Annotated in this window: 54 protein-coding genes and 1 pseudogene (2 of these 55 only partly in view); 24 read left to right on the top strand and 31 right to left on the bottom strand. The window is 62.6% G+C overall.

Going from position 1 to position 56,296, the window contains the following annotated elements; translation table 11 throughout:
• The 4 genes from RA19_RS12255 to RA19_RS12240 all read left to right on the top strand — a co-directional run.
• A protein-coding gene (locus RA19_RS12255) for a hybrid sensor histidine kinase/response regulator (RefSeq protein ID WP_039162905.1) crosses the window boundary here: on the top strand, nt 1-1,347 show its 3' portion. It extends 555 nt beyond the left edge of the window; 1,347 of the gene's 1,902 nt are visible here — the last part of the coding sequence; the start codon falls outside the window, past its left edge; the stop codon is at nt 1,345-1,347.
• The gene (locus RA19_RS12250) at nt 1,344-2,048 is read left to right on the top strand and encodes a response regulator transcription factor (protein ID WP_039162903.1); all 705 of its coding nucleotides are present in this window, start codon (nt 1,344-1,346) and stop codon (nt 2,046-2,048) included. The genes RA19_RS12255 and RA19_RS12250 overlap by 4 nt, the downstream gene beginning before the upstream one ends.
• Before the next feature lie 65 nt (nt 2,049-2,113).
• Nucleotides 2,114-2,512 (top strand): MAPEG family protein, encoded by a 399-nt coding sequence (locus RA19_RS12245; RefSeq protein WP_039162900.1) that lies wholly within the window; start codon nt 2,114-2,116, stop codon nt 2,510-2,512.
• A 42-nt stretch (nt 2,513-2,554) separates the two neighbouring features.
• Nucleotides 2,555-2,782, top strand: coding sequence for a WGR domain-containing protein (locus RA19_RS12240; RefSeq protein WP_039162898.1), 228 nt, complete (start codon nt 2,555-2,557; stop codon nt 2,780-2,782).
• 85 nt (nt 2,783-2,867) lie between these two features.
• Here RA19_RS12240 and RA19_RS12235 read toward each other — a convergent pair whose 3' ends face one another.
• Nucleotides 2,868-4,076: a Zn-dependent hydrolase gene (locus RA19_RS12235; RefSeq protein ID WP_039162895.1), complete on the bottom strand. Its 1,209-nt coding sequence runs from the start codon at nt 4,074-4,076 to the stop codon at nt 2,868-2,870.
• Between the two features lie 144 nt (nt 4,077-4,220).
• On the opposite strand from RA19_RS12235, the gene RA19_RS12230 reads away from it, so the two are divergent.
• The 4 genes from RA19_RS12230 (at nt 4,221) to RA19_RS12215 (ending at nt 7,885) form a co-directional block, all read left to right on the top strand.
• Nucleotides 4,221-4,871, top strand: a complete 651-nt coding sequence (locus RA19_RS12230; RefSeq protein ID WP_039162893.1) for a histidine phosphatase family protein — start codon at nt 4,221-4,223, stop codon at nt 4,869-4,871.
• Nucleotides 4,872-4,892: 21 nt separating this feature from the next.
• Nucleotides 4,893-5,507 carry a glutathione S-transferase family protein gene (locus RA19_RS12225; protein ID WP_039162890.1) on the top strand — a complete coding sequence of 205 codons (615 nt, stop codon included), beginning with the start codon at nt 4,893-4,895 and terminating at the stop codon, nt 5,505-5,507.
• A gap of 11 nt (nt 5,508-5,518) precedes the next feature.
• Nucleotides 5,519-6,571 (top strand): saccharopine dehydrogenase, encoded by a 1,053-nt coding sequence (locus RA19_RS12220; protein WP_039162888.1) that lies wholly within the window; start codon nt 5,519-5,521, stop codon nt 6,569-6,571.
• A 171-nt stretch (nt 6,572-6,742) separates the two neighbouring features.
• A complete protein-coding gene (locus RA19_RS12215; RefSeq protein ID WP_039162885.1) occupies nt 6,743-7,885 on the top strand; it encodes a saccharopine dehydrogenase family protein in 1,143 nt (380 codons plus the stop codon).
• A 157-nt stretch (nt 7,886-8,042) separates the two neighbouring features.
• On the opposite strand, the gene RA19_RS12210 is transcribed toward RA19_RS12215, so the two are convergent.
• From RA19_RS12210 to mutL, 4 genes are all read right to left on the bottom strand, one after another.
• Complete coding sequence (locus RA19_RS12210; protein WP_039162883.1) at nt 8,043-8,366, bottom strand: DUF3775 domain-containing protein; 324 nt, start codon at nt 8,364-8,366, stop codon at nt 8,043-8,045.
• Between the two features lie 93 nt (nt 8,367-8,459).
• Nucleotides 8,460-9,758, bottom strand: a complete 1,299-nt coding sequence (locus tag RA19_RS12205) for an adenylate/guanylate cyclase domain-containing protein (protein WP_052261768.1) — start codon at nt 9,756-9,758, stop codon at nt 8,460-8,462.
• Nucleotides 9,759-11,168, bottom strand: coding sequence for a DNA recombination protein RmuC (gene rmuC, locus RA19_RS12200; RefSeq protein WP_241479058.1), 1,410 nt, complete (start codon nt 11,166-11,168; stop codon nt 9,759-9,761). It abuts the gene before it with no gap.
• 46 nt (nt 11,169-11,214) lie between these two features.
• Nucleotides 11,215-13,182, bottom strand: coding sequence for a DNA mismatch repair endonuclease MutL (gene mutL / locus RA19_RS12195; protein WP_039162881.1), 1,968 nt, complete (start codon nt 13,180-13,182; stop codon nt 11,215-11,217).
• Between the two features lie 245 nt (nt 13,183-13,427).
• On the opposite strand from mutL, the gene deoC reads away from it, so the two are divergent.
• Nucleotides 13,428-14,417: a deoxyribose-phosphate aldolase gene (gene deoC, locus RA19_RS12190; protein ID WP_039162878.1), complete on the top strand. Its 990-nt coding sequence runs from the start codon at nt 13,428-13,430 to the stop codon at nt 14,415-14,417.
• Between the two features lie 11 nt (nt 14,418-14,428).
• Nucleotides 14,429-16,765 (top strand): aldehyde dehydrogenase family protein, encoded by a 2,337-nt coding sequence (locus RA19_RS12185; protein ID WP_039162875.1) that lies wholly within the window; start codon nt 14,429-14,431, stop codon nt 16,763-16,765.
• A 66-nt stretch (nt 16,766-16,831) separates the two neighbouring features.
• Here the strand turns inward: RA19_RS12185 and RA19_RS12180 are convergent, their stop codons facing one another.
• On the bottom strand, nt 16,832-17,758 hold the full coding sequence (locus RA19_RS12180) for a permease (protein ID WP_052261767.1): 927 nt from the start codon (nt 17,756-17,758) through the stop codon (nt 16,832-16,834).
• A gap of 105 nt (nt 17,759-17,863) precedes the next feature.
• Here RA19_RS12180 and RA19_RS12175 point away from each other — a divergent pair, with 105 nt between their 5' ends.
• Entirely contained in the window at nt 17,864-18,169 is a 306-nt protein-coding gene (locus RA19_RS12175; RefSeq protein WP_039162873.1) for an ArsR/SmtB family transcription factor, read from the top strand.
• An 80-nt stretch (nt 18,170-18,249) separates the two neighbouring features.
• Here the strand turns inward: RA19_RS12175 and rpsO are convergent, their stop codons facing one another.
• The 3 genes from rpsO to RA19_RS12160 all read right to left on the bottom strand — a co-directional run bounded on the left by rpsO (nt 18,250) and on the right by RA19_RS12160 (nt 20,300).
• A complete protein-coding gene (gene rpsO / locus RA19_RS12170; protein WP_008555454.1) occupies nt 18,250-18,519 on the bottom strand; it encodes a 30S ribosomal protein S15 in 270 nt (89 codons plus the stop codon).
• Nucleotides 18,520-18,670: 151 nt separating this feature from the next.
• Nucleotides 18,671-19,558, bottom strand: a complete 888-nt coding sequence (locus RA19_RS12165; protein ID WP_241479057.1) for a calcium-binding protein — start codon at nt 19,556-19,558, stop codon at nt 18,671-18,673.
• 229 nt (nt 19,559-19,787) lie between these two features.
• A complete protein-coding gene (locus tag RA19_RS12160) occupies nt 19,788-20,300 on the bottom strand; it encodes a DUF1643 domain-containing protein (protein WP_039162868.1) in 513 nt (170 codons plus the stop codon).
• Between the two features lie 132 nt (nt 20,301-20,432).
• Between RA19_RS12160 and RA19_RS12155 the strand changes: the two genes are divergently transcribed.
• The gene (locus RA19_RS12155; RefSeq protein WP_152615743.1) at nt 20,433-21,686 is read left to right on the top strand and encodes a calcium-binding protein; all 1,254 of its coding nucleotides are present in this window, start codon (nt 20,433-20,435) and stop codon (nt 21,684-21,686) included.
• A gap of 79 nt (nt 21,687-21,765) precedes the next feature.
• Here RA19_RS12155 and truB read toward each other — a convergent pair whose 3' ends face one another.
• A complete protein-coding gene (gene truB, locus RA19_RS12150) occupies nt 21,766-22,677 on the bottom strand; it encodes a tRNA pseudouridine(55) synthase TruB (RefSeq protein WP_039162864.1) in 912 nt (303 codons plus the stop codon).
• A gap of 153 nt (nt 22,678-22,830) precedes the next feature.
• On the opposite strand from truB, the gene RA19_RS12145 reads away from it, so the two are divergent.
• Nucleotides 22,831-23,484, top strand: coding sequence for an RluA family pseudouridine synthase (locus tag RA19_RS12145; protein ID WP_039162862.1), 654 nt, complete (start codon nt 22,831-22,833; stop codon nt 23,482-23,484).
• Between the two features lie 7 nt (nt 23,485-23,491).
• Here RA19_RS12145 and RA19_RS12140 read toward each other — a convergent pair whose 3' ends face one another.
• Nucleotides 23,492-24,040 carry a helix-turn-helix domain-containing protein gene (locus tag RA19_RS12140; RefSeq protein ID WP_039162860.1) on the bottom strand — a complete coding sequence of 183 codons (549 nt, stop codon included), beginning with the start codon at nt 24,038-24,040 and terminating at the stop codon, nt 23,492-23,494.
• A gap of 111 nt (nt 24,041-24,151) precedes the next feature.
• Here RA19_RS12140 and RA19_RS12135 point away from each other — a divergent pair, with 111 nt between their 5' ends.
• Entirely contained in the window at nt 24,152-24,862 is a 711-nt protein-coding gene (locus RA19_RS12135) for an AzlC family ABC transporter permease (RefSeq protein ID WP_052261766.1), read from the top strand.
• On the top strand, nt 24,855-25,148 hold the full coding sequence (locus RA19_RS12130; RefSeq protein ID WP_039162857.1) for an AzlD family protein: 294 nt from the start codon (nt 24,855-24,857) through the stop codon (nt 25,146-25,148). Before RA19_RS12135 ends, RA19_RS12130 begins: the two co-directional genes overlap by 8 nt.
• A gap of 191 nt (nt 25,149-25,339) precedes the next feature.
• On the opposite strand, the gene RA19_RS12125 is transcribed toward RA19_RS12130, so the two are convergent.
• The gene (locus tag RA19_RS12125) at nt 25,340-26,779 is read right to left on the bottom strand and encodes an aldehyde dehydrogenase family protein (protein WP_039162855.1); all 1,440 of its coding nucleotides are present in this window, start codon (nt 26,777-26,779) and stop codon (nt 25,340-25,342) included.
• A gap of 313 nt (nt 26,780-27,092) precedes the next feature.
• Here RA19_RS12125 and RA19_RS12120 point away from each other — a divergent pair, with 313 nt between their 5' ends.
• A complete protein-coding gene (locus tag RA19_RS12120; protein WP_039125683.1) occupies nt 27,093-27,743 on the top strand; it encodes a peroxiredoxin in 651 nt (216 codons plus the stop codon).
• A 93-nt stretch (nt 27,744-27,836) separates the two neighbouring features.
• On the opposite strand, the gene RA19_RS12115 is transcribed toward RA19_RS12120, so the two are convergent.
• From RA19_RS12115 to RA19_RS12060, 12 genes are all read right to left on the bottom strand, one after another.
• A complete protein-coding gene (locus RA19_RS12115; protein ID WP_039162853.1) occupies nt 27,837-28,595 on the bottom strand; it encodes a glycosyltransferase family 25 protein in 759 nt (252 codons plus the stop codon).
• Entirely contained in the window at nt 28,592-29,632 is a 1,041-nt protein-coding gene (locus tag RA19_RS12110; protein ID WP_039162851.1) for a glycosyltransferase, read from the bottom strand. The genes RA19_RS12115 and RA19_RS12110 overlap by 4 nt, the downstream gene beginning before the upstream one ends.
• Nucleotides 29,629-30,360, bottom strand: a complete 732-nt coding sequence (locus tag RA19_RS12105) for an FkbM family methyltransferase (protein WP_082020524.1) — start codon at nt 30,358-30,360, stop codon at nt 29,629-29,631. Before RA19_RS12105 ends, RA19_RS12110 begins: the two co-directional genes overlap by 4 nt.
• A gap of 124 nt (nt 30,361-30,484) precedes the next feature.
• Entirely contained in the window at nt 30,485-31,534 is a 1,050-nt protein-coding gene (locus tag RA19_RS25790) for a glycosyltransferase family 2 protein (RefSeq protein WP_193748261.1), read from the bottom strand.
• Nucleotides 31,535-31,590: 56 nt separating this feature from the next.
• Complete coding sequence (pnp, locus tag RA19_RS12095) at nt 31,591-33,738, bottom strand: polyribonucleotide nucleotidyltransferase (RefSeq protein ID WP_039162849.1); 2,148 nt, start codon at nt 33,736-33,738, stop codon at nt 31,591-31,593.
• Between the two features lie 325 nt (nt 33,739-34,063).
• Nucleotides 34,064-35,383, bottom strand: coding sequence for a M16 family metallopeptidase (locus tag RA19_RS12090; protein WP_039162847.1), 1,320 nt, complete (start codon nt 35,381-35,383; stop codon nt 34,064-34,066).
• Entirely contained in the window at nt 35,380-36,723 is a 1,344-nt protein-coding gene (locus RA19_RS12085) for a M16 family metallopeptidase (protein ID WP_039162845.1), read from the bottom strand. Before RA19_RS12085 ends, RA19_RS12090 begins: the two co-directional genes overlap by 4 nt.
• 165 nt (nt 36,724-36,888) lie before the next feature.
• Nucleotides 36,889-37,410, bottom strand: coding sequence for a DUF3035 domain-containing protein (locus RA19_RS12080; protein WP_039162843.1), 522 nt, complete (start codon nt 37,408-37,410; stop codon nt 36,889-36,891).
• Between the two features lie 55 nt (nt 37,411-37,465).
• Entirely contained in the window at nt 37,466-37,948 is a 483-nt protein-coding gene (gene lspA, locus RA19_RS12075) for a signal peptidase II (protein WP_039162840.1), read from the bottom strand.
• Nucleotides 37,949-37,962: 14 nt separating this feature from the next.
• Nucleotides 37,963-39,552 carry a bifunctional phosphoribosylaminoimidazolecarboxamide formyltransferase/IMP cyclohydrolase gene (purH, locus tag RA19_RS12070; protein ID WP_039162838.1) on the bottom strand — a complete coding sequence of 530 codons (1,590 nt, stop codon included), beginning with the start codon at nt 39,550-39,552 and terminating at the stop codon, nt 37,963-37,965.
• 24 nt (nt 39,553-39,576) lie between these two features.
• Complete coding sequence (locus RA19_RS12065; protein WP_039162836.1) at nt 39,577-41,319, bottom strand: heparinase II/III family protein; 1,743 nt, start codon at nt 41,317-41,319, stop codon at nt 39,577-39,579.
• 100 nt (nt 41,320-41,419) lie between these two features.
• On the bottom strand, nt 41,420-42,682 hold the full coding sequence (locus RA19_RS12060) for an RsmB/NOP family class I SAM-dependent RNA methyltransferase (protein ID WP_039162835.1): 1,263 nt from the start codon (nt 42,680-42,682) through the stop codon (nt 41,420-41,422).
• A gap of 78 nt (nt 42,683-42,760) precedes the next feature.
• On the opposite strand from RA19_RS12060, the gene RA19_RS12055 reads away from it, so the two are divergent.
• A complete protein-coding gene (locus RA19_RS12055; RefSeq protein ID WP_039162834.1) occupies nt 42,761-42,952 on the top strand; it encodes a DUF1674 domain-containing protein in 192 nt (63 codons plus the stop codon).
• Between the two features lie 126 nt (nt 42,953-43,078).
• On the opposite strand, the gene dapB is transcribed toward RA19_RS12055, so the two are convergent.
• Nucleotides 43,079-43,888 (bottom strand): 4-hydroxy-tetrahydrodipicolinate reductase, encoded by an 810-nt coding sequence (gene dapB, locus RA19_RS12050; protein WP_039162833.1) that lies wholly within the window; start codon nt 43,886-43,888, stop codon nt 43,079-43,081.
• A gap of 86 nt (nt 43,889-43,974) precedes the next feature.
• Between dapB and rbfA the strand changes: the two genes are divergently transcribed.
• Together rbfA and RA19_RS12040 are read left to right on the top strand one after the other, a co-directional pair.
• The gene (gene rbfA / locus RA19_RS12045) at nt 43,975-44,370 is read left to right on the top strand and encodes a 30S ribosome-binding factor RbfA (protein ID WP_039162831.1); all 396 of its coding nucleotides are present in this window, start codon (nt 43,975-43,977) and stop codon (nt 44,368-44,370) included.
• Nucleotides 44,367-45,116, top strand: coding sequence for a phosphodiester glycosidase family protein (locus RA19_RS12040; protein WP_039162828.1), 750 nt, complete (start codon nt 44,367-44,369; stop codon nt 45,114-45,116). The genes rbfA and RA19_RS12040 overlap by 4 nt, the downstream gene beginning before the upstream one ends.
• Before the next feature lie 7 nt (nt 45,117-45,123).
• On the opposite strand, the gene rarD is transcribed toward RA19_RS12040, so the two are convergent.
• The 5 genes from rarD to mutM form a co-directional block, all read right to left on the bottom strand.
• A complete protein-coding gene (rarD, locus tag RA19_RS12035; RefSeq protein WP_039162827.1) occupies nt 45,124-46,026 on the bottom strand; it encodes an EamA family transporter RarD in 903 nt (300 codons plus the stop codon).
• A 165-nt stretch (nt 46,027-46,191) separates the two neighbouring features.
• Nucleotides 46,192-47,598: a chromosomal replication initiator protein DnaA gene (gene dnaA, locus RA19_RS12030; protein ID WP_039162826.1), complete on the bottom strand. Its 1,407-nt coding sequence runs from the start codon at nt 47,596-47,598 to the stop codon at nt 46,192-46,194.
• 546 nt (nt 47,599-48,144) lie between these two features.
• Nucleotides 48,145-48,408 carry a 30S ribosomal protein S20 gene (rpsT, locus tag RA19_RS12025; RefSeq protein WP_008556347.1) on the bottom strand — a complete coding sequence of 88 codons (264 nt, stop codon included), beginning with the start codon at nt 48,406-48,408 and terminating at the stop codon, nt 48,145-48,147.
• A gap of 212 nt (nt 48,409-48,620) precedes the next feature.
• Nucleotides 48,621-49,397, bottom strand: coding sequence for an enoyl-CoA hydratase (locus RA19_RS12020; RefSeq protein WP_039162823.1), 777 nt, complete (start codon nt 49,395-49,397; stop codon nt 48,621-48,623).
• A 63-nt stretch (nt 49,398-49,460) separates the two neighbouring features.
• Complete coding sequence (gene mutM / locus RA19_RS12015) at nt 49,461-50,312, bottom strand: bifunctional DNA-formamidopyrimidine glycosylase/DNA-(apurinic or apyrimidinic site) lyase (protein WP_039162820.1); 852 nt, start codon at nt 50,310-50,312, stop codon at nt 49,461-49,463.
• Between the two features lie 83 nt (nt 50,313-50,395).
• Between mutM and ubiE the strand changes: the two are divergent.
• The 4 genes and pseudogenes from ubiE to RA19_RS11995 all read left to right on the top strand — a co-directional run.
• Nucleotides 50,396-51,142 (top strand): annotated as a pseudogene (ubiE, locus tag RA19_RS12010) (bifunctional demethylmenaquinone methyltransferase/2-methoxy-6-polyprenyl-1,4-benzoquinol methylase UbiE); the annotation flags it as partial.
• Between the two features lie 3 nt (nt 51,143-51,145).
• On the top strand, nt 51,146-52,675 hold the full coding sequence (gene ubiB / locus RA19_RS12005) for a 2-polyprenylphenol 6-hydroxylase (protein ID WP_039162816.1): 1,530 nt from the start codon (nt 51,146-51,148) through the stop codon (nt 52,673-52,675).
• A gap of 247 nt (nt 52,676-52,922) precedes the next feature.
• Entirely contained in the window at nt 52,923-54,362 is a 1,440-nt protein-coding gene (locus RA19_RS12000; RefSeq protein WP_193748260.1) for a sensor histidine kinase, read from the top strand.
• Nucleotides 54,355-54,744, top strand: a complete 390-nt coding sequence (locus tag RA19_RS11995) for a response regulator (protein ID WP_039162813.1) — start codon at nt 54,355-54,357, stop codon at nt 54,742-54,744. The genes RA19_RS12000 and RA19_RS11995 overlap by 8 nt, the downstream gene beginning before the upstream one ends.
• Nucleotides 54,745-54,809: 65 nt before the next feature.
• On the opposite strand, the gene RA19_RS11990 is transcribed toward RA19_RS11995, so the two are convergent.
• Nucleotides 54,810-55,985 carry an acetyl-CoA C-acyltransferase family protein gene (locus RA19_RS11990; RefSeq protein ID WP_039162811.1) on the bottom strand — a complete coding sequence of 392 codons (1,176 nt, stop codon included), beginning with the start codon at nt 55,983-55,985 and terminating at the stop codon, nt 54,810-54,812.
• Between the two features lie 193 nt (nt 55,986-56,178).
• Between RA19_RS11990 and RA19_RS11985 the strand changes: the two genes are divergently transcribed.
• Nucleotides 56,179-56,296, top strand: partial view of a helix-turn-helix domain-containing protein gene (locus tag RA19_RS11985; RefSeq protein ID WP_039162808.1) — the beginning only. Its footprint extends 449 nt past the window's final position; 118 of the gene's 567 nt are visible here — the first part of the coding sequence; it begins with the start codon at nt 56,179-56,181; its stop codon lies off the right edge, out of view.

The following is a 56,296-nucleotide window of genomic DNA, read 5'->3' as shown; positions in this document are numbered from 1 at the left end:
ATGCCGGCCCATATCGCCCATGTGGATGCCGACGGCTACTACACTTACACCAACCGTCGGCTCAGTTCAGTGTTTCCCAGCCGCCCCTCGGACATCCTCGGCATGCATATTGCCGATGCTTTGGGAGAAACGGCATTCGAACGCATCGAGCCGCATTTGCTGGCCGCCTACAAGGGCGGCAGCCCGGTGTTCGAGTTCACTGAAAGCCACGGCAGCCGCCGTATCCGGGTCGCCTTTACCCCCGACCAGCACGGCGGCGTCTACATCCTGTCGATGGATGTGACCGAAGAAACCCAGGCCCGCGTTGCCTTGCAACAGGCCCGCCGCCGCGAGATGGCGGCGCAGATGACCTCCGGCCTGGCGCATGATTTCTCCAACCTGCTGACCATCATCCTCGGCATGCAGGGCAAGCTGGAAAAGACTTCGCTGGACTCGGCCTCCGCCGAACTGGTCCAAGGCACGCTTTCAGCCGCCCGGCGCGGCGGGCGGCTGTTGAACCGGATTGCCGAGATGACCGGACAGCGCACCCTGCGCCCGCAGGCGACCGACATGCACACGCTGCTGGGAGAATTGAAGATCCTCGCGTCGCCCTCACTGCCGCAGGGCATCGGCCTCAGCATTCTGGATAACATGCCAGACGAAGTGCTGCTCCTGGACAGCGGAAAGCTGCAGGATGCGTTGCTGAACCTGATCCTGAACGCCCGGGACGCCTGCGGCACCACCGGTCAGATCACGGTCAGCGCCCATGCGGTTGGCCAGACCTGGGTTGAAATCACGGTGTCCGACACCGGCCCCGGCTTCTCGCCCGAAGCACTGGAAAAGGCCTTGAACCCCTTTTTCACCACCAAGGGCAGCGAAGGCTCCGGCCTTGGCCTGCCGATGGTTTACGATATGGCCAAGCTGGCCGGAGGCGACATGCGGATCCGCAATGGTGTTTCCGGCGCCGCGGTCACCCTGCGCCTGCCCTACCGTCTCGCCCCGGACGCTAAAGGCGGCATGGCGCTCCTGGTCGAGGACAGCGAGGAGCTGCGCGCCACTTTCCGCGACATGCTGATCGACCTTGGCTATACCGTGATCGAAGCCGCCAGTGTCGACGAGGCCTCTGCCCTCACCGCCGATCTGCCGGACATAGCCCTGGTGCTCTCCGACATCAAGCTGGAAGGCGAGGCCACCGGCATCGACTTGGCGGCGCGCCTCGACGGCTCCGGCCTGCCCTGCATCCTGATGACCTCGCTGCCGGTCAGCGACCCGCTGTTTCGCAAGGCATTGAAATGCGGCCCGGTTTTGCGCAAACCTTTCACCACGCACCAGCTTTCCGAGCTGATCAAACCGGAGCCCGCTGCATGACATCCCCCTTGGTCACCATTCTGGATGACGAGCCGGAAATCCGGCAGATCCTGACGGACACGCTGGAAGACGCGGGCTTTCGAACCCAAAGCTTTGCCCGCGCCCGCGAGTTCGAGGCGGCGCTCAACCGAGTGACACCAGACGTCTGCCTGGTCGATCTGTCGCTGCCCGACACCGACGGGCTGGCGCTGGTGCATCGGCTGGCATTGGAACAGGGCGCTGCAGTCATTATCGTCTCCGGCCGCGCCCAGGTGCAGGACCGGGTCACCGGGCTGGAGCTTGGCGCTGATGACTATATCACCAAGCCGTTTGACCCGGCCGAGGTCGTCGCCCGCGTCCGCGCCCGCCTGCGCAGCGGCCCCCGCACGGTGGCAGCCAGCAGCGACACCGCGCGGTTCTCCGGCTGGACCGCTCATTTCGACCGCTATGTGCTAGAAGACGACCAGGGTGCCGAAACCCCGTTTTCCCACGCCGAAGGCGAAGTTCTGCGCCTGTTCCTCGACAGCCCCAAGCGGCTGATCTCCCGCGCCCAAATGCAAGAGGCACTTGGCGGCGCTGCAGGCGAAAGCTTCGACCGGGCGATGGACGTGCGCATCTCCCGCCTGCGCACCAAGCTGCGCGAAGACCCCAAGAACCCCCGGCTGATCAAGACGATCTACGGTGCGGGCTACATTTTCCTGGGCGACGTGGACTGGGACTGACACCGCAAAAGTAGAAAACCCGCCCGTCAACACTACGCTTTTTCCTATCACATGGAGGAAGCGCGATGACACAGCTGCAGTATTTCACCGCCTTGTCGGGGCTTTGGGTCGCGGTGGCCTGGGTGCCCTATATCCTCGACCGGATCTTTGTCCGCGGCATGATGGGGGCGCTGGCCAACCCGTCCCCCGATGACAAGCCGCAATCCCCCTGGGCCCAGCGCGCCCAGCGTGCCCATATTGTCGGGATCGAGCTGTTCGCCGCCTTTGCGCCGCTCTCTATCCTCGCCATGCTGCTGATGCCTGCCGAAGACCAGCCCGGCACCTTCGCGGTCACCTTCTTCTTCGGCATGGTGGCGCATTACGTGATCTATGCGGTTGGCCTGCCGGTCCTGCGCACCGCCGCCTTTGCGGCGGCCTCGATCTCTTCGATCCTGCTGGGGCTGACGCTGCTGGGCACCGGCTGAGACCTCTTGCCCGGGCGATTCGCCGCCGCTAGACTCGGGGGCATGGCCACCTGTCTGCTCTACCGCCAAGCCGCCGCGCGCCCGCCGCGCTTCTACCGCATCGAACTGGCGATGAACCTGTTCTCCGAGGTTTCGGTGCTGCGGGAATGGGGCGTGGCCGGCGGCAACGGGCAAACCGCCATCAGCATCTACGGCAACCTGCGCGATGCGTCGCTCGCAGCCGACAAGCATCGCAACCGCCTGCTCAAACGCGGCTACAACCGGGCCTGACCCGCGCCGCGCCAGCGGCGCCCGGCCCAACTGTGACGGTCCTCCCCCGGGAGGACCAGGAACAGGCGGGAGCCCCGCCCGCAACTCACCCTGCCAGTGCCCGGGCGGCGCGATCCAGCACTTGCAGCCCCAGCACCAGATCTGCCTCACCCGTGTCTTCGTCAAAGGCGTGGCTGATACCGCCGATCGAGGGGACAAACAGCATCCCTGCGGGCATCACCGCAGCCATATTCGCCGCGTCATGCAGCGCGCCGGAAGGCATCTTCTGCCACTTTCCCGGAGCCAAAGCCTCAGCCGCGGCGCCCAGCTCCGCCTGAAACCGCGTATCCATAGCTGCAGGCTCAATCCCCAGCACTGGCCCCAATTCAGCTTCCACGCCATGATCCGCGGCGATCTCTTGCGCCGTCTCCCGGATGATCGCTTCCATCCGCGCCAGCCGATCCGCATCGGCATCGCGCCACTGCATGGAGAACTCCACCCTTCCCGGCACCACCGAAGACGCATTGGGGTGCAGCGCGACATGGCCGATGGTCCAGACGGAGGCAGGCGTCACCACATTTGCAAACCGGCCGTTCAGCGCGGCATTGAAGGCTGACAGCGCCTGAAACGCATCCCGCCGCAGATGCATCGGCGTGGTGCCGGCATGGTTCTGACGCCCTTCGAAAGTGATCCGCATGTCGCGGATCCCAACGATATCCGTCACCACCCCGATCCTGCCTCCGGTCTCATCCAGATAGGGGCCTTGCTCGATGTGCATTTCCAGAAACCCGGTGAATCGCTTGTGCGGCAGGAAGTCCCCCGCCAGATCCGCCATCAGCGACCGCATCTCTGCCAGCGTATTGCCTTCCGTGTCGGTAAACCCTTCCGCATCCTCCAGCGCCAGCTTGCCCGTCCAGACATCCGAGCCGGTCAGCACCCCGAACCGCCCCTCCTCGTCCTGGAAACTGACGCAGGAAATGGGCGGCCCGCCCGCTTCCTTGGCAGCCCGTGCAATCTCCAGCCCGGCAATTACTCCCAGCGCCCCGTCCAGCCAGCCGCCTTCGGGCTGGCTGTCGCTATGCGAACCGACCAGCAGGCTGCGGTCCCCGGAGGTCCCAGCCAAGCCAAAAAGATTGCCCAGCGGGTCGAAATGCGGCTCTAAACCAGCCTGCTTCATCCGTCCGGCCAGCCATTTCCGCGCTGCGATGTCCGCCTCGGAATAGGCCTGCCGCACCACGCCCTTGCCCACGCCGGAGGCACCGAAACTGCGCAGCTTATGCAAGTCATCAAGAAAGCGCTGAGGATCAAGTGGCATGGCGGATCTCCAATATGTCCGCTGCACAGTGCGTCAAGTTTCTGCCGCCCTCAATGAAATTGATAAGCACTGCGCCAAACCCTCTCTTCCCTCTGCCCTGAACCTCCCCTAAGACTCGCCCGGTAACAACGGAGCCGCTGCCCCATGTCCCACATCACGCTGATCCGCCACGGCCAGGCCAATACCGGCGCCCGGGACGAGGACAGCTATGACCGGCTCAGCGATCTGGGCCACCAGCAGGCAGCCTGGCTGGGCGCCTACTTGCGGGCCAGCAATGGGCACCACACCCGGGTCTATTGCGGCACACTGACCCGCCACATCGAGACCGCGGCATCTATGGGATACACTGATGTCGTCCAGGACGCCCGCCTCAACGAAATGGAATATTTCACCCTCGCCGAGGCGATGCGGGACCAGCACGGCCTGCCAGTCCCGCAGGAGCGCGAGGGCTTTGTGGACCATCTGCCCAAAGTCTTTGCCGCCTGGGCTGCCGGCGAAATTGCCGCCCCATATGAAAGCTGGGAAGCCTTCGAGACCCGCACCCGTCAGGCATTGGGTGAGATCGCGGCCGGAGAGGGCCCGGCGCTGGTGGTAACCTCCGGCGGGCTGATCTCGATGGCGCTGCGGCAGGCGATGGGGCTTGATACCGCGGCCATGGCGCGGATTGCCTTGGCCATCATGAACACCTCCATGCACCGGCTATTCCCGATCGGCGGCCACTGGAGCCCGGTTTTGTTCAACGCGGTGCCGCACCTGGAAGCGCCGGACCGGCATTTTGCCCAGACACATCTCTGACGTACGCACGGGAGGAAAGACATGCAGCTCTACTACGCCCCCAACACCATTTCAGTGGCCGTGGCCATCGCCCTGGAAGAAGCCGGGATCGAGTATGAAACGGTTAAGGTCGACTTTGCCGCCAAGGAACAGACCGGCCCAGCCTATGCCCAGATCAACCCCAAAGGCCGTGTGCCGGCACTGGCGGTTGAAGGCGGCATCCTGACCGAGACGGGCGCGCTGCTGGAATACATCGCTGACATGGCACCGGCAACGTCCTTGCGCCCCACCGATCCGGTGCTGCTGGCGCGAATGCGCGAAGTGATGTTCTATCTCGCCTCCACCATGCATGTGAACCATGCCCACAAGAAGCGCGGCCACCGCTGGGCCAAGGAACGCTCCAGCTGGAAGGACATGCAGAAGATGGTGCCGCAGACCATGGCCGCTTCTTGCGAATACCTCAGCCAGGCGGGCCTGCGCGGCCCCTTCGTGCTGGGGGATGAGGTCAGCATCGCCGATTGCTACCTCTATGTGATCTGCACCTGGCTGGAAGGCGACGGGGTGGCCGCCGCAGACTTCCCGAAAATCCAGAACTTCATGACGGCAATGGAACAGCGCGACTCGGTCCGCGCAGTCTACGCCAAGGGAATGCTTTGAAGGACATAACGATGACGCATCTATGGGTACGGGCCGAACAGCGCCCCAATGAAGAGCGGGCGGGCCTCACCCCCGAGGGCGCCAAGGCCCTGCTGGCAAGCGGTATCAAGGTCACGGTCGAGGAAAGCTCGGTGCGGGCCATCCCTCTGCAGGGCTATATCGACGCCGGTTGCGAGATCGCGCCGGAAAACTCCTGGCCCGAAGCCCCTGCAGACGCGATCATCTTCGGCCTCAAGGAACTGCCTGAGGACGGCACCCCGCTGCCGCACCGCCACATCATGTTCGGCCATGCCTTCAAAGGCCAGCACTCCGGCAAAGCGCTCTTGGAACGGTTCAAGGCCGGCGGCGGCACCCTTTATGATCTGGAGTATCTGGTCGATGAGGCCGGCCGCCGCGTGGCTGCCTTTGGCTATTGGGCAGGTTATGCCGGCGCGGCCGTCACCCTGAAGTCCTGGGCAGCCCAGCAGCGCGGCGGGCTTTGCAGCCCGGTTGGAGTCTACGGCGGCAAGGATGCATTGCTGGACGATCTGGGCGCCGAACTCGACGCCCTGGACACGGGACGCCCCTCTGCCATCGTGATCGGCGCGCTTGGCCGCGTCGGTACCGGCGCTGCCGACCTCTGCGAAGCAATGGGCGTGCAGGTCACCAAATGGGATATGGCGGAAACCGCCCACGGCGGCCCCTTCCCGGAGATCCTGGATCATGACCTGTTCCTGAACTGCATCTTCGCCCGTCCCGGCACTCCGGTCTTTGTTCCTCGTGAAGCAATGGCGGCAGACCGCAAGCTCACCGCCATCGGCGACGTCGCCTGCGACCCGGACAGCGATTACAACCCGGTCCCGGTCTACGACCGCGCCACCACTTGGGAGGCACCTGCCCTGCGCGTGGCAAACAGCCCGGTGCTTGACGTGATGGCCATCGACAACCTGCCCTCAATGCTGCCGGTGGAAAGCTCCGAGGATTACGCGGCCCAGCTGCTGCCCTCGCTGCTGACCCTGACCGATCTGGAAAGCGGTGTCTGGGGCCGGGCCGAGGCAACCTTCAAGGAGCACTTGCCCGCATGAGAGATTCTTCCGCTCACGGCAAGGGCAACGCCCATCCGCGGGCGGAAGCAAAGCGCCCGGCGTGTTATCGAAAGCAAACCTTTGGTTTGACGGGGGCAGACGGGCACTGACCACCCATTAATCGGGCGGGCGGTTTTCGCTCCCCGGCACTCTTTGCAAAGGAGACCTGCAATGACGATTCACTGGTGCGGCACCGGCCTTTCGGCCATCCCCGGCCTGCGCCGCCTGCTGGAAGCGGGCCATGACGTGGCGGTGTGGAACCGCACCACGGACAAGGCGCGCGAAGCGGTGGGCGACCTGACCACCAACATCCATGCCTTCTCCATCGCCAATCTTGGCCAGATGCTGAGCCCGCATGACGTCATCGTCTCGATGCTGCCCGGCGACTGGCACGTGCCGCTGGCCGAATTGGCAATCGAGCGCGGCGCGCATTTCGTCTCATCCTCCTACATCGCACCGGAGATGCGTGCGCTGGACCAAAAGGCCAAGGACGCCGGCGTCTGCCTGATCAACGAGGTTGGCCTTGATCCCGGCATCGACCACCTGATGGCCCATGCGCTGGTGGCGGACTACAAGGCTTCCGAAACCTATGACGCCGCAAACGAGATCAGCTTCATTTCCTACTGCGGCGGCATCCCCAAGACCCCGAACCCGTTCCGCTACAAATTCAGCTGGTCACCGCTGGGCGTGCTGAAAGCCCTGCGCTCGCCCTCCAAGTCGATCCGCGATTTCAAGGAACTGGACGTTGCCCGCCCGTGGGACGCGATCTCTTCCTATGAGGCGCCGCTGCCGGCCCCTGAAAGCTTTGAGGTCTACCCGAACCGCGACTCGATTCCCTTCATGGGCCAGTACGAGTTCGGCGAGGACTGGAAAGTGAAGGAGTTTGTCCGCGGCACCCTGCGCCTCAACGGCTGGGCCGATGCCTGGGCCGATGTGTTCAAGGAAGTCGAGACGCTGGAAGGCGCCGAAGGCGACGCCCGCCTCAAGGAGATGTCCGACCAATTCTGGGCCGAAAACGCCTATGACGAAGGCGAACCGGACCGGGTTGTGCTTTGCGTCGGGCTGAAGGCTGAAAAAGACGGAGCCGAGGCCTGGCACAAGACCTATGTGATGGACGCCTGGGGCGACGAGCGCGGCACAGCCATGGCCCGCCTGGTCTCCTACCCGGTCTCTTTCGCCATCGAAGCTGCGATGAACGGCAAGATCGCCGCCGGCGTGCATGCCGCGCCGAGCGACCTCGGCCTGGTCGAAAAGTGGATGGGCGAAATCGGCAAACTGGCCCAGCACCTGGACGTGATCGACCACAGAGCCTGAGCTGGCAGGCCCTTCCTGCGGCGGGCCGCAAGGATCCATTGTTCTTCTGGCTTATAAATATCCCGGGGTCCGGGGCAGAGCCCCGGACGTCTCCGCGAAACACAAAGGGCGCCATCCCGCACGGCGCCCTTTGTCTTGCAAACAGGGTAGCAACGCCTCAGCGACCGATCACGTCATCCTCGACGTCATGCACGTCAATGCCCAGTGCCTCTAATCCGGCCTCCAGGTTATCAGCCAGATGCGGGGTGCCGATCAGGTAATCGGAAGTTGGCGTCGTGGCCTCCTGACGGGCAGTATATATCGCCTCGCCCAGTTCCTCCGGCTCGAAACTGCCGCGCCCGACCCACATGATGCCAACCAGTTCCGCTTGCTGATCCTCGCCCATTCGGTCGATAAAGGCGCGAAGCTCTCCTTCGGCCCGGCCCAGCTCGCGGGCCATCATTGCCACCTGTGCCACTTTGCGGACCGAGATCTCCAGCATTGCTCCATTCCTTCTGTTCGCTGCCTCAGCATATCAAACAGCAAGCAAAACGCCTAAGTCTTTGATCTGGGGCAAATGGCAGACGGCTCAGGCTTACGCTTTTCCAAAGAGGGCAAGCCCGCTGCGGCGCCCGCGCAAAAGCTCCGGCGGCAGAGCAGACCAGCCGTCGCGCGCGGGCTCCGCCCCGGCCGCCTCCAGCACTGCGGCCGAGGCGATCAGAGCCATGCCTTGCGCCTTGGTCAGCTGCTCCAGCCGCGCTGCAGTGTTCACAGTGTCGCCGAAAACCGAGTATTCCAACCGCTCCGGCGTGCCGGTCACGCCCGAAAACACCTCGCCCCAATGGACGCCGATCCCGGCACCCAGACCAGCTTCCCCCGCTTGTTCGCGGGCCCGCCGCCAGTCTGCCATCTCCGCCAGAAGCCCCTCGGCGCAGTCCAGCGCCTGCGCCGCACCGCTTTCGCCCTCAAACAGGATCATCGCCGCATCACCGATGTATTTGTCGATCAGGCCGCCCGTCCGGCCCGCCACCGCCTCGACACGGGCACGGAACTCGGTGATCAGGCGGCTCACCTCCTGCGGCGCGCGCCCCTCGCACCAGCTGGTGAAGCCGCGGATGTCTATAAACAGCACCGCCATCTTCTGCTGCCGCCCTTCCTGCAGCGCCGCCAGCCCGCCGCCCGCCAGACGGCCTGCCAGCTGGGCCGGCAGGTAGCGGGTCAGATTGGCCTTCTGCCGTGCCTCCTCCAGAGAGCGGTGCAGCAGCCCGCGCATCCGCAGCGCCGCCACAAGCAGCACCAGCCCGGCCAGCGAAATCATCAGCACGCGCATCAGGTTGGGCGGCGTGGCCATTGCCACATGCACCCGCTGAACCGCCTCAGCGGACAGGGCTGCAGGCTCCCAGAACACCAGCCAGACAAAGCCTGCTGCCACCAGCACTACCTGGTAGGCCAGAAGCAGCGGATTGAACCGAAGCACACCAAAAGCCAGCACCAGCGGCGCCATCCAGGCCGACGGCATGGCAAAGACAACATCGCCCGAGAGGCTGGAGTTCACCAGCGACAGCCAGGAATTCAGAAACAGGAACACGCAGTCCGCGGTGACCGCCGCCCAGATCATCCAGCGCCGGAACACGCCTTTGCGGATCGCGGCAAAGCTCAGAGCGCCCACCGCCATATAGGACAGCAGCATTGCCGCCGCGAGGCCGACCTGGTGCCACAGGTAATCCTGATCCACCGTTTGCACCGCATCAACGGCCAGCACCAGCGCGGCAAGCAGCCCCGCCGAGACGGCAATCCTAAGCAGCGCCACAATGCGCTCGGCCTCAACTTCCGCCGCCCGCAACAGCGCCGCTTCACCCGGGTTGCCCGCAGGCGGCACCAGCAGCAACGGCATTTACTCCTCCGCCAACAGGGCCATCTGCCGCGGTTCCGTCTCAACTTGGCCCGGATCCTCCAGCTCTGCCCCCTGCGCCACTACGCCCATCGCCTCGAACTTGCGCGCCGAGGGCAGCACCCGTGCCTCCAGCGAGCCAACTGCCTTGTTGTAGTTGTTCACCGAAGACGACAGCGACTTGCCCACCGAGGCCAGGTTCTTGGAGAAAGTCGCCAGCCGGTCATACAGCTCCTTGGCGGTTTTCTGCACCTCCAGAGCATTCTCCGCCATTTTCTCCTGCTGCCAGCCGTAGGCGATGGATTTGACCAGCGCCATAAGGGTGGTCGGGGTGGCGATCAGTACCTTGTTCTCAAAGGCATATTCAATCAGTCCCGGATCCGCCTCGACCGCAGCGGAAACAAAGGTCTCGCCGGGGATGAACATCACCACGAAATCCGGAGTTTCGCCCAGCGCGCTTTGGTATGCCTTGGAAGACAACTGCCGCACATGGGTTTTCACATGGTTCGAATGGCGCAGAAGGGCGTCCTGCTGCTGATCCGGCGTCTCCGCCTCCAGCGCGTCCAGATAAGCTTCCAGCGGCGTTTTGGCATCCACCACAATGCTCTTGCCGCCGGGGATGCGCACTACTGCATCGGGTCGGCGCTGGCCGTCGTCTGTGGCCACCGACTTTTCTAGCTCGTAATCCACATGCTCGGCCATGCCCGCCATCTCGAACACTTGGCGCAGCTGCATCTCGCCCCAGCGGCCGCGGGTCTTGGGCGCCCGCAAAGCCTGCACCAGCTTGCGGGTCTCGCCGCCCAGCGCCGCCTGGCCTTCGGCCAAATGCTTCACCTGCGCCTTGATAGCGCCATAGGCCTCGTTGCGGGCCTGTTCGATCTCTTTGATCCGCTCGCCGAACTGGCCAAGCTTCTGATCCAGCGGCTTCACCAGGCTTTCAATCGCCGCGTGGCGTTTGGCGAGGTCTTCATCCGCCGATTTGCTGTGCGCCTGAAAGCGCTCGCTGACCAAACTTAGGAAGCTTTCCGAATTCTGCTTCAACACGCCTGATGCCAGGGCCGAGAACTTGTGCTCCAGCTCCATCTTCATGCCGCGCAGCTCTTCCAGCCGGGCCTCGTGCTGCGTGGTGAGAGTCTGCAGCTCGGACTGCGACTGGATCCGGATGGCCATTTCCGACTGATGTGCAGCCCGCAAAGCTTCCAGATCCGCAGCAAGGTCTTCTGCCAGTTTGGCCGACCGCGCCGCTTCGCCCTGCAATGCCTGGTTGCTGGCATCAAGCGCGGCGTTCTTCTGTTCCAGCCAGCGGGCCGCAGCAGCGGGACGCCGGGACGACAGCCAAAGGCCGAAGAACAGGGCCGCTAGAACCGCGGCGCCTGCGGCGGCATAAAGGAGAAAGTCTGGGTCTGTCAGCACGGGGGTTCTCCCTCTTTTTGTGCCTGCTCGCTCTGACTGAAGGGCGCTATGTGCGCCCGAACAATCGCTCAATATCTGCCAGTTTCAATTCCACGTAGGTGGGGCGGCCATGGTTGCACTGGCCGGAATGGGGCGTCGCCTCCATTTCCCGCAACAGCGCATTCATCTCCTCGCCCCGCATCCGGCGGCCGGAGCGGATCGAGCCATGGCAGGCCACCCGGCTCAGGATCGCCTCGATCTTAGCCTGCACCAGCTGGCTTTCACCCTGGTCCGACAGCTCATCCAGGATATCCTTGATCATCGCCTCAGCATTGACTTCGCCTAGGATTGCCGGGGTTTCCCGCACGGCAACGGCATTGCCGCCAAAGGCCTCAATGCCGAGGCCGAATTTCGCCAGCTCTTCCGCCACGCCCATGAGGCAGGCGCAGTCGTTGTCGCTGAGCTCGACAATCTCCGGGATAAGCAGGGCCTGGGCGGCAACCCCGCTTTCCGCCATCTGGCCTTTCAGCTTTTCATAGACCAGCCGCTCGTGGGCGGCGTGCTGATCGACAATCACCATTCCGTCGGCGGTCTGGGCGATGATGTAATTCTCATGCACCTGGCCGCGTGCCGCCCCCAGCGGCAGAGCCTCGGCCCCGGGCGCGCGGCTCTCGGGCGCATCCGAGGGCTGACCCGGGGCCATCGGAGCAGACGCTACATCCGGGACTTCCGTCACATGGCCGCTGTAGGCCGTCTGCAACTCCGCGAAGCCCGGCGCCGAGGGCGGCTCATAGGCAGGCGCAGGCGCAAAGTTCTCCGGCCGCTGCGCCGCATAAGACACCGAGCGCGCACCGAGCGACGGACGGTCCATCTGATAGATCCGCGGCGCGCCGCTTGCGGTGGGCTGTTCCACCCGCATCGCCCCCAGCGTCGCGCCCGACACGGTAGTTGAGGCGCGGTGACCGGCCTCCGCCAGCGCGTGGCGCAGGGAAGACACAATCAGCCCGCGCGCCAGCCCGGGATCACGGAAGCGCACCTCGGATTTTGCTGGATGCACATTCACGTCGACAAGCTGCGGGTCGCAGTCGATGAACAGCGCCGCCGCCGGATGGCGGTCGCGGCTGAGGAAATCGAAATAGGCCGCCCTGAGCGCCCCGGTCAGCATCTTGTCCTTTACGGGCCGCGTGTTCACAAACAGGAACTGCGCCACCGCCGCGCCGCGCGAGTATGTCGGCAGCGCCGCATAGCCATAGAGCCGGATGCCCTCGCGCGCGGCGTCGATCTTCAGCGCGTTTTCGGCAAACTCGCGCCCCAGCACCGAGGACAGCCGCCCATGCAGCGCGTCAAACAGATCTCCCGAAAGCGGATCGGCCCGGAATGTCACCCGCCCTTCGCCGCCGCCGGAGACATCCCGCAGGGTAAAGCCAACCGACGGCTCTGCCATTGCAAGCCGTTTCACGGTGTCGCCAATCGCCTGTGCCTCGGCCCGGTCGGTGCGCATGAATTTGAGCCGTGCAGGCGTTGCAAAGAACAGATCGCGCAGCTCGACGATGGTACCTGCCCGCAAGGCGGCCGGTTTCACCGGCTCCAGCTTGCCTCCGGCAACCCTTATCTGCGCCGCTTCATGGCCTGCGGCCCGGCTGGTGATTGTCAGGCGCCCCACTGCCCCCAAGCTGGGCAGCGCCTCGCCGCGAAAGCCGAAGGTGTGGATGTTCAAAAGGTCCGAGCCGTCGATCTTAGAGGTTGCATGGCGGCTCAACGCCAACGGCAGGTCCTCCGGCGCCATGCCGCAGCCGTCATCTGTCACCCGGATCAGTGTCTTGCCGCCGTCGGCGATTTCCACCGTGATCCGGGTTGCACCGGCGTCAATGGCGTTTTCCACCAGTTCCTTGACTGCGGACGCAGGCCGTTCCACCACCTCGCCGGCGGCAATCCGGTTGATGGCGCTATCGTCCAACTGGCGGATGACAGGCCGCTTGTCTGAGGGGCCGTCTGCTTGCGGTTTTTCGCTGATATGGGGGTCTGCACTGCTCATACCGCTAAATTTAGCATGTAGAGGCGATTCTGCCACCGGAATGCGCAGCCCCAGCCTCAAAGACGCGGAAAACACGATTTTCACACTGCACGGCCGGTTTCAAAGGCTTCTCAAGATATCCATACCCGCGTTTGCCCCGTTTTTTTGTCCATCCAGTCAAAAAACCTGCATCCGCGCCCCGGCGCTCGCTTGCCAATATGCCGCACCCGTGCGACTTTCGCACGGAACTCTTCCGAGGATTTCCAATGGATAGCCATACCGCTGAACGAAGCGCGCAGCTGCCGCAGCTGGCCGAGCCGCGCAATCCCGGCATGGAGCTGGACCTGGACTGGGTCGCTGCCGTGCAGGCCAATACGTCGGCCATCGAACGCCGCTGCGCCACGCTGCCGGGCCGCCGAAGCGTCAAGAAAGACCACCAGGCCGCCTGGCTGCTGAAAGCGATCAGCTTAATCGATCTGACCACCCTGTCCGGTGACGACACCGAGGGCCGGGTCCGCCGCCTATGCGCCAAGGCGCGCCAGCCAGTGAATGCTGGTCTCTTGCGCGAGCTGGGCATGGAAGGCCTCACCACCGGAGCAATCTGCGTCTACCACGATATGATCGAAACTGCGGTGCAGGCTCTGAAGGGCAGCGGCATCCCGGTGGCCGCGGTCTCAACCGGTTTCCCGGCAGGCCTCTCCCCCTTCCACCTGCGGGTGGCGGAGATCGAGGAAAGCGTCAAGGCCGGTGCTGAGGAGATCGACATCGTGATCTCGCGCCGCCACGTGCTGACCGGCAACTGGCAGGCGCTTTACGACGAGATGAAAGCGTTCCGCCAGGCCTGCGGCGATGCCCATGTAAAGGCGATTCTGGCCACCGGCGAGCTGGGCAGCCTGCGCAACGTGGCGCGCGCCTCGCTGGTCTGCATGATGGCCGGCGCCGATTTCATCAAAACCTCCACCGGCAAGGAAAGCGTCAACGCCACGCTGCCGGTGTCGCTGGTGATGATCCGAGCGATCCGCGACTACTATGACCGCACCGGCTACCGTGTCGGCTACAAACCCGCCGGCGGCATCTCCAAAGCCAAGGACGCGCTGGTGTACCTGTCGCTGATCAAAGACGAACTGGGCGACCGCTGGCTGCAGCCTGACCTGTTCCGCTTTGGCGCCTCCTCGCTGCTGAACGACATCGAGCGCCAGCTGGAACACCATGTCACCGGGGCATATTCCGCCGGCTACCGCCATTCCATGGGCTGAGGGCTGTACACATGACCATCAAAGAGATTTTCGACACCATGGACTACGGCCCCGCCCCCGAAAGCGCCGCCGACGCGCTGGCCTGGCTGGTCGATCAGGGCAGCCGCTTCGGCCATTTCATCAACGGCGAATTCACTGCCCCGGGCGACGGCTTCGACAGCAAGAACCCCGCCACCGGCGAAGTGCTGGCCACCCTGACCCAGGCTACCCAAGCCGACGTCGACAATGCGGTAGAAGCCGCGCGGAAGGCGCAGGGCGCCTGGGCTGCTCTTGGCGGACCCGGCCGCGCCAAATACCTCTATGCCATTGCCCGGTTGCTGCAGAAGCATTCCCGCCTGTTTGCTGTGCTGGAGACCCTGGACAACGGCAAGCCCATCCGCGAGAGCCGCGATATTGATATCCCCTTGGCGCAGCGGCATTTCTACTATCACGCGGGCATGGCGCAGCTGATGGAAAGCGAGCTGCCGGATGCCGAGGCTTTGGGCGTCTGCGGCCAGATCATCCCCTGGAACTTCCCGCTGCTGATGCTGGCGTGGAAAATCGCGCCGGCCATTGCCATGGGCAACACTGTGGTCCTGAAGCCTGCGGAATACACCTCGCTGACGGCGCTGCTGTTTGCGGACATCTGCCGCCAGGCAGGCCTGCCTAAGGGTGTGGTGAACATCGTCACCGGCGACGGTGCCGTGGGTGAGATGATCACCGCAGCGGATGTCGACAAGATCGCCTTCACCGGCTCCACCTCCGTTGGCCGCAAGATCCGCGAAGCCACCGCAGGCAGCGGCAAGGCGCTGACGCTGGAGCTGGGCGGCAAGTCCCCCTACATCGTCTTTGACGACGCCGACATCGACAGCGCCATCGAAGGCCTGGTCGACGCAATCTGGTTCAACCAGGGCCAGGTCTGCTGTGCCGGCTCGCGCCTCTTGGTGCAGGAAGGCATTGCCGGGCGCTTCCACAGCAAGCTCAAGGCCCGCATGGACGGGCTGCGCATCGGCAACCCGCTCGACAAATGCATCGACGTGGGCGCGGTGGTCGATCCGGTGCAACTGAACACCATCAGCGAAATGGTCGCCGCCAACCAGGCAGGCACCATGCATCAGGCCCAGGTCGAGATGCCCGCGGGCGGCTGCTTCTACCCGCCGACCCTGATCGAAGGCCTCACCCCGGCGGATCCGCTGATGCAGGAGGAGATTTTTGGCCCTGTCCTGGTCTCCTGCACCTTCCGCACTCCGGCCGAGGCGGTGGAGCTGGCCAACAACACCCGCTACGGCCTCGCCGCCACGCTCTGGACCGAGAACGTGAATCTGGCGCTCGACATGGCGCCGAAACTGGTGGCGGGCGTGGTCTGGATCAACGGCACCAACATGTTTGACGCGGCAGCCGGTTTCGGCGGCGTGCGCGAAAGCGGCTTTGGCCGCGAAGGCGGCTGGGAAGGCCTCGCCGCCTATACCCGCCCCAAGACCAAGTCCAAAACGCTGACCAAGGTGGAAGCTCTCGAGGGCAACGGCGTCCCGGCAGACCCGCTGGACCGCACTGCCAAGATGTATGTCGGCGGCAAGCAGGCCCGCCCGGACAGCGGCTACAGCCAGGCCATCTACGGCAAATCCGGTGCGCTCTTGGGCCACGTGGGCCTTGCCAACCGCAAGGACGTGCGCAACGCGGTCGAGGCCGCGGCAGGCGCCAAGGGCTGGTCCAAAACCACCGGGCACTTGCGGGCGCAGATCCTGTACTACATCGGCGAGAATCTCTCCGCGCGAGCGGATGAATTCGCTGCCCGCATCGACGCAATGACCGGCAAGAAGAGCGGCGCGGCCGAGGTTGAAGCCTCGATCCAGCGCTTGTTCTCCGCCGCTGCCTGGGCTGACAAATATGACGGCCAGGCGCATGGCGTGCCGATCCGCGGCGTGGCGCTGGCGATGAAAGAAGCCGTGGGCGTGATCGGTGTTCTGTGCGCCGATGAGGCACCGCTGCTGGGCCTTGTTTCCGCAATGGCGCCAGCAATTGCCATGGGCAACCGGGTGGTTCTGGCGGCCTCCGAACCCTTCCCGCTGGCGGCAACGGATTTCTACCAGGTGCTGGAAACCTCGGACGTGCCCGCAGGCGTGGTCAACATCCTGACCGGCAGCCATGCGGAGCTGGCCAAGCCTATGGCCTCGCATCTTAACCTGGATGCGGCCTGGAGCTTCTCCTCCACCGATCTGTCCGCCCGGATCGAAGCGGCCTCGGCCGGAAATCTGAAGCGGACCTGGGTCAACAACGCCACCGCCACCGACTGGATGCAGGATCACAGCAAGCGCTTCCTGCAAGAGGCCACCGAGATCAAAAACATCTGGGTGCCCTACGGCGAGTAACCCGGTTCAAAACTCACAACGGCTGGCCTCCCGCGAGGCCAGCCGTTTTTCTTTGCTTGTGCAGGATCAGGCACCCAGCGGCGTCAGCGCATAGATCAGCCCGGCCCCGACCGCCATCGTCAGGATCACCGCCAGGAAGGCCAAAATCATCGGCATCCGGAAAATGGCGCGCAGCAGGATAACCTCGGTCAGGCTGGCCCCGGCGCTGCCGATGATCAGCGCCATCACCGCGCCCAGCGACATGCCCTTGGCTGCCAGCGCAGCCGACAGAGGGATCACCGCCTCTGCACGGATGTAGAGCGGGATACCGATCACCGCGGCCACCGGAATGGCAAACAGGTTGTCGCTGCCCGCGTATTCGGTGATCAGCCCGGTTGGCATGAAGCCGTAAATGAACGAGCCGATGGCAATGCCGCCCAGCAGGTAGGGCAGTACGCCCTTGAAGTCCTTCCAGACCGATTTCCAAAGCCGCAGCCAGCGGTTCTCCGGCAGAGACGCTGCACTGCAAGAGCTGCCGCAGCCGCTGGGGGCTGGTGCCTCATAGGCCGCAGGCTCCACATGGCGCTCGAACCCCAGCGCCTCCAAGATCACGCCTGCAGCCACTGAGACCACCATCGCGATCAGGGAATAGACCACGGCCACCTGCAGGCCGAAGGTCACGGTGAACAACCCGATGATCACCGGGTTCAGCAGAGGGCTGGAGAACAGGAACACCATCATCGGGCCAAACCCGGCCCGCGCCCTGAGCAGTCCCTTCAGGAAAGGGATCGTCGAGCAGGAGCAAAACGGCGTGATTGCCCCCATCAGCGCGGCAACCACATAACCGCGGCCGTTGCGAGAGCTGAGGACCGCCTGGATGCGGGCCGGTGAAACATACTCCTGCAGCACCGCCACGCCGTAGCTGATCAGCAGGAACAGCGCCGTCAGTTCCACGGCGAGGAAGAGAAACATACCGCCTGCTTCCTGCAGGGCAGCGGTGATTTCAGGTGACATAGGTCGAGCCTCTGATTCCAAATTACTGGTTTTGTCGAAATATTGATCAACAGGGCGCGAGTCAATATATTACCAAGAAAATCGTAATATCAAAACGGAGCGTTCATGGACGTCGACGAAATTGCCAAGATTCTCAAGGAGCTGGGCCATCCGCACCGGCTGCGGATTTTCAAGCGGCTGGTGAAGTCAGGCTTTGACGGGCTACCGGTCGGGGTGCTGCGCGAGGATCTGGATATCCCGCATTCCTCGATGACTCACCATATTGCCAGCCTGGTGGAGGCCGGGCTGATCAAGCAGCAGCGGGAGGGGCGCATCCTGCGCTGCGTGCCGCAATACGGCCGACTGTGGGACGTGATCGCCTATTTGCAAAGCGAATGCTGCCTGGATGAACGCAGCTCAGCAGCAGGCTGAAGAGCTGCCGGCACGTGGCGTGCCAAAAGAAAACGCCCGCTCCTTTCGGAACGGGCGCAGAAATCCGGGATTAGCGCGGATTAGCGGCGGATGCCCAGGCGTTTAATCAGGTCCTGGTAACGGGCCTCATCCTTGCCTTTGGTGTAGTCCAGCAGCTTGCGGCGCTGAGCAACCATTTTCAGGAGGCCACGGCGGCCGTGGTTGTCCTTCTTGTGGGTTTTGAAGTGCTCAGTCAGGGTGTTGATGCGCGAGGTCAGGATTGCAACCTGGACTTCCGGGGAACCGGTGTCGCCGTCTTTGGTTGCGAATTCTTTCATCAGGCGTGCTTTTTCTTCAGCAGTGATCGACATCGGGGTCTCCTTCATAGGTTAGAGTGGATGGCGCAGGCCGGGATGTCGTCCAGCACAGGCCCATGGAGAAATCCGCCACGTGACCGCAGCGGATGCAGGCGTATAAGATGATTCCACTGCAAAGGCAAAGGATATGTGCGGACTGCCAGGCTTACTGCGGCAGCAAGCCTGACTGCGCCGCCGAAGCAGAGTCGATAAGTACCAGATCGGCTGCAGTCAGCCCTTCAGCTCCGGAAAGCCGCAGGGCGGGCTCGCCATCCACCAGGATCAGCTGTTCGTTCTCCGCATCGGGGTTTGCCTGCACCTCGACCTCCGGCGCATCTCCTGACGCAAAGTCCCAGACCAGCACAAGCTGGTCCGCCCCGGCATCATAATCCATCAGCTGCACCGCCTCTGACGTTCCGGTCCAGCTGCCCGCCATAAACTGGTCTTCGCCCTCGCCCCCGGTCAGCACGTCACCCGCGCCAGCAATTAGTGTGTCATCACCGCCGCCGCCATTCACAAAATCCTGATCCGTCCCGTCACCGGCGCCAGACACTACGTCGTCGCCAAAGCCGCCGAACAGCGCATCCTCACCTGCGCCCCCCGCAAGGCTGTCGTTGCCGTCATTCCCATGCAGCGAATCCTCTCCGGAACCGCCTTCCAGCCAATCCTGGCCGCGGCCGCCATGCAGAACATCCGTATCCGCGCCGCCCTGCAGAGTGTCGTCACCGAAATGACCGTAGAGGCTGTCCGCGCCGTCACCGCCCTGCAGCAGGTCGCCGCCGTCCTCACCATGAAGCAGGTCCTCACCGCTGCTGCCATACAGGCTGTCATCTCCTTCCGCGCCATGCAGGACATCTGCACCGCCGCCGCCATCGATCCAATCGTTGCCGCCGTAACCGCCAATCTGATCGTCGCCACCGCCGCCGCTCAGACTGTCGGCTGCGCTGCTGCCAACCAGAATGTCAGCATCCGCGGTGCCGGTAACTGTCTCAACCGGAGCCTCATAATCCGGAGCCCCAGGTGATCCGCCAGGCTCGATATAGCCCCCGTCCAAACCATCTTCATTTGTTTCCGGATCAGACGCCGTTCCAGCATCGCCCTCCTCAGCAGTGCCAGGCTCCACAAACACCGCACTACCAACCGCAACAAGACCCAATACACTTGCAAGCCACAACATAACCTGCCCACACCTCAGTACACTTATACCCTGCCGCAGGATTCCACGCCGCAGCAGTATTTGCAAAACAAAACGAGAACACAGGTTAACGGGTGGCTGAAACTGCTTACTCTTCCAGCCACCTCTCCGGCTGCCGGCTGTAGGCAATGTACAAAGGATGCTTGGGGTGGCCTGCCTTGCTGAGCCCTAAATGATAGAGCGGCTTGCCCCTGGCCCGCAAAGCCTTGGCGACCCGGGCGCCCTGTCCCAGGTGCTCGCCATGCGTGCCCCAAGCACAAATCACCATATCAGCCCATTCCAGCCCTTCCAAAACCACGGCCATGTTTTCCGGGCCTTCCGGTGCCTCCAGCCGCCGCATCTCGCGAGGATCAGTGACGCGGCAGGCAAAGATATTGGTGGCACGGAAACCGCCGAATCCAAGGGCGCGGGCCCGGCGCTCGCATCGTTCGATGGTGGGGTCGTTCTGCACTTCGGTTGCGGTAGAAGGATTCAGCATCACGAACATCACCCGCTCCCCGTCCGCATTCCAAACACGGGTCAGGCTGTAGCGGTAGGTTTCGCAATCCGAGTAAACGGCAGTCGAAGGCGCGTCGCCTTTGGTGTGGGTCCGGGTAATCATAGGCCGTCTGTAGCAGGGCTGTTTGCCCTGTCAAATGCTGCTGGTCACTGCAGAGAATATTGCTGAAACCTGAAGGCGCTGATACACCTATCAAGTGTTTAATGCTCATTTATTCCATCCAGGGTATTTGAAATGGAATTGCTACTGCTTCTCGGGATTGGCATTGCTGCAGCCGGAATCGTCCTTTTAGGAGACGATGACGAGGAGCTGGTGACAGCCGTCATCCCCGAACCAACCCCCAAATTCGGGGAAAAAGGCGAAGATGAGCTGCTGACTGGGACAGAGGAAGGCGAAGATATCTATGGGAATGAAGGCGACGCCGATACTCTCGATGGCGGGGGCGGCAATGACCTTCTTCTATTTGGAACCGGCAATACCGCCATTGGCGGTGAAGGTGAGGATAGGTTCCAGCTTGATGGCCGCGGCGGCGCAGGCACAGTCATAGAGGACTTTGATCCCGCTGCTGACAGCCTGTTGATCGAAGAGACGCATCAGGATGTGGCGCTGTACCAGACAGAAGACGGCACCGGGCTGCGCTTAGTCGAAACCCAGGGCATGACCACAGTCCTGACGCTGAACAACCTCTCCTTGGAAGACGGGCAAACCTTGGACGTTGAATTTTATGGCGCGCATCTGGATGACGGGCCCTATACCGTGGCCTTTGACGCACCTTCGGATTCCGGTCCCCAGATCATTGATGCTCAGCGAGGCACAGATGGCGATGACAATCTGGCGGGCACAGCAGGAGACGACGTGATCTTTGGCGAGGGCGGTGCCGACACGCTCGCAGGCGGCGAAGGCAACGACACATTGTTCAGCGGCAGCAGCACAGTGCATTTCCCGGAATCTTACAACCACTACCCTGGCGACTTGACCCAAGTTGGCGATGACGGCGATGTACTTGACGGCGGCGCAGGAGACGACACGCTTTGGATCGGGCCAGGCACCACCGCCACCGGCGGTGAGGGGGCCGACAGCTTCCATGCTTTCGCAAATGTCTATGAACCAGGCAGTGCGGCAGCGGAAATCACCGATTTCAATCCGTCGGAAGACAATCTGATGATCGGCTTTCCGGTTGTTGCAGGATTCGGATCCCTGCCTAGTTTCAGCTTCGAGGATGCTATTGCCGGACTGAGCATCGCTTATGACGCGGATCAGGATAGCACGCTAATCACCATGGATGGCGTTGCCGTCGCAACATTGCCCGGCGATCAGTCGGGAATCAGCGTCGCCTTCCACGATGATTATTCAACGGACGAAGACCGCTGGCGGGATGCCTCAGGGAACACGATCAGCGCCGCGGACGGCAATGCTGCCAGCATCATTCTGACGGCGCACCAGGACCAGTCGGTACTCGGAGACAACTACGACGCCACGCCGGCCTAACAGGCACACAGAACAGCCCTGGGCTGCAGGCATCAGCGGTGCTTGCTTTTAGGAGACCACCGCAGTCGGCGGTCCGAGGTCATTCCGGCTGCACAAACACCCGGCTTGGGTGCAGCTCGCCCGATTTATAGATACCAACCGCCACAGCCTTGCCATCCAGCGAGGCCCAGGCTTCGTCGCCGTATTCTACATCAGCGGCCATCACCATGCCGGGGTTGCCATTGCGCAGCCGCACTGCGCCCTGCAGGGTGCATTTCAGCTCGGGCAGATCTGCCAGTCCTTCCTCAAGCGGTCGCAGATACTGGTCCAGCTCTGTGGATTTCGCCAGTTCCTCGACCAGTTCCAGCGATACGCCTTCCTCGGCGTCGAACGGGCCGGACCAGATCCGGCGAAGCTCTTTGACATGACCGTGGCAGCCCAGCGCGGCGCCCAGGTCGCGAGCAATCGAGCGCACATAGCCTCCCTTGCCGCAGGTCATTTCCAGCACCACGTGATCTGTGTCGGGGCGGTCCAGCAGGATCAGTTCTTCGACCCACAGCGGGCGGGCCTCGATCTGCACATCCTCGCCTTCACGCGCCAGCTTATAGGCCCGCTGGCCGTCAATCTTTACAGCCGAAAACTTGGGCGGCACCTGCATGATTTCCCCGAGGAAGGGCAGCAGCGCTTCCTTGATCTTCTCGTCCGCGGGGCGCACATCGCTCTCGGCAATCACCTCGCCCTCGGCATCGTCGGTATTGGTTGCCTGGCCCAGCCGCACGGTAAAGGTATAAGCCTTCAACGCGTCCGTGATATAGGGAACAGTCTTGGTCGCCTCGCCCAGTGCAACGGCCAGCACGCCGGTCGCCTCCGGGTCCAAAGTGCCCGCATGGCCGGCCTTCTTGGCATCCAGCGCCCAGCGCACCTTGTTCACAACCGCGGTCGAGGTCAGCCCTGCGGGCTTATCCACCACCAGCCAGCCGGAAATATCGCGCCCTTTGCGTTTGCGTGCCATGCCTTCACCCCAAATTCACGTGAGGCGCGCCGGTTACCGGATCGCCCAGGCAGTGTCAATTTAGCAAATGACAGGGCCTTCAGGAAAGCACCGGAAGCGGGAGAAACTGTCCTGCGCTTGCCCCAGCCCGCCCGGGACGCTAGGCAGGCTCCCATGGCTGTTTCAAGCGAATACACCCCGCCGCAAGATCCTCTGGAGATCCTGCACCACGATGCCGAAATCCTGGCGGTCAACAAGCCTGCCGGGCTATTATCGGTGCCTGGCCGCGGCGCGCATCTGGCCGATTGCCTGATCAGCCGGATTCAGGCCGTGTTCCCCGAGGCGCTGCTGGTGCACCGGCTGGACAGGGATACGTCCGGAGTGATGGTGTTCGCCCTTACCCCGCACGCACAGCGGCATCTGTCGATGCAATTTGAGAAACGCACCACGAAAAAGGCCTATTTGGCGCGGGTCGCAGGCAGGCTGGAGCCGAGGAGCGGCACCGTGGACCTGCCGCTGATTGTCGATTGGCCAAACCGTCCCAAGCAGATGGTCTGCCATGAGACCGGCAAGCCCGCAGTCACCAACTGGCGGGTGATGAAATACGAAGACGACGCCACGCGGGTGCGGCTGACACCCAAGACAGGGCGCTCGCATCAGCTGCGGGTGCATATGCTATCGCTCGGCCATCCGATCCTAGGCGATCCGCTCTATGCGTCTGGCGCTGCTTTGGAGCACCCGCGGCTGATGCTGCACTCCGAGGAGCTGCGAATCAAACACCCGGACAGCGGCGAATCTCTGAAATTTCGGGTCAAACCGTCTTTTTAGAGCCTTATCACGGCGCTTCCATTACCATCATGAACAGCGTGTCCGGCTCCAGCGCCTCATAGCTGTGCGGGTGGTCGCCCGGATAGCTGTAGTAGTCACCTGCCAGCAGCACTTCCTCCTGCCCTAAGGGCCCGACACGCATCTGCCCGGCACAGACCAGCATATGCTCTACTGTGCCGCGCGGGTGCGGCTGGGCGCGGCGGACTTCCCCCGGCTGCATCACTACCCGGTAGACATCCCGGCGCACATGGGGCGGGCAGCGGGACAGCAGCACCGCACTGAAATCCGATTGTTCCGATTCCAGCACGTCGCCTTCCCCGGCACGGACCAGTTTGGTCGCCGGCGCCTCAGTTTCAAACAACAGGCTAAGAGGCACATCCAGGGCTGCGGCCAGTGCCCAAAGCGTCTCTACACTGGGGTTTCCATTGCCGGCTTCCAGCTGCGACAGGGTCGATTTGGCAATGCCTGCTTCGGCTGCGAGCGCCGTAAGAGACTTCCCCGCACGGCTGCGTTCGCGCTGGATGGCGGCAGCGATCATTTGATGGGGCGCTGACATGTTCAGTATTTCATCCTACTGTTCGACTTGACGAACGCATGGGGTGTTCGATATGCAGTTCTTGCGTTCGGTATATCCGAGCGGCGGATTCGTCTCCAGAGGAGCTCGCCGATGACTATGCAAGATCTTGCCCCGCCGTCGCCCCGTAACGAACTGGCAACCGGGTTGCGGGACATCCTGCCCTTGGCAGCAGGGGTCGGTGTTTACGGGCTGGCGTTCGGGCTCTTGGCCGCACAGGCGCAGATGGGCACGCTGCAAACCGGAGTGATGGGCACCATCGTTTTTGCCGGCTCTGCCCAGATCATTGCAGTCGAACGCCTGCTGGCAGGCGCTGGCGCCGGAGCCGCCGTGCTGGCCGGACTGGCGCTGAACCTGCGGCTGCTGCTGATCACTGCGTCGCTGCGCGCGGAGCTCGCAGGGCGGCCCTGGTGGCAGGTGCTGCTTGGTCTTCATGTTGCTTCGGACGAGAACTGGGCGCTGATGCACGCCGCCCGCGCCAGCGGCCGACGCGCCGGATACTGGTACATGGTGAGCGGCGGGCTGGCGCTGGTTGCTGTTTGGGTGCTGGCCACCATGGCAGGCGCCGGCTTTGCGACCGCTGTGCCGGAGCCGCGCGCCCTTGGCATGGATTTCGCATTCACCGCTGCTTTCATCGCCATCCTGCGCTCGCTGTGGGGCGGAGGGGCCTCGCTGCTGCCCTGGGCCGGCGCCGTGGCCACAGTATTGCTGACCGGCCTGCTGACCCCGCTGGACCCCACCTGGACGCTGATCATGGGCGGCCTGGCCGGGGCCGCCCTTGCCGGAGTGCTGGGCAATGACTGAGACCTGGACCCTGATTCTGGGCCTGGCTGCAGCGACTTTTGCAGTCCGCCTCTCCGGCTACCTCCTAGGCCGCCGACTGCCCGAACACGGCCCCTGGGCCCGCGGCCTGCGTGCTTTGCCCGGCTGCCTGATCCTGTCGCTGGTCACCTACTTGCTGATGCAAGGCGGTCCGCAGGAATGGGCGGCAGGCGCCCTATCCCTGGCCGTAGCCTTGGCGACCCGCAGCCTGCCGCTGACCATGGGCGCAGGAATCGCCGCAATTTGCCTGATTAGAGCCTATTTCTAACGCTGGCCGTTCAAGCCCCCGCCATCGGCCCTGTGCCTGTGCGCAGCACGGGCCACGCCAAAGACGGCAAGTTTTCCAGCGCAGCCGGGCGGCTTGCAGGCGCGGGAGCACCTACCGGGGCTGGCATCCAGCAGCACAACAAAGAAAGCCGCCCCAAAGAGGCGGCTTCCTCAATTACTCTGTCAGGAAACTTACTCGGCCGCCCAGCCGCCGACAGCTTTCACTTCCAGAAAGTCCTCGATCCCCCATTTGCCGCCCTCGCGGCCCTTACCGGACTGTTTCATGCCGCCAAAGGGCGAGCCGGCCGAGCGCGATTTGCCATTCATCTCCACCATCCCCGAGCGCAGCGCGCGGGCCATGCGGTTGGCGCGGGCGCCGTCCTGGGTCTGAACGTAATTTGTCAGACCATAAGGCGTGTCGTTGGAAATCTCGATCGCATCCTCTTCGGTTTCAAACGGGATGATCGACAAAACCGGGCCAAAGATCTCTTCGCGGGCGATGGTCATCTGGTTGTTCACATCGGCGAAGACAGTGGGCTTCACATAGTAACCCTTGTTCAGCCCGTCCGGGCGGCCGGTGCCGCCTGCCACCAGTTTGGCGCCTTCGTCGATGCCCTTCTGGATCAGATCCTGGATCTTGCTCCACTGCAGCTCATTCACCACCGGGCCGATATGGCGGCCTTCCTTGCTTGCCGGGCCAACCTCGACCTTGGCGGCCACTTCCGCAGCTTCGGCAACCACGCGGTCATAGATGCTCCGCTGCACCAGCATCCGCGACGGCGCGTTGCAGCTCTGGCCGGTGTTCTGCATCATGTGCAGCACGCCGCGTTTGACAGCCTTTTCGTCGGCATCCTCGAAAATCACATTGGCGCCTTTGCCGCCCAGCTCCAGGTCGACCTTTTTCAGGGTCGGCGCCGCGGCCTGGGTGATCGCGATGCCCGCACGGGTGGAGCCGGTGAAGGAGATCATGTCCACATCCGGGTGCGTGGTCAGCTGCGAGCCGACGCCCGGACCGTCACCATTCACCAAATTGAAGACACCTGCCGGGAAGCCGGCCTCGTCCATCAGCTCAGCAAAAATCATCGCATTCAGCGGGCTTTGCTCCGAGGGCTTCAGCACCATGGTGCAGCCGGCCACCGCCGCCGCGCCGACCTTCAGGGTCACCTGGTTCATCGGCCAGTTCCATGGCGTGATCAGGGCGCAGACGCCAACCGCTTCGTGGATGATACGGTCGTTTGGGCTGCGCTCGTTCAGCGGCGCATCGAAGTCGAACTCCTTGGCCGCGGTGATGAAGTTGCGCAGGTGCCAGCTGCCCGCACCGACCTGAGAGGCCCGGGACATGTCGATCGGCGCGCCCATCTCCAGCGACATCGCCTGGGCCAGATCCTCAGCGCGGGACTCGTAAACATCAATCAGCTTTTCCACCAGCACGATGCGCTCTGCCACCGGAGTAGCCATCCAGCCCGGCAGCGCCGCTTTGGCCGCTGCCACAGCTGCGTTGGTGTCGGCTTCAGAGCCCAGCGAAATCACTGCGCAGGGGTCTTCGGTCGAGGGATTGATCACTTCGAAGTCATTGGCAGCCGAGGGGGCAACCCACTGGCCGTTGATGTAAAAGTCGCGTTTCTCGATCATCTGGGGACTCCCATTTCAGATGTTCTTTCCCGGCCATTCCGCCGGTTTGGCGGCCACTGTGTCACCAGGCCGGAAAGGGGGCAAGAGGCTTTGGCAGCATAATTTGATCAAATTATGGGCGGTACTGTCAACGCTCCCGTTGCAGCACTTGCAAGCATTTGCCGAACAAGGAAATTGCAGAATCCGGGTGGTATCCCGGCTGAGGGGCTGTAACGTGGCTCCAGAGCACCTAGGTAGCGTTCGAGGCGACTCGAAAGCCGCCAGGCAACGACAACAACCAAACACGAAAACCTGACTTTAGGAGGACAATGCCATGGGTTTGCGCATTAACGACGTGGTTCCCGATTTCACCGCCGAGACCGATCAGGGCAGCATCAGCTTCCACGACTGGATCGGCGACAGCTGGGCGATTCTGTTTTCCCACCCCAAGGACTTCACCCCGGTCTGCACCACCGAGTTTTCGGCAGTTGCCCAGCTGAATGACGAATGGGCCAAGCGCAACACCAAGGTGATCGGCGTGTCCGTTGATGGCGTCGAAGAGCACAAGGGCTGGAAGAAAGACATCGAAAGCTACGGCAATGCCGCGGCAGGCTTCCCCATCATCGCTGACGGCGGGCTGGAAGTCTCCAAGCTTTATGACATGCTGCCCGCCGACGCCTATCTGCCCGACGGCCGCACCCCTGCGGACAGTGCCACAGTCCGTTCTGTCTTCATCATCGGCCCGGACAAGCAGCTGAAGCTGTCGATGACCTACCCGATGACCGTCGGCCGCAACTTTGCCGAGATCCTGCGCGCATTGGACGGGTTGCAAATGTCCGCCAAAGGCGTAGCAACCCCCGCCAACTGGGTGCCGGGCGAGGACGTGATCATTCCGCCGACCGTGTCGAACGAAGACGCCAAAGCGAAATTCGGAGAGTTCGAGACAATCTTCCCTTACCTGCGCAAGGTGAAGGCGCCCGAATAAGCCGGACAGGCACGGGAGAGGCACGTAAGGCGCCTCTCCCAATATTTCAGAAAAATGAGCTCTGACTGCCGCAGCCTGTGCGGGAGGCCGCAATCAGCGGGCTGTCCAGCTGCGGCCGACCTTGTGGCTGAACGCCAGCGCTTTTTCCTGCAACAGACGGCGCTGTTTGCGGAACCCGTACAAGGCGGTCCGGCGGTAGGTGCCGCGGTTACCATCCGAACGGGCAGAAATATCGCTGTCGAAACTGCCCGCATCCACCAGGCTGCGGCAGGTTGCCAGCCCCATGTCAGACCGGGTGAAGACCTGGCGCATCATGTTGTCGGCAGGGCAGAAAATTGGTTCCGCCACTTCCAGAAAGGCCCTGGCTCCGGCCTGATTCCAGACCAGCGCGTGTGCCAGCATCGGAAAATAGTGGGCCCGCACCACTTCACAGCCTGCCACGGTTTCCAGCGGAGTTGTAATCTTCAGCCGGTTCGTGCCGATGTTCACGCAGTGCCAATCCGAGCGGCCCGCAAGCCAGTCGAGCAGCGGGCCCAGCACTTCGGAAGCGCCATTGGCAAAGGTGATGTCGTCCTCGAACACAATGGCCATGTCTTCGCCGCTGTCGCGGAACGCCGACAGCGCTCTTTGATGTCCGACATAACAGCCGATTTCGCCTCCGCTCATCGACCGCCCCATAAAGCGGCGGGCTTTTGCGTCATCGTAAGGTGAAAACGCCTCAAGGTCGATTTCGCGGCCATCAAACCCGTCAACACGCACGGCGTCGATCCGGTGCTTGGCAAGTTCAGCCCGCGCATTCTCCATGCGCTCGGGCGAAGATGCCAGGTTGATCACATATCCCTTGATGCTCATCGCACGTCCGCTGCGTTCTGGTGGAAAAGCTTCACATAAGCGTCCACAACCGCTTTTTCCGAAAACATCTCGTCAAGCCGCGCCGACGCATTGGCGGTATATTTTGCTGCGGCGTCCGGCTCGGCGCGGATGTGAGCCAGGCCTGCGGCTACAGCATCAACATCGTCGATTTCCGTCAGCACACCGTCAACGCCGCCGCGCATGTACCAGTCCGGCCCTTCTGAGCGTGTCGAAACCGAGGGCACACCGGCCCGCCAGGCTTCCAGAAGCATGTTCCCCAAGGGCTCATGGCGGGACGGCATCACAAAGGCATCCCCCGCCGCAATGCAGTGAATAGCTTCCGGCACCCAGCCAAGAAATCTGACGCGGTCCTCTATTTGCAGTTCCGCAGCCAATGCCCGCAGCGCGGCCTCCTCAGGCCCGGTGCCCAGCAGCCAGAGCCACGCGCCGGGCGTCTTTGCAACCGCCCGCAAAGCGACATCCATGCCCTTGCGCTGCACAAACCGGCCGCCGGCCACAACCAGGAATGCATCGTCAGGCGTGCCATGCTCCGCCCTGCTGACTGGCTTGGGTTCAATCGGGCGGGGAAAGTTCGAAACCGTCGCAGTCGGGCCCGTCCAGCCCAGAGACTGCACATGCGTGCCAATGGCGGGCAGGTTGCCTACAACCACATCCGTGTTCTTGAAATACTTCAGGCTGGTCGGAAAATCGCCCAGCCGGGTCAGCCGGATTGCCGATGTGGACGCGGGCAAAAGCCGGCTGGCCCTTGGCATCCAGGCCAGGATCGCATCGGGCTGCCAGGTCCGGCAGATGCGCCGCATCTTCCATTGCAGGATACCGGTTGCGGCCATCCAGTGTGAAAAATTGCCCGGCGTCACCTGGCCGATTGCGGCAACTTCAGGCGTCCAGGACTGATTGGGACGCACAATGAATTGCTGCTCGACCCCATGCCGGTCAAAGGCTTGTGCCAAAGCAACAAAGAAGCGCTCAGCCCCGCCTTCCTTGCCAAAGTGGACGTGCAGCAACCGGGTTGTCATGCGTCTTCCTTTTCAAGCAGAACGCTCTTGCGGTAGGCAAAGGTCTTATTGAATCCTTGCGCCTCCAGACGGGACAGCATGGCGTCAATCGCCTCGGCACCCACAATATGGGGGTGGACTTCAAGGATCATCCGTTTCACCCCGGGCAGAGCCTCATAGCCGAGAATGTCCACCTCGGCTCCCTCCACATCCATGACAAGCACGCTTGGCTGCCACTCTTCGGCCAGCGCAGCCAGCGCCACGCTTTCGACTTCGATTTCTTTCCCGGCCAGCGACCGATCATACAGAGACGAAGACAGAATGTTGTCCGAAACGTGGAACCGGACGGGTGCGCCGTCCCGGGTGACAGCTTTCATCTCAAGCGCCGGCGCAACCTTGTTCAAGGCATAGTTTTCCCGGATCAGCGTCTCCATGCCCGGGTTGGCTTCGAAAGACCGGACATTCTGTTCCCCGGCAAGCTTTGCGCAGAGGATGCTGACGAAACCAACGCCTGCGCCCACCTCCAGAACCCGGTCGCCCTGTCCGACTTTGACATTGATAATCGCTGCCTCGGTGTCTTCATACTGGCCGGAGAAGATCCCATAGTAGACGTCCTTCGACACGCGCTGCTGGTCCGTCACCAGGCGCACGCCGTTATAGGTGTACTCTTTGGTCCCGAGCTTCTGGTTCCACCACCTGCGGAACGATCGGGCAAACGGCTTCTTGGGGATCATTCGGGAATCCGTCATGTGTACTCAACCTTATTCAGTTCCGGTGCATGCGCCGCAATTCTTCGCTGTCCGGCTCGCACTATGTTAGTTGCCGTTTGACCCGGATTGAGCATCCGCTCCGGATCAGATGGCGGATGCAGGGTCAGCTTCGGCCTATGAAGCTGCCCAAGGATTTCTCAGAGGTATATTTTTCCGTCCCGGTAAATACCGGGCTGGAGCGTCTCGCCTGATCGCTGTGCAGCATTTTCTGGTAAAATTCCGACCCGTTGGCGTGCTCACCCCGGGCAGCCTTATGTTCGAACCCCGAACTGCCTGCAGCAAAACAAAAGTGCAGAAGCGCCATCTTTTCACGCGAAAGCCGGGCGGGCGCCGACAGCGCATGGGCGCCATTGTAGTAGAACCAGCCCTTGCGCCAGCGCACCAGCGGGACCTTGGTCAGATTGAACAAATTCCGCTTCTTGAGACGGGACTTGATCAAGGCTCTCGCGGCATAAGCTGCCAGCCCGCTGGCTCCACGGAACCCGAAACCGCCATTCACTGTTGATGCGCCCCGGAAAAACCGTTCGCGCCAGCTGTTGCCATAGATATCCAGTGGCAAAAACAAACGCTGCCGCACTCCGCCAAAGACCATGTGATCCGGCGTCGGGTACTTTTTGCGAAACCGCCGCGGAGCAATCAGGCGGAAATGGTGGTCCGGCCCGTCAAAGAAGGGGAAAGCCTCTGTCAAAGAGCCGCCCGTGTACCGTGCTTCGTTGAACGGAACATCGGAATACATGTCAACCATGGTCGCCTGGACAGCTTTGGCGCCCTCTCGTTCCAGATCGGCGACAACATCCGGCAGATGCCGGCTGCCCATCCCTTCAAAGATCAGGTGCTCATCGATATCGGGCACCACGCACCACTTCCCGGTCCCGTACTGGTCCAGGATTTCTGCCCGCCAGAACCGCTTATGCTCTTTGTATGTCGAGCCTTCGCAGGGCGTGAACACTGTCACATCTTCAGACTGCGACAGAATTTCGTCAGTGCCATCGGTCGAACGGTCATTGACGATCAGAAACCGGCTCACCCCCAATGCGCGGTAGTGAGACAAAAACTCCGGCAAAAGCGCGGCTTCATTGTGCGCCAGCGCGACACAAAGAATGTCCGAAGACGAAAGAGCCGGCGGATTTGCGCAGTGCAGGTATTGAGGCATAAGGGCCATCCTTGGCGTCCTCCGGCACATAAGTGCCGGAGGACTGAGTTACCGGATTATTCCGCGTCTTCTTTCTTTTCTTTCTTCTCGGGAACAATCTCTTCGCCGGTTTCCTGATCGACGATCTTCATCGACAGGCGGACCTTGCCGCGGTCGTCAAAGCCCAGCAGCTTCACTTTCACTTCCTGGCCTTCCTTCAGAACGTCCGACGGGTGGTTCAGGCGGCGGTTTTCGATCTGGGAGACGTGCACCAGGCCGTCACGCTTGCCGAAGAAGTTCACGAAGGCGCCGAAGTCGACGATCTTCACAACTTTGCCGGTGTAGATCTGGCCTTCTTCCGGCTCTGCCACGATCGAATAGATCATGTCATAGGCCTTCTGGATGGCTTCGCCGTTCGGGCTGGCGATCTTGATCACGCCATCATCGTTAATGTCGACTTTGGCGCCGGACACTTCGACGATCTCGCGGATCACTTTGCCGCCCGAGCCGATCACTTCGCGGATCTTGTCGGTCGGGATCTGCATGGTTTCGATACGCGGTGCGTGGACCGAGAACTCATTGGTCTCGGACAGCGCTTTGCCCATCTCGCCCAGGATGTGGATCCGGCCGTCTTTGGCCTGGGCCAGGGCTTTCTCCATGATTTCCGGGGTGATGCCGGCAACCTTGATGTCCATCTGCAGCGAGGTGATACCGTTTTCGGTACCCGCCACTTTGAAGTCCATGTCACCCAGATGGTCTTCGTCGCCCAGGATGTCGGACAGGATCGCGTAGGAGCCGTCGTCTTCCAGGATCAGGCCCATCGCAACACCGGCAACCGGTGCTTTCAGCGGCACGCCTGCATCCATCATCGACAGCGAACCGCCGCAGACGGAAGCCATCGAGGAGGAACCGTTGGATTCAGTGATCTCGGAGACCACGCGCACGGTGTAGGGGAAGTCGGTCGGGGCCGGCAGAACCGCCTGCAGCGCGCGCCAAGCCAGCTTGCCGTGACCGATTTCGCGGCGGCCCGGGGAGCCGACACGGCCCACTTCACCGACCGAATACGGCGGGAAGTTGTAGTGCAGCAGGAAGTTGGATTTGAAGTTGCCGTGCAGCGCGTCGATGAACTGCTCATCGTCGCCGGTGCCCAGAGTGGTCACAACCAGGCCCTGGGTCTCGCCGCGGGTGAACAGCGCCGAACCGTGGGTCCGCGGCAGCAGCGAAGTTTCCGAAACGATGTCGCGGATCTCATCGGTGCGGCGGCCATCAATACGCTTGCCTGTTTTGACAACGTCGCCGCGCAGGATGCCGGCTTCCAGCTTCTTCAGCGCGGAGCCGAGGTTGGCGTCTTCCAGCTGCTCTTCGCTCAGCGCGGCCTTGATGGTCTCGCGGGCGGCGGCAACAGCGGCGGTGCGCTCTTGCTTGTCAGCGATGGCAAAGGCTGCGCGCATGTCGGCATCGCCAGCAGCTTTCACGGCTTCAAACAGCTCGGAGTAATCCGGCGGGGTGAAGTCGAAGGGCTCGTTTGCGGCTTCTTCGGCCAGCGAGATGATCAGGTCGATCACCGGCTGGATCTGCTCATGCGCAAAGTTCACCGCACCCAGCATCTCGGCTTCGGTCAGCTCGTAAGCTTCCGATTCCACCATCATCACGGCGTTCTTGGTGCCGGCCACTACCAGGTCCAGGCGCTGCTCGGGGTTGAGGCGCAGGTCCTGCATGTCGTCAACGGTCGGGTTCAGCACGTATTCACCGTCAACAAAGCCGACGCGGGCACCGGCAATCGGGCCCATGAACGGCGCGCCGGAGATGGTCAGCGCTGCGGAGGCCGCGATCATTGCTACGATGTCCGGATCATTGACCAGATCGTGGCTCAGCACGGTGCACATCACCAGCACTTCGTTCTTGAAGCCGGGGACGAACAGCGGGCGGATCGGACGGTCGATCAGGCGCGCGGTCAGGGTTTCTTTTTCGGTCGGGCGCGCTTCGCGCTTGAAGAAGCCGCCGGGCACCTTGCCCGCAGCATAGTATTTTTCCTGGTAGTGCACGGTCAGCGGGAAGAAGTCCTGGCCGGGCTTCTGCTGACGGGCAAAGGTCACGTTGGCCATGACCGAGGTCTCGCCCAGGGTGGCAATCACAGAGCCATCAGCCTGGCGGGCAACCTTGCCGGTTTCCAGTGTGAGCGTTTCCTCGCCCCACTGCATCGATTTTTTCGAAACGTTAAACATCTAGCGTATCCTAATTGGGAGCACTCCCGGCCCTCCGGGTCTCCCGTTTGCGTGGCGGCCCCATTGCCGCCGGCCCCATTTATCTTTGGTTCGCGTGCCGGGGCCTTGGCACATCGTCTCAGATAGGCCCGCCCATACAGCAGTTTGGCCGCGATTGAAAGGAAAAGCAGAAACCCTCAGGACGCAGCGGCAGGAGTCAGCCGGGCTGCAGCGCCCTGGTGCAGCAGCCGCCTCCGCCCTTGCCCCGGCGGGCGCGGCCGCAACAAAATGCACCCGCTCCTTACGGAGCGGGCGCTGGCATTAAATAGCAGAGGCGAGCACGGCCTCAATTGGTGGTTTCCAGCCCCTCCGGTCGGCCGGCGATGGCAAAATGGAGACCGTCGGGATCCATGAACTCCGCCGCAAAACGGTTCACGTCTTCCAGTGTGACAGCATTGATGCGGTCATTGCGGGTTTCCACATAGCTGATGGGCAATTCGTCCATCTGCATCCCCGTCAGGATCGAGGCAATGCGACCGTTGCCGTCAAACCGCAGCGGGTAGGCGCCGGTCAGATAGGTCTGGGCATCTTTCAGCTCTTTCGCTGTCACGCCCTCTTCAGCCATGCGGCGCCATTCACCGCGGATCACCTCCACCGCTTCGGCCATCTTGCCGTTGGCTGAAGCCACCGATCCCATGTAGACCGCTGCCAGGTCCCGCGGCACCAGGTAGGAATAGACCCCGTAGGTGAGACCGCGCTTTTCCCGCACCTCGGTCATCAGCCGGGTCTCAAAGGAACCGCCGCCCAGGACCTGGTTCATCACATATGCTGTGAAGAAATCCGGGTCCTCGCGCTCAATACCTTTCTGGCCGAACAGGGCCACCGATTGCGGAGTGTCGAAGTCCACTACGGTTACCCCGCCGGCGATGGAAACGTCTGCCGGCCCGGGGATCGGTGCCCCCTTGGCAGGCAAAGCGCCCAGCAAATCGTCCAGCAGCACACCCAGTTCTTCGGCGGTAATATCCCCGACCGCACTGACATAAAGCCTGTCGCGGGCAAATACCGCCTCGTAAGCATCAAAAATGTCCTGACGGCTGAAGGCCGAAACTGTCTCCACCGTTCCCTTGCCGTCGCTTCCATAGGGGTGGTCGCCAAAGGCCAGTTTTGCAAAAGCCTCGCCCGCAATCTTGTTCGGGTTCTTGGCGTCCGAGCGCAGCCCGGCCAGCACTTGGGCCCGCACCCGGTCCAGCGCGTCCTGATCAAAACGCGGCTCAACCAGGGTCTGGCGGAGAAGCGCCACGGCCTCCTCGCGGTTTTCGGTCAGGAAACGAGCGGAGATGGAAACCGAATCCCTGTCTGCGTCATAGGAAAAATCCGCAGCCAGCGCCTCCAGCGCGCGGGCATAGTCCTGTGCCCCCATATCGCCGGAACCTTCCTCCAGCAGCCCGGCCATCAGGTAGACCGAGCCGCGTTTGCCCGGCGCATCCAGCGACGTGCCGCCGCGGAAACGCAGTTCAAGCGCCGCAAAGGGAATCGCATGGTCTTCCACCAGCCAGGCCTTGATGCCGCCAGCAGAGGTAACCTCCTGGATCTTAATCCCCGCCAGGGCCGGCAACGCCATGAAACAAGCCACCAGCGATGCAGCAATGAGTTTTAGCAAGGTCATTGGGTCACCTCTTCGTCGCGGACCATCCAGCCGGTTACCGATGCCTGCGGCCGCAGCACCTCGTTGGCAGCGGCGATGATCTCATCTGCGGTGACCGATTGCAGGACATTGGGCCAGTCCTGGACATCCTGCACGGTCAGCCCGATGCTAAGCGCCTGGCCATAGCGGTTGGCGATGCCGTTCACATTGTCACGGTCATAGATTTCCGAGGCGCGCAGCTGCAGCTTGATCCGTTCAAGCTGCGCCTCGTCCACGCCCTCTTCAAGGAAACGGGCGATGGTGGCATCCAGCGCCGCCTCAGCCTCTTCCATGCTGACGCCCTCGGCCGGAACGATCAGGAAGGTAAAGGACGTGTCGTCCAGCGAGCTGCCTGAATAAAAGGCGCCGGTATAAACAGCAACCTGCTGATCGAATTGCAGCGCGTTGGCCAAGTAGGACGTATTGCCGGCGCCCAGCAGCTGCGCCAGCAGGTATAGCGCTGCAGCTTTCTCCTGGGCGCCGCTGTCACGTTCCGGCGCCAAATAGGAGCGCTGCACATAAGGCTGGGCCACCCGCGGGTCCTCGAAAGTGAGGCGGCGCGCAGCGGTCTGCGGCGGTTCCTGGCTGCGGAAACGTTCCGGCAGGTCCGGATTGGCGGGGATCACACCATAGTATTTCTCGGCCAGCGTTTTTACCTCCGCCGGCGCGACATCGCCTGAGACCACCAGGATGGCGTTGTTGGGCGCGTAGAAAGTCCGGTAGAAGGACAGCGCGTCCGCCATGTCCAGGCTTTCCATCTCGTGGCGCCAACCGATCACCGGCTGGCCATAGCGGTGGTTGAGGTACTGTACGGCCTGCAGCTGCTCGCGGAACAGGGCAACCGGGTCGTTGTCGGTGCGCTGGTTGCGTTCCTCCAGGATCACCTGGCGTTCGGTGGCAATATCCTCCTCGGAAAGGCGGAGATTGGTCATCCGGTCGCTTTCCATCTGCATCATCAGCTCCAGCCGGTCGGCAGCGACGCGCTGGAAATAGGCCGTGTAGTCATAGCTGGTGAAAGCATTGTCCTGGCCGCCATTGGCGCGCACGGTGGCGGAGAGCTCGCCCGGCGCCAGCTTATCGGTGCCCTTGAACAGGAGATGCTCCAGGAAATGGGCCACCCCGGACTGGCCCGGCGGTTCATCAGCAGAGCCGGCCCGGTACCAGACCATCTGCTGCACGACTGGTGCCCGGTGATCCTCGATCACCACCACATCCATGCCGTTGCCCAGTGTAAACGCGGTGACCGCTTGATCCTCGGCCCGCAAAGGGGCGGACAGGACAGCGGTCAGCGCTGCGGCGGCCAATGCGATCCTCTGGATCATCTGGCATCCTCCAATTTCTGCATCTGCGCCCTTGCCCAGGCCAGTGCGGTTACTGCTCTTTTCTTCATTGCAGCCACAAAACGCCGCCCTTTGCCAGCAGAAAGACTGCTGTCAACCTACGCTGCTGCTGGCGTCTTGCAAGACTGGCTGGCAGAAAAGTGAGGATCAGGACTCGTCTTCAGGCGGAGACGACGGTGTCGCCGCCCCGGCCCTGCGGAACTGCTCGCTGACCGCAAACGGATCCAGGCTCTGCTTCTTGTAAAGCTGGTCATACCGGTCGACCGGCACGATCTTGATCCGGCCCAGGTGGCGGTTGCGATGACGGAACTTGGCGTCTGCCTCGGCAAGGGTCTCCCGCACATCCGACTCAACGCCATAACGGCTGGACGCGGTGACAAGCGCGGCATCGCCGGCTGGCACGCCGTTCCCGGCAACCAAAGCGCCAGGCTTGCCGCCCAAGGCAGCCACCGCTTCGGCCTGCGGATTGACGTCCGTAAGATTGCTGCCGCCCGGCGTCGGCGCCGGCAGGCTGCTATAGTTTTCCGGGGCACTCAGCGGCTTGGAGGGCAGCACCAGAAACTCATCCGGGCCGGTTCCGGGCTTTTGCAGGACACGCAGCCCTTTTTGCGCGCAGCCGGACACAGCCAGCGCGCCAGCCAGAACGATCACTCCGAACGGGATCTTCATTGCCCCAAACTCCTGCCTGTTTCCCGGCGCTTTTAACGCATTTGCCGGCCAAGGTCTACGCAGGCTTTTTACGCCGCCCGTCAAAGAAAATCAGCCCCGCAGCGCCCGCGAAGATAAAGATGTCAGCGACATTGAACACAAACGGGTTCCGAATACCGCAGCAAGAGGTATTCAGAAAATCAAGCACATAGCCATAGAGCAGCCGGTCGGCCACATTGCCGAGCGCGCCGCCGATTACCAAGCCGGCCGACAGCTGCATGCCCCAAAACTTGTTCTGGCCGCGGCTGACCCAAACTGCCAGCACGGCGCAGATCACCACCGACAGGGTAATCAGGATCCAGCGCGAGGCCTCATCACCGCCGCCGAACAGGCCGAAGTTGATGCCGGTGTTCTCGCCGTAGCGGAAATTGAGGAACGGCGGCAGCACGTCGATCCGGTGGCGCTGGTCCAGCCCCATCACATGGATCACCCAGTATTTGCTGGCCTGATCGGCCAGCAAAGACAGGGCCGCGCCCCAGATCATCCAACGTGCTGCCATTTGCTTTGCTCTGCTTAGTGGCGGAAGTGGCGCATGCCGGTGAAGACCATGGCCAGGCCTTTTTCGTTGGCCGCCTTGATCACCTCGTCATCGCGCATCGAACCGCCCGGCTGAATCACGCAGGCACCGCCCGCCGCGGCCGCTTCGAGCAGGCCGTCAGCAAAGGGGAAGAATGCATCAGACGCCACGGCGCAGCCCTTGGCGAGGCTTTCTTCCAGACCCAGCTCAGCCGCCATGCGGCCCGCTTTGGCAGCCGCCACATTGGCACTGTCCAGTCGGCTCATCTGACCGGCGCCGACACCGACAGTGGCGTTGTCCTTCACATAAACAATCGCGTTGGACTTAACGTGCTTAGCGACTTTCCAGGCAAACAGCAGGTCCTGCATCTGGGCCTCGGTCGGAGCTTTCTCGGTCACCACTTTCAGGTCTTCCATGCCGACGTAGCCAACGTCCTTGTCCTGCACCAGCACACCGCCGGCTACCTGCTTATATGCGGTGATGGGCTTGCGCGGGTCCGGCAGGCCGTCGGTCAGCAGCAGACGCAGGTTTTTCTTGGCGGCAAAGATCTCCTTCGCCTCATCCGACGCACCAGGCGCAATCACCACTTCCGTGAAGATCTCGGTGATCTTCTTGGCGGTCTCCGCGTCCAGCGGCTGGTTCAGCGCCACGATGCCGCCAAAGGCCGAAGTGCGGTCGCAGTCGAACGCCTTCTGGTAGGCTTCGGCCAGGGTCGCGCCCTTGGCCACGCCGCAGGGATTGGCGTGCTTGATGATCGCCACGGCGGCGCTGTCGGCCGGATCGAACTCCGCCACCAGCTCATAGGCTGCGTCGGTATCGTTGATGTTGTTATAGCTCAGTTCCTTGCCCTGCAGCTGCACCGCGGTGGCCACGCCGGGACGGTTCGAGCCATCGGTGTAGAAGGCCGCTTCCTGGTGGCTGTTCTCGCCATAGCGCAGGGTCTGCTTCAGCTCACCGGCAAAGGCACGGCGGCGCGGAGTTTTCTCTTCGATCGCGGTGGCCATCCAGTTCGACACCGCGGCGTCATAGGCGGCGGTGCGGGCATAAGCCGTCTGCGACAGGCGCTGGCGGAAGGCGTAGGAGGTCTGGCCGTCGTTGGCGTCCAGCTCAGCCAGCAGCGCGTCATAGTCCTGCACATCGGTGACCACGTTCACGAACAGGTGGTTTTTAGAGGCCGCGCGGATCATCGCCGGGCCGCCGATGTCGATGTTCTCGATCATCTCGTCATAATCCGCACCGCGTGCCAGCGCCGCCTCAAACGGGTAGAGGTTCACCACCAAGAGGTCGATGGCGCCAATGCCGTGCTCGTCCATCGCGGCCACATGGGTGTCATTGTCGCGCAGCGCCAGCAAGCCGCCATGCACCATCGGGTGCAGGGTTTTCACCCGGCCATCCATCATTTCCGGGAAACCGGTCACTTCCGACACGTCCTTGACTGTCAGCCCAGCGTCGCGCAGCGCCTTCGCGGACCCGCCGGTCGACAGCAGTTCAACACCACGCGCATCCAGCGCCTTGCCCAGCTCAATCAGGCCGGTCTTGTCGGATACGGAAAGCAGCGCACGGCGTACGGGGTGAAGGTCGGTCATGGCAGGGCAGGTCCTTTTAAAGGCTCAGTCAAACGTCTCGGGTTCGTCCCGGTTCAGGTCTCGCACGGCAATGGCAGTCTCCTGCGCCTTGCTGAGCGTCCACCGGACGCGGGTGGCATACTCCATCGCCCGCCCGGATAAAACGATCTGTTTCGCCGCACGCGGCTTTAGCCGGGTCTTTTCCAGGTAAACGCTCGGCTCCAGCGACAGTTTGCAGGAACCGTCATGACGGAAAACCCAGATTTCCCCGCTCTTGAGCGCCATGGATACTGCCGCGCCGCCCAAGTCAAGGGCTGTGTCCACCTCGGGGTGCAGATGCAGGCGGATATCAAAGCCGATGCTATTGTCCGGACTTGTGCTGCAAACCTTTGCAAACCGGCGTTTGGCAGCGTCATCCAGCGCCACCAGCATATCCTCGCCGCTCAAGGCTCTCCCGTCAAATGACAGGTCCAGCGTACGCGCATGGGTCAGGCCGAAATGCGCAGCATAGCCATTGTGGCCGCCCTGAAACCGGTAGCCGTTGGCTAGATCGCTGACTTCCAACGGCACCTCATCCGGCGCCTCGATCAGCTCTTCATGGCCGGTGGTCTTGTGCGGCGGCGCCAGCCGGGCGCTGGAATGGCCCTCTATGCACAGGGTGGTATGCGAAGGGGTGGCCCGCCCTGCCCGGCGCCACTCAACGCCGAAACACTCACCCGAACCACAGTTCACGATCAACGGCCGCCGCCCTGAGGTGAGCTCGAACGCCATGGTCGAGGCGTGGCCGTAGTTCGAAGCCTTGCCCTTTGGCGGCGGCGAGGCATCGACAATCACCGAAGTGCGCCGTGCCGACAGCCGGGCAAAACCCATGGCCAGCCCGTCGGCATGGCGCTCTGCCACATGGCTGGCGGCCAGGGCATGATCGAGCCGCCCTTCCAAGCCGCGGCCGCCACCGTGGAACCGCGCCAGCCCGCCATCGCAGTGACGCAGGGTCCGCAAGGTGGGAGCAATCCGCTCGATAGCCGCTGAATGGGCGGGTGGCACGGCGCGCCCGGCCTCATGCAGGGCCGCCGCGGCCCAGGTCAGCAAGGTGAAGACCTCCAGCAGCTCTTCCGGGTTGCGGGTCGGGAGACCGCCTTGCTCATCAATCTGAGACACGCATTCCGCCGCCAGCGCCTTGACCGCCGGGTCCGCCAGTTCCTCGCGCCCCTGCAAGGCAAGGCCCGCATAAATCAATCCGCACAGGGCCTCGAACCGGGGCAACCCCGGGGCAGCGCCTTGCCAGCGCTGGGAAAGGTACCAGGTCTGGCGCGCCAGGGATCCATAGAAAGCTTCGGTCTCCTCCTGCTCCTTGCCGCTGAGCAGGAACAGCGCATGGTTGATCCAACGGATCACCCGCCGCCCAGTCAGATCCGGCAGCCAAGCCAGCCCGCCGCCGCGGCCATGCTGCGCAATCCAGCCCCAAACCCAGCGCTGCGCCTTGGCGCGGGCCTTGAAATCACCCACCGCAGCCAGATCGTCAAGCCAAGCAAACCCGTGCCGCTCTGCATCAAAGGCTGCATCCGGGGCGGTAACTTCCCACAAACCGGTGTCAGGCGATTCGACCAGGTAGCCCGCAAACAAAAGATTGCCCGCCACCAGCTGCCGCCCGCGGGCAAAGCTGCCGATGGTGCGCGGTTCGGGCTGCGACACAAAGCCGGTCGCGGCCGGCTGGCTGCGTGCCCGCCAGGCATAATACCGGTTCAGCAGCCGGGTGCCGCGGCTTGCCATTCTGTCGTAAGTGGACATGCTCTTCTGCCTCGCGCCGGGGGGTTACCAGGGCGTTTTGGCGCGAGCATAACGCGGGGTGCAGCGCAAGTCACCGGCGAATGCCGGAGGCGCCCCGGGGTCACGCGGATTTGCGCAGAAGAGCCATGTAGAAGCCGTCCATGCCGCCGCGATCCGCCCAGTAATCGGGACGCAGCCGCAGCCCGCCTTCTTCGGTGATCCACTCCGGCTCCACACCTGCGATCTGCAGCGCATCGCGGTCAGCCGCCATGTCCTCGAACATCTCAAGTGCTTCTTCCACCTGGCATTCACCCTCATCCGGCAGCAGCGAGCAGGTGCAGAACATCAGCCGCCCGCCAGGCTTCACCAGACTCCAGGCATGTGCCAGCATCTGTGCCTGCAGCTCGATCAGCTGGCCAAACTCGCTTCCGTCCTTGGCCTGCGGCAGATCCGGATGGCGGCGGATGGTGCCGGTGGCGGAACAGGGCGCATCCAGCAGCACGGCGTCATATAGGCCGTCTTGCTCCTGCGCGTCGCCTACGACAAGCTTCGCTTCCAGACCGGTTCGGGCAAGGTTCTCCCTGAGGCGTGCCATCCGCGGCTCTGACGCATCCACTGCCGTCACTTTCGCACCTGCGGCGGCCATCTGCATAGTCTTGCCGCCCGGCGCGGCGCAAAGCTCCAGAACATTTTCTCCTGCCTGCGCATTCAGAATACGGGCCGGCATCGCTGCAGCAGCGTCTTGAACCCACCAATCCCCCGCGTCATAGCCCGGCAGAGCCGAGACCTGGCCCGCACTGGCAATCCGCACTGAGCCCGATGGCAGCCCCTCTCCGCCCAAAGCGGAGAGATCGGCGCCCGGCTTGCCGGTCACATCCAGCGGGGCGCCTGCAAAATGCGCAGCTTCAATGCCCAGCATCGCCTCCGCGCTCCAGGCCTGCACCAGCGGTTTGCGCAGCCAGTTCGGCAGCCGCGGGGTGCGCAGCTTGGCCCATTCTGCCGGGCCTTCGTCCGCCACCTTGCGCAGCACCGCATTGACCAGCCCTTTGAGCTGCCCGTGACGGCGGTGCTTGGAGACAATTGCCACCATCGCATTCACAACCCCATGCGCGGCACCGCCTGCGCACAGCTCCACCGTGCCCAGCCGCAGCGCGTTCATCACCATCAGCGGCGGTGTCTTCTTCAGGTGCTTCTTCAGGATCCGGTCAGCCCGCTCCAGCCCGCGCAGGGTTTCCACCGCCAGCCGCTGCGCCCGTGCCCGCTCCTCAGGTGCCAGTTTTTCAAGCGCACCCGCGGCATAGCATTCCGCCAGAAGCCGCCCCTCTCCCAGAACCTGATCCAGCAGGTAGACAGCGGTGCAGCGGGCGTGATTGGCATCGGACATCTGGAAACTCCTAGGGCGCTTGGGTTGTTTGCGCCGGACAGGGGCGTATATCATGGCGCGAGCATAAAGGAACCCGCGATGAGCGAAGAGACTGCGCCCGAAAACAAAGATCTGCCACCCGCTGCCCTGCGCGCCTTGGCCGAAGCCGAGGAACGCCGCAAGGTTGCGGAAGCGCAAGAGCCGCGCCCCAAGGAGCTGGGCGGACGTGACGGCCCCGACCCTGCGCGCTATGGCGACTGGGAAAAAAAGGGCATCGCCGTCGATTTCTGAGACCCGCGCGAGGGCCAGCCCCCGCACCCCCGGAGTACTTGCTTCAAAGAAGAAGTGCTGGGGGCTTCTCTTTTGCACAAATACTCCTGCCAGAGGCAGCTGCCCGTTAGGGCCGCATATTTGCGCTCAGAGTCCCAGCACATCCACCATATCGTACTGGCCCGGGCCCTTGTCCTGGCCCCAGAGCGCCGCTTTCAGCGCGCCGCGGGCAAATATGGCGCGGTCGGTGGCCAGGTGGCGCAGCACAATGCGCTCGCCAGCCGCGGCAAACAGCACGTCATGCTCCCCTACGATGTCACCGCCGCGGATGGCGGTGAAGCCGATGTCGCCGCGCTTGCGGGCGCCAGTGATCCCATCGCGGCCGGAATCGCGCACATCCGCCAGTTTGACACCGCGGCCCTCGGCGGCAGCCTCGCCCAGCATCAGAGCGGTGCCGGAAGGCGCGTCCACCTTGTGGTGGTGATGCGCTTCGATCACTTCAATGTCGAAGTCTTCATCCAGCGCCGCAGCGACCTTCTTGGTCAGTTGGGTCAGCAGATTGACACCCAGGCTCATATTGCCCGCGCGCACGATCACCGCGTGGCGGGAGGCCGGCTCCAGCTGGGCAATCTGCTCATCACTCATGCCGGTCGTACCGATCACATGCACCGCGCGGGCCTGGGCTGCGAGCTTGGAAAATGCCAGGGTTGCCTCAGGCGCGGTGAAGTCGATCACCGCCTGCGCCTTGGAGAACGCCTCCAGCGCATCCGCGGTCACGGTGACACCAACCGGCGCGCCGCCCATTGCTTCGCCCACGTCGCGGCCAACCCAATCGTGGCCCTCGCGCTCAACCGCGCCTGCCAGCGTGGCCTTATCGCTTTCCAGCACCGTCTTGATCAGCATCTGCCCCATACGGCCCGAAGCGCCGGTGATCACGATCCCTGGTTTATGAGTCATTGGCCAATTCCCTTGTTCAAGCTGGATTTGTCCTACAGTGCCGGGCAGCGCTTGGCAAAGGCTGCGATCCGGCATAGATCGAGAATATGGCTAAGAATAAATTCCACGACGGCCCCGGGCCTTCCCAGCGCCAGCTTCGCGTCGGCGAACTGATCCGCCGCACTCTCTCCGAGGTGCTGGCGCGCGGCGATGTACATGACCCGGACCTGAACCGCATGTCGATCACCGTGGGCGAGGTGCGCACCTCTCCCGATCTGAAAATCGCCACCGCCTTTGTGCTGCCGCTGGGCGGCAAGGGTCAGGAGGATGTGCTGAAACTGCTGGCCCGCAACAAGGCTGAACTGCGCCGCAGTGTCGGCAAGAAGCTGGGGCTGAAGTTCACCCCCGATCTGCGCTTCCGGCTGGACGAGACCTTTGACCAGATGGACGACACCCGCCGGATGCTGTCCCAGGACGCGGTGCGCCGCGACGTGGAAGAGTGATCCGCCGGGCCGCCTTGCTGCTGGCCGCACTGTGGGCCGCTCCGGCGGCTGGTGCGGTAGACTGCAGCGATGTGGCCTATGCAGGCAACCGCTACTCGATTTGCGAGGTGGACGCGTCCAAGGAGCAGTTGCGGCTGTTCCTGCGCGATGGCGAGGGGCAGGTCTACGGGCATTTTTCGACCTTGGGCGAAGCATTGGCAGCGGACGGCAAGGCGCTGGCCTTTGCCACCAATGCCGGGATGTACCATGCTGACCGCTCACCGGTCGGCCTCTATGTCGAAGACGGCGATCAGGAAATGCGGCTGGTGACCAATGCGGGTCCCGGCAACTTCGGGCTGCTGCCCAACGGGGTCTTCTGCATCCGTGAAGGCCGGGCTGATGTGTTCGAGACCCTGGCTTTTGAAAAAAACAACCCGGCCTGCGCCCATGCCACCCAGTCGGGCCCGATGCTGGTGATCGACGGCGAATTGCACCCGCGGTTCCTGCCCGATTCGGACAGCTATTACGTGAGGAACGGCGTCGGCACCTCGGCGGATGGAAGCCGGGTTGTCTTTGCCATCTCGCGCAATGCGGTGACATTCCACCAGTTCGGCAGCCTGTTCCGGGATCACCTGAAGCTGCCCAATGCGCTGTATTTCGACGGTAACATCTCGCGCCTGCACGCGCCGCAGCTGGGACGCAGCGATGCCGGTTTCATGATGGGGCCGGTTGTGGGTGTGGTCGAAGACGCGCCTGCGGGCGAGTAACCAGGCTCTAACCCGGCCGTTTTCGCATCTGCCGCACCATCGGCACGGTGTAGATAATCAGTGCGGCCCAGATCATCGGGAAGGCGATCATCCGGGCGCGGCCGAATTCCTCGCCAAACAGCAGCACCGCCGCCAGCATGATCATTGTCGGCGCGATATATTGCAGGATTCCCATCGTCGACAGCCGCACCAGCTTTGCCCCGTTCGCATAGACGATCAACGGAACCGCGGTAACTACGCCGCAGCCCAGGAGGAGCGCGGTATCGGAGAGAGAGGCGCCGATATTGCTGCTGCCGGTGACAGTAAGATACCCAAAGTAACCGAGCGCGGGCGGCAGAAGAATCAGCACCTCCAGCAGGAAGCCCTGGTTGGGGCCGATCGGCAGGGATTTCTTGAAGAATGCATAGAATCCCCAAGTCAGGGTCAGACTGACCGCAACCCAGGGCACCCGGCCCGCCTCCAGCGTCAGCACAACCACCGCGGCAGCGGCCATGGCAACAGCTGCCAGCTGCGCCTTGCTGAGCGGCTCGCGCAGCAGCAGGGCACCCAGAGCAATGCTGAACAGCGGGTTGATGTAGTATCCCAGCGCCGCATCCAGCGCACGTCCTGCAGCGATGGACCAGACATAGATCCCCCAGTTGATGGAGATCAGCGCTGCGGTGATGCAGGCCATGCCCAGCATCCGCGGGTTCTTCAGCGCCGCCTGCAAATCCTTGGTGCGGCGCAGGATGATCAACAATGCCCCCGCCACCGGCACCGACCAGATCACCCGGTGGGCGACAACTTCGGCCGCAGGGATGTGCGAGAGCGCCTTCATGTAGAGCGGCAGGAAGCCCCACAGCAGATAGGCGGTAATGGCAAAAGCCAGCCCGCGGGGGGTATCCGTGTTTTCAGGGGTTTGCTGAGTCATGCCGCGCTCCTGTGCAGGGTGCAGTTATGACCGGTTTTGAACGCCTTGAAACTTCGTTTTCTGTGATACCAGGCATTCAGCCGCGTTATGGGTGCTGGCTTACAAACAAAAAAAACGGCCCCGGAAACCGGAGCCGCAAGTGGTGTTTTGGGGTGTGGATGTGCGTCAGGCTTCCAGAGACCGGCGCAGCATTTCCACGTCTTCAGCGATCTGCCCATCGGTGAGCTTCAGCTCCTCGATGCGCTTGACGCCGTGCATCACAGTGGTGTGGTCGCGCCCGCCGAAGCGGCGGCCGATTTCCGGCAGGCTGCGGCTGGTCAGCTGCTTGCACAGATACATCGCCACCTGACGCGGACGCGCATAGGAACGCAGGCGCTTGGGGCCGATGATGTCGGACATGCGGATGTTGTAATACTCGGACACTTTGCGCTGGATCTCTTCGACGGTGATCTTGCGCTCAGAGGCGCGCAGCACGTCGGCCAGGCAGTCCTGGGTCAGATCCATGTCAATCTCGCGGCCGACCAGCGAGGCAAAGGCGAACAACCGGGTCAGCGCACCTTCGAGCACCCGCACGTTGGTCGAGATCCGGTGCGCCAGGAACTCCAGCACGCCATCGGCGATGCGCAGGTCCGGGTAAGTCTCGCGCTGCTGCTGCACTTTGGTCTGCAGGATACCCAGACGCAGTTCATAGTCGGTGGGGTGCAGATCCACCACCAGGCCGCACTGCAGGCGGGATTTCACCCGGTCTTCCAGGTCCTTGATCTCACCCGGCGCGCGGTCGGCCGAAATGATAATCTGTTTGTTCTGATCCACCAGCGCGTTGAACGTGTGGAAGAACTCCTCCTGGGTCGAATCCTTGCCGGCAATGAACTGGACGTCATCCACCATCAGCACGTCGACCGAACGGAACAGATGCTTGAAGTCCATCATCTTGCGCTCGCGCAAGGCCTGCACAAAGCGGTACATGAACTGCTCCGCCGACAGGTAAAGCACGTTCAAGCCTGGGTTCTTTTCCTTCAGCTCCCAGGCGATGGCATGCATCAGGTGGGTTTTACCCAGGCCAACGCCGCCATACAGCACCAGCGGGTTGAAAGTGACCGGACCGCCCTCACCGACGCGGCGCGCAGCGGCGTGGGCCAGCTCGTTCGGCTTGCCGACCACAAAGCTGTCGAAGGTAAAGCGCGGATCGAGCGGTGCCGCTTGCAATGCTTCCAGCGTGTCCTTGCCTGCCGCCGCAGCCGGCGCCGGGGCGGTCAGCACTTCTGCATCGTCCGCCATCCCGGCATAGCTGTCGGCAACGGCAGCCGGCTGCACCAGGCGTGCCGGGCTGTTGGCCGCGACCCGGAAAGCCAAACGCTGCACCGGCTCGCCGGCCATGGTCAGTTCATGCAGAATCAGATCTGCAAAATTCTGGCTGACGTAATTTCCCATGAAATTCGTCGGCACTTTGAAGACGGCGACCCCGCCGTCCACAGTGTCAAATTCCAGGGGCTCAATCCAGGTCGTGAAATTGTTCTGGCCAACCGTCTTCAACAGCCGGTTCCTGAGCTGTCCCCATTTTTCTTCTGTCATGCTGCGCCTCACGCGTCCCCAAAAAGCAGCGGCCCATTTGCCGGGCCAATTCTATCGTTACCCCCAAAGTATCGGGGGCCGTTCACACACAGAGCTATTGTGTGCGGTCCATTGCTGGCCGCATTGCCCGAAGGCTGCACGTTCGCTTACAAACAGCAAAAACAGCCGCAGAAGGCGGCATTTGCCGTCACGAACATTGTCGCACACAATTGAGACAAGGCTGCTGTTTGGTAACCAATACAGCAGTGGGTCCCGGTCAGACCTAACACAAGTGTGCCGTCTGTTCCGGACAACCTGACAACCTTGATGCCCGTCAAGATTGCCGCGAGCAGCCTGTCCCCCCAGCGAGTGAATCGCTGACTTATTGGTAGCAATTCGGAGGGGTCAGCAGCAACGAAACTATGATGTTGACTCTGCCTTTGGGGATAAAGAATCTCTCGCGCCTGCAGCAGCCGGCCAAGGCTTTTCCCAAAAAACAAGGCGCTGCAATCTGCAGCGCCCTGACATCTTTTCAACAGTGCTTGAGGCCGCCTAAGCGGGCGAATCTCAGCCCAGCGCCTTCACGCGTGCGGACAGGCGCGAGATTTTCCGGGAAGCGGTGTTTTTGTGATACACACCCTTGGTGACGCCGCGCATCAGCTCGGGCTGAGCGGCGCGCAGAGCTGCGGTTGCAGCTTCCTTGTCGCCGGACGCGATGGCTTCTTCAACTTTACGCAGGAAGGTGCGGATGCGCGAACGACGGGCTTTGTTGACGGCAAAGCGCTTTTCGTTCTGACGTGCGCGCTTCTTGGCCTGGGGCGAATTTGCCATGATGTCTGACCTTATCTCGGGTTCTGTTTCTATCGGACGCAATGCCAGCCAGCCCCGGATCAGTCACCGGTGTGATTCTAGCCAAAGCGGGCTGCACGCGCATGTATGACGGCGGCATTTATCCAACTCTGCGGGGAATTGCAAGGGGCCGCCCCCGAAAGCAAAACGGCAGGCCACCAGGCCCGCCGCTCAGCAACTTCTTCAACCGGGCATTACTTATCCCGGAACTGCGCCTCGCGCTTCTCCAGGAAGGCCGCCATGCCTTCTTTCTGGTCTTCGGTGGCAAACATCGAATGAAACACCCGGCGCTCGAACAAGAGCCCCTCGTTCAGCGGCAGCTCATAGGAACGGTTCACCGATTCCTTCACTGCCATTGCCGTCAGCAGCGATTTCTCGGCAATCTTCTGGGCCGCGCCGGTGGCTTCCTCGATCAGCTTCTTGGCCGGCACCACGCGTGACACCAGGCCCGCACGCTCGGCTTCCTCAGCGTTCATGAAACGGCCCGTTAGGTTCATGTCCATCGATTTCGACTTGCCGACAAAGCGGGTCAGCCGCTGGGTGCCGCCGATCCCGGCCACGACGCCCAGATTGATTTCGGGCTGGCCGAACTTGGCAGTCTCGGCGGCGATGATGAAATCGCACAGCATCGCCAGCTCGCAGCCGCCGCCCAGCGCGTAACCGGCCACAGCAGCAATCACCGGCTTGCGGATCGCCGAAATGCGGTCATTGGCATCGGCAAACAGGTTGGTGGAAAACACCTCGGTGAAACTCATCTCCGACATCTCCTTGATGTCGGCACCGGCGGCAAAGGCCTTCTCGGATCCGGTCAGTACGATGCAGCGCACCTTGTCGCTGGCATCAGCTTCCTCAAGAGCATCGCAGAGCTCTCCGATGAGCTCCTGGTTGAGCGCGTTCATCGCCTCTGGGCGGTTCAGTTTAATAAGGCAAACGTGGTCCTGCACATCGACGGTGATCGTCTCGTAGGCCATGATTTCTCTTTCGGTTGTTCCGTTCAGTCCTGAGTCCTTACCAAAAGGGTCCCTCTGATCAAGCTATCTTTGGCACTTTACACAGTAGAAGGTGGAGCGCCCGGACTGGGTGATTCTGGCAATTGACCCTGCGCAACCCTCGCGCCGGCACGGCTCGCCCTCACGCCCGTAGGCATCAAAGGAATGCTGGAAATATCCAAGCTCACCAGAGGCTTGCCGGAAATCTTTCAGCGACGACCCGCCTGCACTGATGGCATCCTGCAGCACTTCGCGGATGATCGGAACAAGGACTGCAACCCGCTGCGCTGAAATCTGCCCGGCCTTGCGGCGTGGCGAAATTCCCGCACGGAACAGCGCTTCGCAGACATAAATGTTACCGAGGCCCGCGATGATTCCCTGATCCAGTAATGCCGATTTCACCGGCGTGTTGCGCCCTTTGAAGGCGGCAACCAGGTGGTCCTCGTGGAAGTCATTGCCCAGAGGCTCCGGCCCCAGCACCGCCAACAGCTTGTGGGATTCGGCGGTGGCGGTCTCCAGCAGATCCATCGCCCCGAACCGGCGGGGATCGTTGAAAGTGATACGGGCTCCGTTGTCCATGTCCAGCACCACATGGTCGTGCTTCTCCGCTTTGGGATGCTCATGCACGAACTGCCCCAGCGGATCGCCGGACACCGTCATACGGCCCGACATGCCCAGGTGAATAAGCAGCGTTTCATCGGTATCCAGGTCCGCCAGAATGTATTTAGACCGCCGCCGCAACCCACTCACGCGCGCTCCGGTCAGGCGTTCCGCCATTCGCTCCGGAAACGGCCAGCGCAGATCCGGGCGGTTCACTGCCGCCTTTGTGATCACCGCCCCTTCCATGGCAGGCGCCAATCCGCGTTTCACCGTCTCGACCTCGGGCAATTCTGGCATTACACCCCTCCTGAACCAACGGGCCGCATTGTGCCTGCCCCACAGCGCCTTATAACAAGGGCGAAACTCAGCAAACGGCAAGCCTCATGAGCGAAAACACCACCCACTTTGGTTTCGAAACCGTCCGCGAGGAGGAGAAGGCAGGCCGCGTGCAGGGGGTCTTCAACTCGGTCGCCTCGAAATACGACATCATGAACGACGTCATGAGCGTGGGCATCCACCGGGTCTGGAAGGACGCGATGATGGATTGGCTGGCGCCGCGCCCGGGCCAGCGGCTGCTGGATGTAGCCGGCGGCACCGGCGACATTTCCTTTCGGTTCCTAAAACGCGCAGGTTCCGGCCATTCCACCGTGCTCGACCTCACCCGCCCGATGCTGGAAGAAGGCCGCAAGCGCGCCGAGGCCGAGCAGATGGCCGACAGCCTCGACTGGGTCACCGGCGACGCCATGAAGCTGCCGTTCAAGGACAACACTTTCGACGTCTACACCATCTCCTTCGGCATCCGGAACGTGACCCGCCCGCAGGAGGCCCTGAACGAGGCCTACCGGGTGCTGCGCCCCGGCGGGCGGCTGATGGTGCTGGAGTTCTCGCAGTTGCCCAACGACGGGTTGCAAAAGCTCTATGACCTCTATTCCTTCAATGTGATCCCGCGGATGGGACAGATCATCGCCGGCGATTACGACAGCTATCAGTATCTGGTGGAATCGATCCGCAACTTCCCCGATCAGGAGACCTTCCTGAGCATGGTCAAAAAGGCCGGGTTCGGGAACGCCAAGTACCGCAACCTGTCGATGGGCATCGCGGCCCTGCATTCCGGCTGGAAGATCTGATCCATGCGCGGCCCTCATAATATCCTGCGCCTGATCCGCACAGGCGCCACTTTCGAGCGCACCGGCGCCATGCATTCGGTACTGGAGGCGTTTGAGGCCCCCAAGCCCTTGCGCATCCTGGCCCGCACCCTTGGCTGGCCGTTCAAATGGCTGGGCTACAAGGGCGATGCCGCCATGCCGCCAGAAACCCGCGCGCTGAACGCGCTGGGGCCGGCCTATATCAAATTCGGTCAGGTGCTTTCGACCCGTCCGGACGTCGTGGGCAAGGATTTGGCCAATCAGCTGCGTGTGCTGCAGGACAAGCTGCCGCCATTCTCCCGCGCTGAGGCGTTGGCCGAGGTTGAAAAGGAACTGGGCCGCCCCGCCTCCGAGATTTTCTCAGACTTCAGCGATCCGGTAGCCGCCGCCTCCATCGCCCAGGTGCACCGCGCCACATTGGCTGAGACTGGCGAGGAAGTGGCCGTCAAGGTTCTCCGCCCCGGCATCGAACGCGCTTTCAACAAGGATGTGGACGCCTTCTATTTCGCCGCCCGCATCGTGGATCTGTTTGCACCCGGCGCGCGCCGTCTGAAACCGATGGATGTGATCGAGCATTTTGACGGCGTTGTGCAAGGTGAGCTGGACCTGCGGCTGGAAAGCGCCGCCGCCTCGGAATTCGCGGCCAACACCGCCAAGGACGAAGGTTTCCAGCTGCCGGAAATCCGCTGGGGCTATTCTGCCCGCCGGGTGATGACCATGGGCTGGGCTGATGGCGTACCGCTGGGCGACAACGACGCGCTGGACGCAGCAGGCCATGACCGCAAGGTGCTGGCCGACCGGGTGCTGTCGCTGTTCCTGCGCCACGCGCTGCGCGATGGCTACTTCCACGCCGACATGCACCAGGGCAACCTCAAGGTCGCAAATAACGGCGATATCATCGCCTATGACTTCGGCATCATGGGCCACATTGATGAGTACACCCGCCGGGTCTATGCCGAGATCCTTTATGGCTTTATCAAGCGCGACTACAAACGCGTGGCCGAGGTGCATTTCGAGGCGGGTTATGTGCCAGCCAACCGCGACGTTGATGAATTCGCCCGCGCCCTGCGTGCAGTGGGCGAACCGATCTTCGGCATGGATGCCTCGCAAATTTCCATGGGGCGGCTGCTGAACTATCTGTTCGAAGTCACAGAACGTTTCGGCATGGAAACCCGCACCGAACTGATCCTGCTGCAACGCACCATGGTGGTGGTCGAAGGCGTTGCCCGCTCGCTGGACCCGCATATCAACATCTGGGAAGCCGCCCGGCCGGTGGTCGAGGATTACATCAAGAAGTCCATCGGCCCGCGCGCGGTAGTCACCGACCTATTGGACACCGCCAAGGTGATGGCGCGTTTCGGCCCCCGCCTGCCTGCGCTGGTCGAGCAAGCGCTGATTGCCCAGGCACAGCAGAACGGCTCTCAAAACCGCGGCGGTGCCGGCTGGCTGGCCCCGGCGCTTATGGGGGCCGCTGGCGGCGCGGGCCTGCTGGCCGTGGTTATGCTGCTGATCTGACCCAAAGCAGCACCTGCCGCTTCTTTCTGGTTAAAAACATCCCGGGGGGGAGCGCCGCCAGGCGCGAGGGGGCAGCGCCCCCCACCGGAGCCTTGCCCTGCATCCAGGCAATGGCTGATTTCAACAACACCTGCCATCTGCGAGGCAGCATAGCGTTCGAGCGGAATTGCCTCCCCTCGGTTCCTTGCGCTAGGCAATGGCCATGCTCATGGCCCTCTTGAAAAGCCGGCTGAGCCTGCGGCTCGTGATGGCGTCCCTGATTATCAGCTCGGTGCTCTCGGTCTTTTCCACCGGGATACAGCTCTACTACAGCTATGAAACGCAAAAACGTGAAGCCTTTGCCAGCCTGCAGCTCGTCAAAGAAACCGTGTCCGACCCGCTCTCCCGGGGGCTTTGGGAATTCAATCTGGACATCGTGCAGGCCATCCTCGAAGGCATAGCCGCCGGGGATTTCATCAGCGCAGTGTCGCTGGACACGCCGACCGGCCACGCATGGCAGGTCGGCCCCCTGCAGCCGGACCGGTTCGATGCCACCTACCCGCTGCTTTATGCGCCGCCGGGAGACGCCCCGCAGGACGTGGGCACGATCAGTTTTGCGCTGGACTTCAGCAAAATGCAGCAGCGCATCTGGGCCCAGCTCTGGACCACTTTGGCAGCCAATATCACCAAGGCTTATCTGGCCGCCCTGGGGATGCTTCTGGTGTTTCACCTGCTGGTCACCCGGCACCTGCTGCACATTGCCCGCCATCTTGGCGAAACCCCGGGCACCACAGCCAGGCGGGGATTGGTGCTGCCGCGGCTTCGGCGGGCACCGAAGGACGAGCTGGACACGGTCGCAGCGGCTGTCAACAAGTATGAAGAGCGCATCAGCCGCCACTTCTCTGAGATGGAGCGCGAAATCGAGGACCGCAAACAGGCTGAAGCTTCCGCCACAGAAGCCCTGTCGGTCCGCACCGTTTTTCTGACAACGCTCAGCCATGAGATCCGCACCCCGCTGAACGCCATCCTAGGGTTGCTGCACCTGATCGAAATCAGCCCGGACTCCGCTCCCAAGACCCGCCGCCATGCCCAGGCCGGGCTCGCCGCCGGACAGAACCTGCTGGAGATGCTGACCAACACATTGGAAGCCGCCCGTCTGGAAGCCAATGCAGTTGAGTTCAGCCCGTCCTGCACCAATATCCGCGCTTTGGCAGATCATTGGCTGGAAACCGGCAAGGCCGCAGTCCACCGGCGCGGAAAAGGCGATGCCATCAGCGTCACGCTCGAAATGCATCCCGATCTGGCAGAACACTACCGTCTGGACGGCGCCCGCGTTTCGCAGGTTGTCGGCAATCTGACTGACAATGCCGCCAAGTTCGCCTCTTCGGGGCAGATTTGCATTGCTGTCTCGCCTTGCCTTCAAGACAGGCCAGGACCGGCTGCGCAACTAGCAGTCTCCGTCCGTGACACCGGCTCGGGAATTCCTGGGAGCAAACGCCAATTGGTCTTTGACCGCTTCAGTCAAGTTGACCAGGGGTTGAATCGAAAGCATGATGGATCGGGGCTCGGGTTGTCGATATCTTCCGGAATTGCAGAACTGATGGGAGGGTCCCTTGAGCTTCTGGAGCCTCCAAGCGATGGCTTTTCGACCGAATTCCTACTGCTGCTTCCAACCGAGGCAATAACGAAAGAACCTGCCGATGCGTAATCCGCGGAAAGTCCTGCTTGTCGAAAACGACGAGTTCACCCGCTATATGATGCGCGAGATTATTCTGGCTCTCGGCGTGGATGTGGAAATTGCCGAGGACGGACAGGAAAGCATTGAGATCCTGAACAATGCGCCAAACGAGTTCGGGCTGGTGCTGATGGATTTGCACATGCCGCGGGTCTCGGGAATTGACGCAACCCGAAAGATCCGCGAGGCGCCGCTGGACCCGCCCCAAAGCCTGCCGATCGTCGCAGTGACCGCGGATGTCTCCTACCACGACGACGCTGTTGTCAAACAGCTGGGTATGAACGGATTTGCTTCCAAACCGGTAACACCCGGGCAATTGCTGAACCTGATAGACAAATTCTGCGCGGCGGCCTAGCAGGCCTTCCCATATTGCCGCCGGACCGGCGGTTGCGGGCAGGCTGCAAACCCGCCCGCAGCTTGTTAAAGCCGCTCGATTGCCAGGGCGATACCCTGGCCGCCGCCGATGCACATGGTGACCAGCCCTTTCGAGCCTCCTGTGCGCTCCAATTCATAAAGCGTTTTCAACGTGATGATTGCCCCGGTTGCCCCCACCGGATGGCCAAGTGCAATGGCGCCGCCATTCGGGTTCACCTTAGCCGGGTCGAGACCCAGCTCCTTGTTCACGGCAAGCGCCTGCGCCGCAAAGGCTTCGTTCGATTCAATCACATCGAAATCCCCAGCCGATAGGCCGGTCTTATTCAGCAGGTTGCGCACCGCCGGGACCGGCCCGATGCCCATCACTTCCGGCCGCACCCCGGCATGGGCATAGCCCAGGATCCGCGCCTTGGGTTTCAGCCCCGCCTTCTCCGCAGCCGTGGCGGTTGCCAGCACCATCGCCGCCGCACCATCGTTGATACCGCTTGCATTTCCGGCGGTTACCCGGCCGTCCTTCTGGAACACCGCCTTCAGCCCTGCCAGTTTCTCCAGCGACGTGCCCTTCGGATGCTCATCCACTTCAAAGGGCACCAGATCACGTTTCACTTTCACGTCTACCGGCGTGATCTGGCTGCGGAAGTGCCCCGCCTCGATCGCAGCCGCAGCGCGGGTCTGGCTGGTGAGGGCAAAGGCGTCCATCTCCTCGCGGGTGATGCCGTGTTCATCGGCAACATTTTCCGCCGTGACGCCCATGTGGCCGGTGCCGAAGGGGCAGTTCAGCGCACCCAGCATCATGTCGAGCGACTTCACATCGCCCATTTTGGCCCCCCAGCGGCTCTGCTGGATGATGTAAGGGCTGCGCGACATGTTCTCGGCGCCGCCCGCCAGGGCAAACTCCGCATCGCCCATGGCAAGCGATTGAAAGGCCGAGACAATTGCCTGCACGCCGGAACCGCACAGCCGGTTCACGTTCATCGCCGGCACCGCATCCGGCACCCCTGCCTGCATCGCAGCAACCCGGCTCAGGTACATGTCGCGGGGCTCGGTATTGATGATGTGGCCGAACACCACATGGCCGATCTGGCCGCCCTCGACGCCTGAGCGCTCCAGCGCCGCCTTGGAGACGGTTGCAGCCAGGTCGATGGGCGCGGTGCCCGCCAGAGCGCCGCCAAAAGTGCCGATAGCGGTGCGGGCGCCGTCCAGGATCACGATGTCGGTCATTGTCTCATTCCTCCTCAGGTCTACCGCCACTATGCACCCGCAGCATGGACCTGTCTGCCCGGACGTGCCGTCACCACAACGCCGCGTCACCTGCCGTGCACCCCTTGTACACCCCCTGTGCACCGCTGCGGCGCAGCATCGCCAATAACCAGAGCATTTGACAAACCCGCCCCGCCGGCGCAGAGAATCCGTCATGACGGAAAACACAGACGATATCCTGACCCTGCTGCCCGCCCGCCTGAAAGAGGCCCGCCGCGCCCAGGGCCTGAGCCTGGAGGCGGTGGCCAATCTCTCCGGCGTCAGCCGCTCGA

The organism is Leisingera sp. ANG-M1 (assembly GCF_000813745.1).
Lineage (GTDB): Bacteria > Pseudomonadota > Alphaproteobacteria > Rhodobacterales > Rhodobacteraceae > Leisingera.
The sequence above is the reverse complement of the archived record's forward strand: the minus strand, read 5'-3'. Positions and strand labels throughout refer to the sequence as shown.

Coding starts and splice junctions, on each gene's coding strand:
- RA19_RS12080 (WP_039162843.1), bottom strand. CDS start 37,410: ATGAAGATCCCGTTCGGAGTGATCGTTCTGGCTGGCGCGCTGGCTGTG.
- dnaA (WP_039162826.1), bottom strand. CDS start 47,598: ATGACAGAAGAAAAATGGGGACAGCTCAGGAACCGGCTGTTGAAGACG.
- pnp (WP_039162849.1), bottom strand. CDS start 33,738: ATGTTTAACGTTTCGAAAAAATCGATGCAGTGGGGCGAGGAAACGCTC.
- RA19_RS12205 (WP_052261768.1), bottom strand. CDS start 9,758: ATGCCGTTGCTGCTGGTGCCGCCTGCGGGCAACCCGGGTGAAGCGGCG.
- RA19_RS12090 (WP_039162847.1), bottom strand. CDS start 35,383: ATGACCTTGCTAAAACTCATTGCTGCATCGCTGGTGGCTTGTTTCATG.
- RA19_RS25790 (WP_193748261.1), bottom strand. CDS start 31,534: ATGCCTCAATACCTGCACTGCGCAAATCCGCCGGCTCTTTCGTCTTCG.
- purH (WP_039162838.1), bottom strand. CDS start 39,552: ATGACCGACCTTCACCCCGTACGCCGTGCGCTGCTTTCCGTATCCGAC.
- RA19_RS12210 (WP_039162883.1), bottom strand. CDS start 8,366: ATGCTGGAGATCTCGGTCCGCAAAGTGGCACAGGTGGCAATGATGGCC.
- RA19_RS12240 (WP_039162898.1), top strand. CDS start 2,555: ATGGCCACCTGTCTGCTCTACCGCCAAGCCGCCGCGCGCCCGCCGCGC.
- truB (WP_039162864.1), bottom strand. CDS start 22,677: ATGGCACGCAAACGCAAAGGGCGCGATATTTCCGGCTGGCTGGTGGTG.
- RA19_RS12020 (WP_039162823.1), bottom strand. CDS start 49,397: ATGGCCTACGAGACGATCACCGTCGATGTGCAGGACCACGTTTGCCTT.
- rpsT (WP_008556347.1), bottom strand. CDS start 48,408: ATGGCAAATTCGCCCCAGGCCAAGAAGCGCGCACGTCAGAACGAAAAG.
- RA19_RS12250 (WP_039162903.1), top strand. CDS start 1,344: ATGACATCCCCCTTGGTCACCATTCTGGATGACGAGCCGGAAATCCGG.
- mutL (WP_039162881.1), bottom strand. CDS start 13,182: ATGAGCAGTGCAGACCCCCATATCAGCGAAAAACCGCAAGCAGACGGC.
- RA19_RS12155 (WP_152615743.1), top strand. CDS start 20,433: ATGGAATTGCTACTGCTTCTCGGGATTGGCATTGCTGCAGCCGGAATC.
- RA19_RS12215 (WP_039162885.1), top strand. CDS start 6,743: ATGACGATTCACTGGTGCGGCACCGGCCTTTCGGCCATCCCCGGCCTG.
- RA19_RS12055 (WP_039162834.1), top strand. CDS start 42,761: ATGAGCGAAGAGACTGCGCCCGAAAACAAAGATCTGCCACCCGCTGCC.
- RA19_RS11990 (WP_039162811.1), bottom strand. CDS start 55,985: ATGACCGACATCGTGATCCTGGACGGCGCCCGCACCGCTATCGGCACT.
- lspA (WP_039162840.1), bottom strand. CDS start 37,948: ATGGCAGCACGTTGGATGATCTGGGGCGCGGCCCTGTCTTTGCTGGCC.
- RA19_RS12180 (WP_052261767.1), bottom strand. CDS start 17,758: ATGTCACCTGAAATCACCGCTGCCCTGCAGGAAGCAGGCGGTATGTTT.
- RA19_RS12245 (WP_039162900.1), top strand. CDS start 2,114: ATGACACAGCTGCAGTATTTCACCGCCTTGTCGGGGCTTTGGGTCGCG.
- deoC (WP_039162878.1), top strand. CDS start 13,428: ATGGATAGCCATACCGCTGAACGAAGCGCGCAGCTGCCGCAGCTGGCC.
- RA19_RS11995 (WP_039162813.1), top strand. CDS start 54,355: ATGCGTAATCCGCGGAAAGTCCTGCTTGTCGAAAACGACGAGTTCACC.
- RA19_RS12110 (WP_039162851.1), bottom strand. CDS start 29,632: ATGACAACCCGGTTGCTGCACGTCCACTTTGGCAAGGAAGGCGGGGCT.
- dapB (WP_039162833.1), bottom strand. CDS start 43,888: ATGACTCATAAACCAGGGATCGTGATCACCGGCGCTTCGGGCCGTATG.
- RA19_RS12125 (WP_039162855.1), bottom strand. CDS start 26,779: ATGATCGAGAAACGCGACTTTTACATCAACGGCCAGTGGGTTGCCCCC.
- RA19_RS12085 (WP_039162845.1), bottom strand. CDS start 36,723: ATGATCCAGAGGATCGCATTGGCCGCCGCAGCGCTGACCGCTGTCCTG.
- RA19_RS12225 (WP_039162890.1), top strand. CDS start 4,893: ATGCAGCTCTACTACGCCCCCAACACCATTTCAGTGGCCGTGGCCATC.
- rarD (WP_039162827.1), bottom strand. CDS start 46,026: ATGACTCAGCAAACCCCTGAAAACACGGATACCCCCCGCGGGCTGGCT.
- ubiB (WP_039162816.1), top strand. CDS start 51,146: ATGCGCGGCCCTCATAATATCCTGCGCCTGATCCGCACAGGCGCCACT.
- RA19_RS12185 (WP_039162875.1), top strand. CDS start 14,429: ATGACCATCAAAGAGATTTTCGACACCATGGACTACGGCCCCGCCCCC.
- RA19_RS12105 (WP_082020524.1), bottom strand. CDS start 30,360: ATGACGGATTCCCGAATGATCCCCAAGAAGCCGTTTGCCCGATCGTTC.
- mutM (WP_039162820.1), bottom strand. CDS start 50,312: ATGCCAGAATTGCCCGAGGTCGAGACGGTGAAACGCGGATTGGCGCCT.
- RA19_RS12140 (WP_039162860.1), bottom strand. CDS start 24,040: ATGTCAGCGCCCCATCAAATGATCGCTGCCGCCATCCAGCGCGAACGC.
- RA19_RS12160 (WP_039162868.1), bottom strand. CDS start 20,300: ATGATTACCCGGACCCACACCAAAGGCGACGCGCCTTCGACTGCCGTT.
- RA19_RS12120 (WP_039125683.1), top strand. CDS start 27,093: ATGGGTTTGCGCATTAACGACGTGGTTCCCGATTTCACCGCCGAGACC.
- RA19_RS12135 (WP_052261766.1), top strand. CDS start 24,152: ATGACTATGCAAGATCTTGCCCCGCCGTCGCCCCGTAACGAACTGGCA.
- RA19_RS12230 (WP_039162893.1), top strand. CDS start 4,221: ATGTCCCACATCACGCTGATCCGCCACGGCCAGGCCAATACCGGCGCC.
- RA19_RS12115 (WP_039162853.1), bottom strand. CDS start 28,595: ATGAGCATCAAGGGATATGTGATCAACCTGGCATCTTCGCCCGAGCGC.
- RA19_RS12000 (WP_193748260.1), top strand. CDS start 52,923: ATGGCGTCCCTGATTATCAGCTCGGTGCTCTCGGTCTTTTCCACCGGG.
- RA19_RS12235 (WP_039162895.1), bottom strand. CDS start 4,076: ATGCCACTTGATCCTCAGCGCTTTCTTGATGACTTGCATAAGCTGCGC.
- RA19_RS12130 (WP_039162857.1), top strand. CDS start 24,855: ATGACTGAGACCTGGACCCTGATTCTGGGCCTGGCTGCAGCGACTTTT.
- RA19_RS12060 (WP_039162835.1), bottom strand. CDS start 42,682: ATGTCCGATGCCAATCACGCCCGCTGCACCGCTGTCTACCTGCTGGAT.
- RA19_RS12145 (WP_039162862.1), top strand. CDS start 22,831: ATGGCTGTTTCAAGCGAATACACCCCGCCGCAAGATCCTCTGGAGATC.
- RA19_RS12220 (WP_039162888.1), top strand. CDS start 5,519: ATGACGCATCTATGGGTACGGGCCGAACAGCGCCCCAATGAAGAGCGG.
- rbfA (WP_039162831.1), top strand. CDS start 43,975: ATGGCTAAGAATAAATTCCACGACGGCCCCGGGCCTTCCCAGCGCCAG.
- RA19_RS12175 (WP_039162873.1), top strand. CDS start 17,864: ATGGACGTCGACGAAATTGCCAAGATTCTCAAGGAGCTGGGCCATCCG.
- rpsO (WP_008555454.1), bottom strand. CDS start 18,519: ATGTCGATCACTGCTGAAGAAAAAGCACGCCTGATGAAAGAATTCGCA.
- RA19_RS12065 (WP_039162836.1), bottom strand. CDS start 41,319: ATGTCCACTTACGACAGAATGGCAAGCCGCGGCACCCGGCTGCTGAAC.